Source organism: Arthrobacter sp. Edens01, from assembly GCF_001307035.1.
Lineage (GTDB): Bacteria > Actinomycetota > Actinomycetes > Actinomycetales > Micrococcaceae > Arthrobacter_B.
The window spans coordinates 1-56478 of record NZ_LKIU01000005.1 but is presented as its reverse complement, the minus strand read 5'-3'; the positions used below and the strand labels follow the sequence as shown (position 1 = coordinate 56478).

General features: G+C 64.9%; 52 protein-coding genes and 1 riboswitch (1 of these 53 only partly in view). Of the genes, 24 read left to right on the top strand and 28 right to left on the bottom strand.

Going from position 1 to position 56478, the window contains the following annotated elements; genetic code table 11:
• The 5 genes from AO716_RS06520 to AO716_RS06500 all read right to left on the bottom strand — a co-directional run.
• Positions 1-455: the 5' portion of a zinc-dependent alcohol dehydrogenase family protein gene (locus AO716_RS06520; protein WP_055241921.1), read on the bottom strand. The gene continues 604 nt to the left of window position 1, outside the view; the window shows 455 of its 1059 coding nt (coding positions 1-455); its start codon is at positions 453-455; its stop codon lies beyond the left edge, outside the window.
• 144 nt (positions 456-599) lie between these two features.
• Positions 600-995 carry a YchJ family protein gene (locus AO716_RS06515; protein WP_055240165.1) on the bottom strand — a complete coding sequence of 132 codons (396 nt, stop codon included), beginning with the start codon at positions 993-995 and terminating at the stop codon, positions 600-602.
• A gap of 61 nt (positions 996-1056) precedes the next feature.
• Positions 1057-2448, bottom strand: a complete 1392-nt coding sequence (locus AO716_RS06510; RefSeq protein WP_055240164.1) for a serine/threonine-protein kinase — start codon at positions 2446-2448, stop codon at positions 1057-1059.
• A 208-nt stretch (positions 2449-2656) separates the two neighbouring features.
• Positions 2657-3964 carry an Nramp family divalent metal transporter gene (locus tag AO716_RS06505; protein ID WP_055240163.1) on the bottom strand — a complete coding sequence of 436 codons (1308 nt, stop codon included), beginning with the start codon at positions 3962-3964 and terminating at the stop codon, positions 2657-2659.
• Between the two features lie 104 nt (positions 3965-4068).
• Positions 4069-4464 (bottom strand): PIN domain-containing protein, encoded by a 396-nt coding sequence (locus tag AO716_RS06500; protein ID WP_055240162.1) that lies wholly within the window; start codon positions 4462-4464, stop codon positions 4069-4071.
• A 150-nt stretch (positions 4465-4614) separates the two neighbouring features.
• Positions 4615-4740: riboswitch (SAM riboswitch) on the bottom strand.
• Positions 4741-4908: 168 nt separating this feature from the next.
• Between AO716_RS06500 and AO716_RS17230 the strand changes: the two genes are divergently transcribed.
• Entirely contained in the window at positions 4909-5220 is a 312-nt protein-coding gene (locus AO716_RS17230) for a hypothetical protein (protein ID WP_152969892.1), read from the top strand.
• Positions 5221-5238: 18 nt separating this feature from the next.
• On the opposite strand, the gene AO716_RS06490 is transcribed toward AO716_RS17230, so the two are convergent.
• Positions 5239-5442 (bottom strand): cold-shock protein, encoded by a 204-nt coding sequence (locus tag AO716_RS06490; protein WP_055240160.1) that lies wholly within the window; start codon positions 5440-5442, stop codon positions 5239-5241.
• A 210-nt stretch (positions 5443-5652) separates the two neighbouring features.
• Between AO716_RS06490 and glsA the strand changes: the two genes are divergently transcribed.
• A complete protein-coding gene (gene glsA / locus AO716_RS06485) occupies positions 5653-7467 on the top strand; it encodes a glutaminase A (protein WP_055240159.1) in 1815 nt (604 codons plus the stop codon).
• A 161-nt stretch (positions 7468-7628) separates the two neighbouring features.
• Here the strand turns inward: glsA and AO716_RS06480 are convergent, their stop codons facing one another.
• The 5 genes from AO716_RS06480 to AO716_RS06460 form a co-directional block, all read right to left on the bottom strand.
• Complete coding sequence (locus AO716_RS06480; protein WP_055240158.1) at positions 7629-7832, bottom strand: cold-shock protein; 204 nt, start codon at positions 7830-7832, stop codon at positions 7629-7631.
• 213 nt (positions 7833-8045) lie between these two features.
• Positions 8046-8624: a DUF421 domain-containing protein gene (locus AO716_RS06475; protein WP_055240157.1), complete on the bottom strand. Its 579-nt coding sequence runs from the start codon at positions 8622-8624 to the stop codon at positions 8046-8048.
• A 93-nt stretch (positions 8625-8717) separates the two neighbouring features.
• Entirely contained in the window at positions 8718-9188 is a 471-nt protein-coding gene (locus AO716_RS06470; RefSeq protein ID WP_055240156.1) for an acyl-CoA thioesterase, read from the bottom strand.
• Positions 9189-9342: 154 nt separating this feature from the next.
• The gene (locus AO716_RS06465; protein ID WP_055240155.1) at positions 9343-10332 is read right to left on the bottom strand and encodes an LLM class flavin-dependent oxidoreductase; all 990 of its coding nucleotides are present in this window, start codon (positions 10330-10332) and stop codon (positions 9343-9345) included.
• Positions 10333-10399: 67 nt separating this feature from the next.
• Positions 10400-10909 (bottom strand): SRPBCC family protein, encoded by a 510-nt coding sequence (locus tag AO716_RS06460; protein WP_055240154.1) that lies wholly within the window; start codon positions 10907-10909, stop codon positions 10400-10402.
• Positions 10910-11058: 149 nt separating this feature from the next.
• Here AO716_RS06460 and AO716_RS06455 point away from each other — a divergent pair, with 149 nt between their 5' ends.
• The gene (locus AO716_RS06455) at positions 11059-11787 is read left to right on the top strand and encodes a DUF72 domain-containing protein (RefSeq protein ID WP_055240153.1); all 729 of its coding nucleotides are present in this window, start codon (positions 11059-11061) and stop codon (positions 11785-11787) included.
• 31 nt (positions 11788-11818) lie between these two features.
• Here AO716_RS06455 and AO716_RS06450 read toward each other — a convergent pair whose 3' ends face one another.
• Positions 11819-12547 (bottom strand): response regulator, encoded by a 729-nt coding sequence (locus AO716_RS06450; protein ID WP_200907602.1) that lies wholly within the window; start codon positions 12545-12547, stop codon positions 11819-11821.
• Positions 12548-12552: 5 nt separating this feature from the next.
• Positions 12553-14160, bottom strand: a complete 1608-nt coding sequence (locus tag AO716_RS06445; protein ID WP_235472019.1) for a sensor histidine kinase — start codon at positions 14158-14160, stop codon at positions 12553-12555.
• 171 nt (positions 14161-14331) lie between these two features.
• On the opposite strand from AO716_RS06445, the gene AO716_RS06440 reads away from it, so the two are divergent.
• The 3 genes from AO716_RS06440 to AO716_RS06430 are packed head-to-tail and all read left to right on the top strand — an operon-like array spanning position 14332 to position 17402.
• Positions 14332-15327 (top strand): Bug family tripartite tricarboxylate transporter substrate binding protein, encoded by a 996-nt coding sequence (locus tag AO716_RS06440; RefSeq protein ID WP_055240151.1) that lies wholly within the window; start codon positions 14332-14334, stop codon positions 15325-15327.
• Positions 15328-15331: 4 nt separating this feature from the next.
• Positions 15332-15868, top strand: coding sequence for a tripartite tricarboxylate transporter TctB family protein (locus tag AO716_RS06435; protein WP_055240150.1), 537 nt, complete (start codon positions 15332-15334; stop codon positions 15866-15868).
• Positions 15861-17402: a tripartite tricarboxylate transporter permease gene (locus AO716_RS06430; RefSeq protein ID WP_055240149.1), complete on the top strand. Its 1542-nt coding sequence runs from the start codon at positions 15861-15863 to the stop codon at positions 17400-17402. The genes AO716_RS06435 and AO716_RS06430 overlap by 8 nt, the downstream gene beginning before the upstream one ends.
• Before the next feature lie 80 nt (positions 17403-17482).
• Here the strand turns inward: AO716_RS06430 and AO716_RS06425 are convergent, their stop codons facing one another.
• The 4 genes from AO716_RS06425 to AO716_RS06410 are packed head-to-tail and all read right to left on the bottom strand — an operon-like array spanning position 17483 to position 21589.
• Positions 17483-18280, bottom strand: a complete 798-nt coding sequence (locus AO716_RS06425; protein WP_055240148.1) for an ABC transporter permease — start codon at positions 18278-18280, stop codon at positions 17483-17485.
• Positions 18281-18290: 10 nt separating this feature from the next.
• Positions 18291-19217 carry an ABC transporter permease gene (locus AO716_RS06420; protein ID WP_055240147.1) on the bottom strand — a complete coding sequence of 309 codons (927 nt, stop codon included), beginning with the start codon at positions 19215-19217 and terminating at the stop codon, positions 18291-18293.
• Positions 19217-20371 carry an ABC transporter ATP-binding protein gene (locus AO716_RS06415; protein WP_055240146.1) on the bottom strand — a complete coding sequence of 385 codons (1155 nt, stop codon included), beginning with the start codon at positions 20369-20371 and terminating at the stop codon, positions 19217-19219. The genes AO716_RS06420 and AO716_RS06415 overlap by 1 nt, the downstream gene beginning before the upstream one ends.
• Before the next feature lie 3 nt (positions 20372-20374).
• A complete protein-coding gene (locus AO716_RS06410; protein ID WP_055240145.1) occupies positions 20375-21589 on the bottom strand; it encodes an ABC transporter substrate-binding protein in 1215 nt (404 codons plus the stop codon).
• A gap of 249 nt (positions 21590-21838) precedes the next feature.
• Here AO716_RS06410 and AO716_RS06405 point away from each other — a divergent pair, with 249 nt between their 5' ends.
• From AO716_RS06405 to AO716_RS06395, 3 genes are read left to right on the top strand one after another with little or no spacing between them, the layout of a single operon-like run.
• On the top strand, positions 21839-22303 hold the full coding sequence (locus tag AO716_RS06405; RefSeq protein WP_055240144.1) for an Lrp/AsnC family transcriptional regulator: 465 nt from the start codon (positions 21839-21841) through the stop codon (positions 22301-22303).
• Positions 22300-23712 (top strand): aspartate aminotransferase family protein, encoded by a 1413-nt coding sequence (locus AO716_RS06400; RefSeq protein ID WP_055240143.1) that lies wholly within the window; start codon positions 22300-22302, stop codon positions 23710-23712. Before AO716_RS06405 ends, AO716_RS06400 begins: the two co-directional genes overlap by 4 nt.
• Positions 23712-25097, top strand: a complete 1386-nt coding sequence (locus tag AO716_RS06395; protein ID WP_055240142.1) for an NAD(P)/FAD-dependent oxidoreductase — start codon at positions 23712-23714, stop codon at positions 25095-25097. The genes AO716_RS06400 and AO716_RS06395 overlap by 1 nt, the downstream gene beginning before the upstream one ends.
• Before the next feature lie 40 nt (positions 25098-25137).
• Here AO716_RS06395 and AO716_RS06390 read toward each other — a convergent pair whose 3' ends face one another.
• Positions 25138-25449 carry a cupin domain-containing protein gene (locus tag AO716_RS06390; protein WP_055240141.1) on the bottom strand — a complete coding sequence of 104 codons (312 nt, stop codon included), beginning with the start codon at positions 25447-25449 and terminating at the stop codon, positions 25138-25140.
• 61 nt (positions 25450-25510) lie between these two features.
• Entirely contained in the window at positions 25511-27142 is a 1632-nt protein-coding gene (locus AO716_RS06385; RefSeq protein WP_082413389.1) for a PucR family transcriptional regulator, read from the bottom strand.
• A gap of 146 nt (positions 27143-27288) precedes the next feature.
• Between AO716_RS06385 and AO716_RS06380 the strand changes: the two genes are divergently transcribed.
• The 7 genes from AO716_RS06380 to AO716_RS06350 all read left to right on the top strand — a co-directional run bounded on the left by AO716_RS06380 (position 27289) and on the right by AO716_RS06350 (position 36535).
• Positions 27289-28779: a CoA-acylating methylmalonate-semialdehyde dehydrogenase gene (locus tag AO716_RS06380; protein ID WP_055240140.1), complete on the top strand. Its 1491-nt coding sequence runs from the start codon at positions 27289-27291 to the stop codon at positions 28777-28779.
• Positions 28780-28793: 14 nt separating this feature from the next.
• A complete protein-coding gene (locus AO716_RS06375) occupies positions 28794-30164 on the top strand; it encodes an aspartate aminotransferase family protein (RefSeq protein ID WP_055240139.1) in 1371 nt (456 codons plus the stop codon).
• 277 nt (positions 30165-30441) lie between these two features.
• Complete coding sequence (locus AO716_RS06370; RefSeq protein WP_235472018.1) at positions 30442-32157, top strand: amidohydrolase; 1716 nt, start codon at positions 30442-30444, stop codon at positions 32155-32157.
• On the top strand, positions 32154-33593 hold the full coding sequence (locus AO716_RS06365) for an NAD(P)/FAD-dependent oxidoreductase (protein ID WP_200907601.1): 1440 nt from the start codon (positions 32154-32156) through the stop codon (positions 33591-33593). Before AO716_RS06370 ends, AO716_RS06365 begins: the two co-directional genes overlap by 4 nt.
• Complete coding sequence (locus tag AO716_RS06360) at positions 33590-33958, top strand: cupin domain-containing protein (protein WP_055240138.1); 369 nt, start codon at positions 33590-33592, stop codon at positions 33956-33958. Before AO716_RS06365 ends, AO716_RS06360 begins: the two co-directional genes overlap by 4 nt.
• Before the next feature lie 57 nt (positions 33959-34015).
• Positions 34016-35509, top strand: coding sequence for a gamma-aminobutyraldehyde dehydrogenase (locus tag AO716_RS06355; RefSeq protein WP_055240137.1), 1494 nt, complete (start codon positions 34016-34018; stop codon positions 35507-35509).
• A 45-nt stretch (positions 35510-35554) separates the two neighbouring features.
• Positions 35555-36535, top strand: a complete 981-nt coding sequence (locus AO716_RS06350; protein WP_055240136.1) for a nitrilase-related carbon-nitrogen hydrolase — start codon at positions 35555-35557, stop codon at positions 36533-36535.
• Here the strand turns inward: AO716_RS06350 and AO716_RS06345 are convergent.
• From AO716_RS06345 to AO716_RS06335, 3 genes are all read right to left on the bottom strand, one after another.
• On the bottom strand, positions 36532-37494 hold the full coding sequence (locus AO716_RS06345; RefSeq protein WP_055240135.1) for an L-lactate dehydrogenase: 963 nt from the start codon (positions 37492-37494) through the stop codon (positions 36532-36534). The genes AO716_RS06350 and AO716_RS06345 overlap by 4 nt on opposite strands.
• A gap of 89 nt (positions 37495-37583) precedes the next feature.
• On the bottom strand, positions 37584-38270 hold the full coding sequence (locus tag AO716_RS06340) for a GntR family transcriptional regulator (protein WP_235472017.1): 687 nt from the start codon (positions 38268-38270) through the stop codon (positions 37584-37586).
• Positions 38254-40071, bottom strand: a complete 1818-nt coding sequence (locus AO716_RS06335; RefSeq protein ID WP_055240134.1) for a gamma-glutamyltransferase family protein — start codon at positions 40069-40071, stop codon at positions 38254-38256. Before AO716_RS06335 ends, AO716_RS06340 begins: the two co-directional genes overlap by 17 nt.
• A 120-nt stretch (positions 40072-40191) precedes the next feature.
• Here AO716_RS06335 and AO716_RS06330 point away from each other — a divergent pair, with 120 nt between their 5' ends.
• The 3 genes from AO716_RS06330 to AO716_RS06320 all read left to right on the top strand — a co-directional run bounded on the left by AO716_RS06330 (position 40192) and on the right by AO716_RS06320 (position 43383).
• A complete protein-coding gene (locus AO716_RS06330; protein ID WP_055240133.1) occupies positions 40192-40887 on the top strand; it encodes a YoaK family protein in 696 nt (231 codons plus the stop codon).
• Between the two features lie 109 nt (positions 40888-40996).
• On the top strand, positions 40997-41536 hold the full coding sequence (locus AO716_RS06325) for a GNAT family N-acetyltransferase (protein WP_055240132.1): 540 nt from the start codon (positions 40997-40999) through the stop codon (positions 41534-41536).
• A gap of 110 nt (positions 41537-41646) precedes the next feature.
• A complete protein-coding gene (locus tag AO716_RS06320; protein WP_055240131.1) occupies positions 41647-43383 on the top strand; it encodes an L-lactate permease in 1737 nt (578 codons plus the stop codon).
• Between the two features lie 108 nt (positions 43384-43491).
• Here the strand turns inward: AO716_RS06320 and AO716_RS06315 are convergent, their stop codons facing one another.
• Both AO716_RS06315 and hpaH read right to left on the bottom strand, forming a co-directional pair.
• The gene (locus AO716_RS06315; protein ID WP_200907600.1) at positions 43492-44301 is read right to left on the bottom strand and encodes an aldolase/citrate lyase family protein; all 810 of its coding nucleotides are present in this window, start codon (positions 44299-44301) and stop codon (positions 43492-43494) included.
• The gene (hpaH, locus tag AO716_RS06310) at positions 44286-45071 is read right to left on the bottom strand and encodes a 2-oxo-hept-4-ene-1,7-dioate hydratase (RefSeq protein WP_055240130.1); all 786 of its coding nucleotides are present in this window, start codon (positions 45069-45071) and stop codon (positions 44286-44288) included. The genes AO716_RS06315 and hpaH overlap by 16 nt, the downstream gene beginning before the upstream one ends.
• Before the next feature lie 126 nt (positions 45072-45197).
• Here hpaH and AO716_RS06305 point away from each other — a divergent pair, with 126 nt between their 5' ends.
• From AO716_RS06305 to AO716_RS06295, 3 genes are all read left to right on the top strand, one after another.
• Entirely contained in the window at positions 45198-46298 is a 1101-nt protein-coding gene (locus AO716_RS06305; RefSeq protein WP_152969891.1) for an alpha/beta hydrolase, read from the top strand.
• Between the two features lie 22 nt (positions 46299-46320).
• Positions 46321-47784 (top strand): DUF5129 domain-containing protein, encoded by a 1464-nt coding sequence (locus AO716_RS06300; protein ID WP_055240128.1) that lies wholly within the window; start codon positions 46321-46323, stop codon positions 47782-47784.
• A gap of 123 nt (positions 47785-47907) precedes the next feature.
• Positions 47908-48756, top strand: a complete 849-nt coding sequence (locus tag AO716_RS06295) for a methylenetetrahydrofolate reductase (RefSeq protein ID WP_154578639.1) — start codon at positions 47908-47910, stop codon at positions 48754-48756.
• A 93-nt stretch (positions 48757-48849) separates the two neighbouring features.
• Here AO716_RS06295 and AO716_RS06290 read toward each other — a convergent pair whose 3' ends face one another.
• Entirely contained in the window at positions 48850-49833 is a 984-nt protein-coding gene (locus tag AO716_RS06290) for an ABC transporter substrate-binding protein (RefSeq protein WP_055240127.1), read from the bottom strand.
• Positions 49834-50028: 195 nt separating this feature from the next.
• On the opposite strand from AO716_RS06290, the gene ligM reads away from it, so the two are divergent.
• The gene (gene ligM / locus AO716_RS06285) at positions 50029-51438 is read left to right on the top strand and encodes a vanillate/3-O-methylgallate O-demethylase (protein WP_055240126.1); all 1410 of its coding nucleotides are present in this window, start codon (positions 50029-50031) and stop codon (positions 51436-51438) included.
• A 96-nt stretch (positions 51439-51534) separates the two neighbouring features.
• On the opposite strand, the gene AO716_RS06280 is transcribed toward ligM, so the two are convergent.
• From AO716_RS06280 to AO716_RS06270, 3 genes are read right to left on the bottom strand one after another with little or no spacing between them, the layout of a single operon-like run.
• Positions 51535-52173, bottom strand: a complete 639-nt coding sequence (locus AO716_RS06280; protein WP_055240125.1) for a LutC/YkgG family protein — start codon at positions 52171-52173, stop codon at positions 51535-51537.
• A complete protein-coding gene (locus AO716_RS06275; RefSeq protein ID WP_055240124.1) occupies positions 52170-53687 on the bottom strand; it encodes a LutB/LldF family L-lactate oxidation iron-sulfur protein in 1518 nt (505 codons plus the stop codon). Before AO716_RS06275 ends, AO716_RS06280 begins: the two co-directional genes overlap by 4 nt.
• Positions 53684-54484 (bottom strand): (Fe-S)-binding protein, encoded by an 801-nt coding sequence (locus AO716_RS06270; RefSeq protein ID WP_055240123.1) that lies wholly within the window; start codon positions 54482-54484, stop codon positions 53684-53686. The genes AO716_RS06275 and AO716_RS06270 overlap by 4 nt, the downstream gene beginning before the upstream one ends.
• 192 nt (positions 54485-54676) lie before the next feature.
• On the opposite strand from AO716_RS06270, the gene AO716_RS06265 reads away from it, so the two are divergent.
• Entirely contained in the window at positions 54677-56407 is a 1731-nt protein-coding gene (locus AO716_RS06265) for an L-lactate permease (RefSeq protein ID WP_055240122.1), read from the top strand.
• Positions 56408-56478 lie beyond the last annotated feature (71 nt).

Genomic DNA, 56478 nt, shown 5'->3' with positions numbered 1-56478 from the left:
AGCACTCCGTGCTCTTCGCTTACGCCCTCCGGCAACAGGTACATGGAGGTGTCTGCATAGGGAACCCGCACATACTCAGCCTGCGTCCCGTCGATCAGGTGGCCGAAAATCCAGCCGATTCCGGACTGGCCTTCGGAACCGGTGCAGTGCGAGTACAGGCCCTCCTTGCAGAAGCTGCAGGAACCGTCGGCGGAAACACAGGAGAGGATGACCTTGTCCCCAACCTTGAAGTTGGTGACACTGGACCCCGTCTCGCTGACGGTGCCTACCCCTTCGTGGCCGAGTATCCTGCCCGGGGTGACTGCGGGAACGTCTCCCTTAAGGATGTGGAGGTCTGTGCCGCAAATGGTCGTGGTATCGATTTTGACGATCACGTCCCGCGGATCCTGAATCTGCGGGTCAGGGACGTCCTTCCACGCCTTCTGTCCGGGTCCTTCATAAACGAGTGCTTTCATGGTGTCCTCGTTCTGCTGGGGTCCGACCACTGGCAGGCGCGTACGCCTGTTCGGGAAGACTTCCCGATGGGGCCCGGATCCGAGCCGCCGTCGGACGCTACTTAAGACTAGGCGCGGCCCGAAGCAGGTGGAAGGTGTCGGGGCCTACTCGCCCGCAACATACAGCCATCGGCCGTCTTCCCGGACGAAGGTGCTGCGTTCGCGCTGCACACCGGCGTCGCCGTCCTGCCGGTAACGGGCCTCAAAGGTGACTACTCCGGTCGAATCCAGTGGCCCGCCGGCCTCTGTGGACAGAATGTCCAGGCGCCGCCAGCGCATTTCGCTGTCAAGATCGAGCCGGGCAGGACGCCCGCTGGGGTGCCAGGTCCGGAGCAGGTATTCCTTGTCGCCGGTGACGAATGCGGTGTAGCGCGAACGCATAAGCGCTTCTGCGGTGGGGGCCCAGGCGCTGCCGGCATGGAAGCGGGAGCAGCAGTTCCCGTACGTCTCACCGCTCAGGCAAGGGCAGCGGTCGTTAGGGGACGGTACGGGAAAATCCATGTTTCAAGTATGCGATCCGAGCCGCTTCCGGGCCTAACCCGGACAAACCGGCGGGCCTGGGTTACGGTTCCCCGCTGCTGGTCCCGCCAATCTGGAAAGGGACCTTCTGGGGCTGGAGGGAGTCGGACGCTCCGACCCGGCCGGCTGCCAGCACCACTGCCACCGTCAGGACGGTCATGGCCAGGACTGCCAGCAGCACACGGCCGGCGAGGACGGCACGGCCGGGAGGCATTGGAACGGCGGCTGCGCGGGCAATAGCGGCCTGTTTCGGCCCCGCGCTGCCGGGACGCCCCTGGCCGGCTCCGGACAGGGGGCCGATCGACGGAGGCGTGGGCGGAGCCGCAGGCGTATGGATGTCCGGATGGTCCAGGTCGTCCCTGGCCAGATAGGCTGCGGCTGCCTGCTCCATGGCAGGCGTCCGCGGATCCTCTGCAGTACTGGCGCCGGTGCCCGTATGCAGCCAATCCAAGCTGGCGGAGGTCTCCGGCTCAGCCGCCAAACCGTCCACTTCTGACGCCTCTGCCGTTTCAGGAGCCGCTGTTTCCGTTCGGGGCGGGGCGATGTCCCGGGTTGCAGCCGGTGTCACGGGCCCTGCGGACCACCCGTGATCCAGCAATGCAGCAGACACCTCCGCAGCCGTTGGCCGGGACTCCGGGTCCCGTGCGGTCATTCCGGTGAGCAGGGAGCTCCAGTGCGTGCCGAGGGTCTCCGGGACCTCCGGATCCCTGCTCAGCCTTGCAACGGCTGCCTCCAGCGGGGTGCCGCCGAACTCAATTTTTCCGGTTAGGCACTCCAGCAGCACCAGTCCAAGGGAGTAGATATCGGACGAGGCGCACGCGGACCTGCCCGACGCCTGTTCCGGACTGAGGTAGTTGGCCGTGCCAAGCGTTGCACCGGTCGCAGTGAGCCTGGCCCCGTCCATCATCCGGGCGATCCCGAAGTCCGTGAGCTTGGCCCGCGGTGCCGTACCGGCGATGGTAGGCGGCAGGAGAATATTGGCCGGCTTAACGTCGCGGTGAACCACTCCTCGCGCATGGATATAGGCCAGCGCACCGGCGAGTTCAGCGCCGACGTAGGCAACGTCAGCTGCAGGCACGGGATTGTCCCGAAGCCGCTTGCGCAGGTCCGGCCCGTCCACGAGTTCCATCACCAGAAATGCCCGGGGCTCTCCGTCGGGACCGTCGTCGCGGCCGGCGTCGTCCTTGCCTGCGTCAAAGAGTGTCACCAGCCCCGGGTGCGTCAGCGAAGCCAGGAGACGCATTTCCGTTTCCTGCCGCCCGACGTCGTCGGGGTCGACAGCGCTGGCCCGGAAGAGCTTCACGGCGATGTCGCGTCCGAGAGCTTCGTCCAGTCCCTTGTAGACGGTGGCCATGCCACCGTGGCCAATTGGTTCGATGAGTCGGTATCGGCCCGCAATCAGACGATTCAGGCCACCCGCTGCGCTGATTTCCATGCTGCAACCTTCTCTCGCCATTCCAGAGTAGCGGAGGGTCCTCAGGGCGTAGACAGGGTCTGCGTACTTATTTTCGAACTTAGTTTTTCCCTCGTGGAAGGAGGGTGCGTACGCTAAACTGCCCTGCCGCGTTTACACACGGCAGGGCAGTTTCAGGGTGCTTCGCAGCGCCTTGGCGGGCGGGTTGTGAGACCGCCCAAGTGAGGGGCTACTCGCCGCCGAATACCGGCGAGAGTGCCTTCCAGGCCTGCTGCAGGCCAAGGATGATGAACAGCAGGGCGGTGATGCCCAGGGCGATGTTCGTGTGGAGGCGGTTGGCCCATTCCTTCGGGATGCGCTTGCCGTTGAGCAGTCCCAGGAGGGTGACGGCCAGGAACGGCATGAACAGCGAGCCGAGCACGCCGTAGGCGAGGATCAGGCCGATCGGCTGTCCCAGTGCGAAAAGAATCATCGGCGGGAAGGTCAGCCACAGGACGTAGAACTTGAAGTACTTTCCGCCTACGCGGGTGTCCGGGTGACCGGATTCCTTTCCGCGCATGTTCCCCCAGAAATCGGCGAACATCAGCGAAACGCCGTTCCAGACGCCGATGATGGAGGAGAAGGACGCGGCCCAGAAACCGATCAGGAAGCCGGTTCCAATGAAGTCGCCGTATTCAAGCTTCAGGACGTCGTAGAGGTCCAGCAGGCCCTTGTCGCCTGCGCTGAGCGTGATGCCGGCGGTGCGGACAACCTCGGCACCCACAATGAGCATGGCGATCACGAAGATGCCCGTCATCACGTAGGCCATCGAGTTGTCGATGCGCATGACCTTCATCCACTTGGGCGTGTACCAGCCCTTTTCGCGCAGCCAGTAGCCATACGCAGCCAGGGTGATGGTGCCGCCGACGCCGCCGGCGAGAGCCAGCGTGTAAACGATGCCGCCTTCGGGGATCATCGGGACGAGGCCCTTGAACATCTCCGGGATGTTGGGGGTTGCGATGATGGCCAGGCCGACCACGGTGACGAACATCAGGCCAACGAGGGCAGCGGTGATCTTTTCAAAGGTGGCGTATTTACCGAACCAGACCATGACGAAGCCGGCCAGGCCCATCACGATGGCCCATGCCCACAGCGGAAGGAACGGGAAGACTGCTGCCAGCGGCAGCGCAGCGGAAGACATGGCCGTGGCGCCGTAAACGAAGCCCCAGATCATGATGTACGGACCGAAGTACCAGGTGGTCCAGCGTCCCAGCGAACGCCACCCTTCGAAGATGGTCTTACCGGTTGCAAGCGTGAACCGCCCGGCACCTTCCACGAGGATGATCTTCAGGATGACGCCCAGGATAACTGCCCACAGCAGGCCGTAGCCGTAGCGGGATCCTGCCACCAGGGTGGCAACCATGTCGGCAGCACCAACACCCGTGGCAGCAACCACGAGTCCCGGGCCGACAATTTTCCATTTGGCGGCCTTGCCGCCGTCGTCGTCAATCCGCTCCGAATGCGGTACTGCATTCGCGCGGGGAGTGTTTTCAGCCATCGGCCAAGAGTTCCTAACTTGCGAGTGTCCGCGGCGCCAAGACAGCACGCGGCAGTGTGCCCGGCCTCACCCGGGACAATGAATTCTCTCACAGGGGGTTGTGCTCAGCCGAATTCCGTGAATGGACTGACCGCATGCGCACCATATGCCACAAAGGCCTCAGGTTCAGGTGTCACGACCGTGAGGTTGCAGTGGATTGCCGTTGCCGCGAGCCAGGAGCGGTGCGAGTCCCGGGGTCCTTCGGCAGCGGACACAGGCAGTGTCCGCCACAGCATCGCCACCTCATGGTCCACGGGAAGGATGTTCCCGGCAAAGCGCTGGGACAGTTCCTTGAGCCAGCCTGGAGCAGCCGATTCGAATTCCCCCACGGTGAGGGCGGACACGAAGACTCGAAGGTGGCTGCGGCTCCGGAGGAAACCGACGACGGCGGGGTCTGGGCTCCCGCTGCGGACCTCGGCAAGGACGGGGGTATCCAGCAGCAGCCCTGCCGGACCGCTCATGCAGCAGCTCTTGGCTCGCTGAGAAGGAACTCGACGAAGGCCTCGCGCAGACGTACGAGGTCCTCATAGTCCTGCAGGCTGACTGCTTTGAGGGAGGTTGCTGGGGGAACAGGAGTATCCATGGCGGCGGCGCCGGGCGCCGGTCCTTTCGGCGTGCTCTTGCCTGGCACCGGTTGCCCCAGGGGCGAGTGCAGGCCGCTTCTTCATCCGAACCACCCAACGAGCGTGGGGTTGGTATGCGGCCAAGTCGGAGCTTGGCGGCCGCAGTTCTTGAAGCTGTTAGGAGTATAGCCAGAAGCATCCGGATTTGTGTGCTGCGTTACGTCCCCGGCGGGCCAAGGCCCCGGGAAGGGTCAGCCGGTGTAGGTTCCGTTGAACCGTGCGGGCACCCATTCCATGAAAATACCGGCCGTTACCGGTCCAATGCCGGGGAACCTCCAGCCTGTGCCGCAGCTCGCCGGCCGAACCGGCGCCCTTGACCATGTCCCCTATGGAACCGAACTCTTTCAGGATGCCTGCCATCACCGCGTGAAGCTCATCATCTTCCTTCCAGCGGTAGTGGACGTATCCACCTTCGGTGAGCAGGCGCATCAGCTGGTCACGGCTGACATCGGCGAGGTACGCCCGGGCAGGCACCGGGGAAATGCCCTGCTGCCGGCGCCGGCAGGCAGGGGGACGCTTCAGCGCGGAGTGTGCCTTAAACGCGAGATGCAGGACGGAATCCGTCCTGCATCTGCGTTTCCAGCTGGCCCGTGAAAGGGCCGGAAGTCTTGGTTAGACAGGCTGGATGTTTACCGCCTGGGGACCCTTGGGTCCCTGCTCGGTGTCGAAGCTAACCTTCTGGTTCTCTTCAAGTGAGCGGTAGCCGCTCGCGTTGATGGCGGAGTAGTGGGCGAAAACATCGGCGCTGCCGTCATCGGGCTCGATGAAGCCGAAGCCCTTTTCGGAGTTGAACCATTTCACGGTGCCAGTTGCCATTTTTAATCATCCTTCTGAGGCGAAACATCCCCGACCGTCGAGGAGTTTCCAGCTGAAGTGTCCCATGCAGCGTTCTACAAAAAAAGCGGCTGGCCCTGGATTCGGGCTTCGCCGCTTCAAGTTCAAACACTCAACACAACAACTGCGTGCCAGTATACACAGAGATAACGGTCAGGTCACGGGCTTTCCCAACCCCCGTAGGCTGGATGGATGGACTCCCCGATCGATCACTACCTGCAACGAATCCACGCCGAGATTGCCGACCTAAAGGACGGGAAACCGTACAGTTCCATTCCCGCGATGGCCAACGTGGATCCCGATCACTTCGGAATAGTCCTGGCCACTGCAGACGGCTTCGTCTACGAGGTGGGCAACACCCGCGAGGAGTTCAGCATCCAGTCGATCTCCAAGCCGTTCACCTACGGCCTGGCGCTGGCCGACCGGGGCATGGACGAGGTGGACGCCAAGGTGGACGTTGAACCGTCCGGAGACTCGTTCAACGAGATCTCCCTGGCCGAAGGCACCGGGCGCCCCGCGAACGCCATGATCAATGCCGGAGCCCTCACTGCCACCTCCCTCGTCCGCGGTGCCGGCGGAAATTCACGCTTTAAGCGAATTCTCAATACGTATTCAGCATTTGCGGGACGTCAGCTCTCTGTCAGCGAAAAGATCTACCAGTCAGAACTCCGCTCCGGGCACCGAAATCATGCACTTGCATATCTTCTGCGTAGTTTCGACATCATTGAATCTGATCCCACACCGGTCATTGAGGACTATTTCCGGCAATGCTCGGTAATGGTTAACACCCTGGACCTGGCAATGATGGCTGCCACCCTTGCCAACAGCGGCCGCAACCCCCTCACGAATGACCAGGTACTGGATATAGCGCCGGTGGAGCGGGTGCTCTCCGTCATGGCCACCTGCGGCATGTATGACGACGCCGGTGCCTGGATGAGCAGCGTAGGCATGCCAGCGAAGTCCGGGGTAGCCGGCGGCACGATCGCCGTGCTGCCGGGCCAGATCGGTCTGGCCGTCTACTCGCCGCCGCTCGATGCCCACGGCAGCAGTGTGCGCGGCGTAGCCGTCAGCCAGCGGCTCTCCAGCGACCTTGAACTGCACTTTGTCCGTGCCGGACGTACGGGACGCTCTGCGCTGCGCGGTTCCTATGACATTGGCACCACTCCTTCGGGCATCCGCCGCAGCGAAGAAGCAGCCAACGTCCTGCGCTCCAACATCCACCGTGCACGGGTGCTTGAGCTGAACGGCGACCTGCTCTTTGCCGGTGCCGAAGCCATGGTGCGGGAGCTCGCTTCCCTGGATGACGACGTCGTACTGGTGGTGCTGGACCTGCGCAGTGTTGATGAGGTCTCCGGAGTGGCCATGCGGATGTTCGCCGAGGCGGCAGACATGCTGACCCGCGGCGGACGGAGCCTGGCCATCGTGGACGCGGACGGGACCGTGGCGGCCAGCCTGGTGGAAGACGGCCACGACGTGCAGGCGTTTGCCACCCGTTCCGGAGCGGTTGAGTGGTGCGAGGAAGAACTGCTTGAGCGCTACGCGGCGGACCTCGTTCAGCCTGCCCGGATACTGCCCAAGGACTCCCCCGCGCTGGCTCCCCTCGGTGAGGACAGCGCCAAGGACCTTTCCTCCCGGATGGAGAAACTGACCTACGACGACGGCGATGTGATCCGCAGGATCGGCCAGCGCTTCAGCGGTGTCTACTTTATTGCCTCGGGCCATGTGCAGACCCTCATGCCGGGTCCGGACGGCCACCGCGTGAAACTGACGCGTCTGGGCGCCGGAATGACCTTCGGCGAGATGGCCCTGGGCGAGGACCGGAGGCAGGAGACCACCGTCAAGGCCGACGGCGCAGTGGAGGTCTGGCGCCTGCCGGCCGACGTGATCCATCAGATCGAAGAGGATGAACCACGCCTCGCGATGCAATTCTGGCGTGCCCTGACCCAGGACGCCTACACCCGGGTGGAACAGTACCTGCGCGAGACTGCAGTGCGCGTCCAGGACTGACGATCTCCGGCAGCGGAGGGTAGGCCCCGTCTTGAGCGTCTCGACGGGCCCTACCCTCCGCCGGGCGGAGTTGACGGGTTAAACAAGAAGAGCAGGACGGTTGCCCGTCCTGCTCTTCTTTTTAGATGCCTGCCTTAGCGGCGGCGTCTAGGCTTCTTGAATTAGAGGCCCTGGATGTTCGTGGCCTGCGGACCCTTGGGGCCCTGCTCGGTGTCGAAGGAAACCTTCTGGTTCTCTTCGAGGGACTTGTATCCGCTGGAGTTGATGGCGGAGTAGTGAGCGAAGACGTCGGCGCTGCCGTCGTCCGGCTCAATGAAGCCGAAGCCCTTTTCGGAGTTGAACCACTTCACGGTACCTGTAGCCATTTTTTATACTTCTTTCTGCTCGAAACCGCTCCCGACTTTCGGGGGTTTCAGTCGCGGTGTCCCTTTTACCGCTTCTACAGAAAAAGCGGCTAGCCCGTCTGGGTTTCGCCGCTTGAAATACAAAATGCGCAACACAACAACTGAGAAAGACTCTACACGGGGTTTCCCGAAACACCTAATCGGGCCTGCGGGCCGGGCCGGCCATGGGCCCCTTTAGGTACCCTGGCGCCCCTCCCGCTCCGGCAGCAACAGCTGGCTGGGGATCCGGTCCCTGTCAGCCACGCGCCGCAGCAGCTCGCGTTCCACCGGCACTCCCCTGCGCATTACGCTCACGTCTCCGGTGGGCTCAAGCAGCACTATCGAGACCTCGGAGAAGTTATGGATCCCGGCTTGGCGCAGTTTGAAATAGAGCTCGTCGTTCTGGATCCGGGCCTTTCTGAGGTTATCTGCGAGGATCTCGTCCCCGGCCATCAGCAGTACCGGTCTGCTGCTCAGGTACACGCCGCGTTTGGTGCGGCGGAGGTACTCTTCGAGCCGCATCATGGTGAACAGGGTGATGAGTCCGACGATCCCGCCGGCGAGGGTGGGTGTGTAGCCGAGGATGACCCGGCCCACTACGCCGCCCAGGGCAATCACAATCGCCTTGTCCAGGGTGCTCCAGCTGGCCAGCGCACGCTGGCCGAAGCCTCTGATCAGCAGGAAGAACGCGGCGTAGATGCCGATGGCCGAGACCACCACCCACAAGGCTTCGATCGGCGTTATGCCAAGGCTGTACCACGGATCATTCGACACGGCAGGGTCTCCTCCGGCAGTGAGCGGTTCCCCGGTACCTCAGGCAGGCAGCTGTCTCAGATGGTAGTCCGCGCGCTTTTCCGCGGGGACCCCTTAAGCAAAGACAGATGTGCCGGTATGCCGGCCACAGAGTTCCCGCTGCTCTGCGGTAACCCGCAGCAGGGCGCCCGTGACTGCGTCGACAAAGGCCAGAGTGGTTTCAGCCTTGATGCACGCCTTATTCGTCACCGGGTCGGACACCAGGTAGGAAATGGTCAGGCTCGCTCCCTTGACCGAGCTGAACCAAATATCGACGTCGGCCGGGACGTTGCGGTACTCCAGCGGAGCGAGGTACTTGACCCTGTGTTCAGAGACCAGCGACTGGGTGTTTGGCGGAACCGTGTTGAATAGCGGCACGGGCGGCTCGATCCCGTGTGCACCGGTGCCGCCGGGCGGACCGAACGCGAGGATTCTGGCTTCTTCCAGCATCCGGATCACTTCAACGTTGTTGATGTGCCCATAGGCGTCCATGTCCGACCAGCGCATCGGCACGTTGACCCGGATGACGTGGGCGGATGTTTCCATGTCTAGATTCTGGCATAGGGCCGGCGCACCTGTCCGCGGTCATCCAGGCCCTGATGCAATCGCCTTCCCCGTTCCTCCCCGCGAGATGGCAGAAACTGCCCGTTTGAGGGTTCATACGGGCAGTTTCTGCCATCTCGATGAAGGTGAAGACGGGTTAGGCGGGAACGAGCTCGGCAGCCTCGGCCAGGAGTGTGAAGGACCGCAGCCGTTGCTCCAGCGTGGGAGCGTGGGTGGCCACGATCAGCTCATCCGCCTGGGCATGTCCGGCGAACCAGTCGAGGTAGCTGCGGACCTCGGCGGGGGTACCAACTGCGGAGTAGTGGCCCATCATCTTGATGTGCTGGCCTGCCGGGGATTCAAGCACCAGGTCGGCTTCCTCATCCGTGTAGGTGCGGTCCTTGCCCAGGAGCTGGGTGACCCGCCGGCGCTGGGACTGCTTGAAGATTTCCTCTGCCTCCCCGGTGGTGGGAGCGGCGAGGGCGTTCACTCCGGCAATCACGTACGGTTCCGCCAGCTGTTCGGAGGGCTTGAACTCGCGCCGGTACAGCGCGACGGCGTCCTGGAGCGCCTGCGGCGCGAAGTGCGAGGCGAAGGAGTACGGCAGGCCCAGCGCGGCGGCCAGCCGGGCGCCAAAGAGGGAGGATCCGAGGATGTACAGCGGCACGTTGGTGCCCTTGCCCGGAATGGCGTCGATGCCGGGAATCAAGCTGTTGCCGGTGAGGTATCCCTGCAGCTCCTGGACGTCACGGGGGAAGCTGTCTGCAGACATGGGATCACGCCGCAGTGCGCGCATGGTCTTCTGGTCACTGCCCGGAGCCCGCCCAAGGCCCAGGTCGATCCGTCCCGGATACAGGGACTCCAGGGTGCCAAACTGCTCGGCAATAGTCAGCGGGGCATGGTTGGGCAGCATGATTCCGCCGGCACCAAGCCGGATGGTGGATGTGTTGGCACCGATGAAGGAGATCAGCACACTCGTGGCCGACGACGCGATGGTCGGCATGTTGTGGTGCTCTGCGTACCAGACACGTCGGTACCCAAGCTTTTCGGCGTGCCGGGCAAGGGCCAGGCTTTCCTGGAATGAGTCGGCTGCAGTCCCGCCTTCTTCAATGGAGGCGAAGTCGAGGATGGAAAGCGGGTAGGTCATGGAAAGCGGGCCTTTCGTTGCACTTGGTGGGGCTTAGTAATGCAACGGCGTGAGTCCCGGGGTTATTTCAGGCCCGCCGCGCCAGGTACTCCGCCAACCGGGAAAAGGACGAGTTCCAGCCCGTCTCGTGCCCGTCCCTGTCCCTGGTGTCCGGAAACGGACCCTGGGCGAACGCCATCCGCGTGCCGCCGTCGTGCGGTTCCAGGTCCACGGTAATCAGCGTGGTGTTGCTGGCAGGTGTGCCGTCCGGCTGCTCCCACCGCTGGGTCATCGAGAGGTGGCCCGGCGGGTCCAGCCGCTCGAGGGTACCGCCCCACCACAATTCGTCCCCGGTAATGGTGTTGACCATGCAGGCCCGGTACTCGCCTCCTTCGCGGCTGTCCATGCGCACCCTGTCCTCCGGGACGGTAAAACCCTCCGGACCCCACCAGTCCGTAACGTGGGCAAGGTCAGTCCACGCGTTGTAGACCGCGTCGGGCTGCGCCCGCAGGTCCCGCACCATATGCAGATAGATTCCCCGCCCGGAACCGGATTGATTTGGCTGATCCGGCTGCTGGGACTTTTCCGGCTGTTCCATGCTGGGTCCTTTCCCGCGCTTCCAAGCTGGTACGAGGCTCCGTTTCCAGTCTGCCGTTCGGCAGGCTCCCTGTGTACGCTTCCGCGCTCTTTTTGGGATGCGGAGGTACGTTGGTCCGGAAAGACTGGGCCAGGCAGAAAGGGGGACGGATGGGACAGCTGCGCATTGGAACCTCCGGCTGGACATATAGCGACTGGCGGCATGTGCTGTATCCCGCCGGGGTGCCGACCGGAAAGTGGCTGGAGTACTACGCTGCACAGTTCGACACCGTTGAGTTCAACGGGAGCTTCTACCGATGGCCGCGTGAAGAGGCATTCGCCCGGTACCGCGACCGGCTGCCGGACGGTTTCGAGTTCTCCGTGAAGGCGCCGCGGGGGCTAAGCCATGCCCGCAAGCTGCGGGATCCGGAGGTGTGGGTGGACCGGATTACCCGCTGCTGGCAGGTCCTCGGGAACCGTGCCGGCGTGTTGCTGTTCCAGCTGCCGCCGGACTTTGAACGCGACGACGCCAGGCTCGCCCACGTGCTCGGCCTGCTTCCGGAGACAATCCGGGTGGCTGTTGAATTCCGTCATGCCAGCTGGAATGACCCTGAAATCTTCGCGCTCCTGGCCCGCCACAATGCTGCGTACTGCGTGATGAGCGGCGCGCAGCTGCCCTGCATCCTCGAAGCAACCTCCGACTTTGTCTATGTGCGGCTGCACGGGCCGGATCAGCACACCCTGTATGCGGGGTCCTATCCGGATGAGGACCTGCGCTGGTGGGCGGAGCGCATCCGCGAGTGGCTCGCAGGGGGCCGGGATGTCTATGCCTATTTCAATAACGACGGCGGAGGCGCTGCGGTCAACAATGCGCGGCGCCTGCGGGAGCTGCTGCAGTAGAAAACGCCGGGCTGTTCGCGGTGTGACACTTTTAGCCGTCGATACCAATCCAGCGGTAGAACTTCTCCGGCCTGCCGGCATCACCGTATCGGGGTGCCACAGCGGCCATCCCGCGGGTAACCAGGAACTCAAGGTAGCGGCGAGCGCTCACCCGTGCCAGGCCGACGCCGGCCGCGACCGCGGAGGCGGAGCTTTCCCCGCTTTTCTTCAATTCACGCACGACGGCGGTGAGCGTGGGTTCCGACAGCCCCTTGGGCAGTCCGGACAATACCGTCGGGAAGGACGCCGCGGTGCCGGGCCTAAGCAGACGGTCAATGCTTGCCTGGTCGAGTGTGTCACGGCTGCCTTCCTTGCCCCGCAGCTGTTCCCGGGCCTGCAGATAGGCATCCAGGCGGTCCAGCAGCACACGGGACCCAAAGGGCTTGACCAAATAGTGCAGCACACCGCCGGCCATCGCCGCACGAACTGTCTCAAGTTCCCGGGCAGCGGTGATGGCGATGATGTCCACTGGTTCACCCGGGAGGTTCCTGGCTGCCCGCAGTACATCGATGCCGGACATATCCGGCAGATGGATGTCCAGCAGCACGAGTTCCGGACGCAGTGCCCCAATCAGTTCCATTGCCTGGGAACCGGTGTGCGCTGTTCCGGCAACTTCGAACCCTCCATGGGCAAGCAGGAACCCGCTGTGCAGTCCGGCTACCTGCTGGTCATCGTCGACCACCAGGGTACGCACCAGGGCAGTCTTTACTGATTCGGACATGCTGCTCATTCTGTACCCCTTCCGGCGTCGTGTTCGCTGCTGCCTCTCCGGCCCGCTGCAACCGGCGGCTGGCTGGGGCCGAGTTCGACCGTGATCTGGGCTCCGCCGCCCGGAGCGTCGGTGATCCGCACGGTTCCGCTTCGGCGCAGGGCGATGCGGGAAACCAGCGCCAGCCCGAATCCCCGTGTGCCCGGACGGTTATGGCCCTTGGTGGTGTATCCCTCCCGCAGCACCAAAACGCGTTCCTCCGCCGGGATGCCCGGGCCGTTGTCGCTGACAGTGACCCATTGCCGTCCGGCTTGCCACGAGAGCGCAACGCGAATTCTGCCGCCTTTCCCGGCGGCGTCCATGGCATTGTCCAGCAGGTTGCCCAGCACAGTGACGCAGTCGGTGGTCCCGTCCGGCCGCAGATCCGCCCCGGGTTCGAGCACAAGATCGATTCCTTTTTCTTCGCAAAGGCTCCCTTTTGCCATCAGAAGGGCAGCGCTGTCCGGATCGGTGATTCCGTCCGTAGTTGTCGTGGCCAGCAGGGAACCGCCATGGCCGGACCGGGCTATGAAGTCCACTGCCTGTTCGGTATGACCCAGTTCCAGCAGGCCGGAAATCACATGCATGCGGTTGGAGAACTCATGCGCCTGTGCGCGCAGGGCAGAGGTGGCATCCCGGGCCCCGTCAAGGTCCTGCAGCAGCTGGTGCAGCTCGGTGCGGTCCCGGAGGATGAGCACCCCGCCTGTCCTTCGGCCGTCCACTACCGCGCCTCCTGCGCGCGCCAGGAGCACCCGTTCGCCCGCCAGCACCGTCTCATCAGTCTCGCCCGCGGAATGCAGCATCGCCGCCAAGTTGGCGGGAAGTACTTCCTTCGCCGGGCGGCCTTCTGCGTCCGCCGGCAATTCCAGGAGCCGCCGGGCCTCGTCATTGACCAGGGCAACGTTCCCACGTTCATCGATCGCGACGATGCCTTCCCCAATCGCGTGGAGCATTGCATCACGGGTCTTAAGGAGCTGGGCGATTTCTTCCGGTTCCAGCCGGTAGATCCGTTTCCAGACCAGCCGCGAGAGCCAGCTTGCGCCCGCAAAACCGAGCACCGCGGCCGCAATCAGCCAGGCGATGAGCTCCGGCATGTCTTCCTGCAGTTCAGCCTGGAGTTCCGACTCCAGGATCCCCACGGAAGCCGTACCGATGACTGTTGAATCAGGAGCAAAAACCGGAACCTTCACCCGCCAGGATGTGCCCAGTGTGCCGGTCTGGGTTCCCACGTAGACATCGCCGCTCAGCGGTACGGAAGGATCTGTGGACACCTTGCTCCCGATCCGGGCGGGATTGGGGTGGGAATAGCGAATGCCGGCGTCGTCTGTGACCACAACGTAGGTCACACCGGTGGCCTGGGTAATCAGGTCCGCGATGGGCTGGATGGCAGTACTGGGGTCGGGCTCACTGAATGCCTCGACAACTGACGGCAGCTGGGCCACCGAGGTGGCAACGCCAACCATGCGTGCTTCATAGGCGTCGCGGATCTGCTCGGCCTGCATCCGGACTGCGACTGAGCCGGCAACCAGCACCACAACAAGCACAATCAGCAGCTGCAGCAGGAACAGCTGTGATCTGAGCGACATCGATCCGATCATGGGCACATCTTCGCACGCGTCCCGCACCGGGATCCGGAACGTGCCCATGACCACAAAGACCATTACCTCCGCTATGACCGCATTCTGGTCCCGGCATCGGGGTCTTCCTACGCTGAGACGGCACGTGGTGACCCGCATCACGCTGAGAAAGGAAACCTCATGTTGCTTAACCGCGCAATGACGCGCCGTTCAGCCCTCGCAGCCGTAGCCGCCGGCGCAGTTCTTGCCCTTGGAGCGTGCGGCGCATCGGAAGGCTCCACGGCGGACGGAGGAATTGACCGGCTCAACATCGTAGTTCCGGCCGATCCGGGCGGCGGCTGGGACCAGACCGGCAGGGCCATCCAGTCGGATTTGCAGGAAAATGACCTCGTTGGCAATGCCTCCGTACAGAACATCGGCGGTGCCGGAGGGACCAACGGGCTGGCGAAGCTCGCCACCGAGAAGGACCCCAATACCCTGATGGTCATGGGCTACGTTATGGTCGGCGCGGTTGAGACCAACAACGCAGCGAACCGGATTGAGGACACCACTCCCATCGCTCGCCTCACCGAAGAACAGCTTGTTGTTGTGGTGCCCGCTGATTCCGAATACCAGACCATCGACGATTTGCTTGCTGCCGTTAAGGAAGAGGGTCAGGGTGTGTCCATAACGGGCGGTTCCGCAGGCGGTGCGGACCACATCCTCGCAGGGTCGATGCTGAAGGCAGCTGGCATCGATCCTGGAAACCTGAACTACATCCCCTATTCCGGAGGCGGTGAATCGCTGGCCGCGCTCCTGGGCAACAAGGTGAACGCGGGCATTTCTGGCGTGGGTGAATACGCTGAGCAGGTTAAGGCAGGGAAGCTGCGCGCACTGGCCGTCTCCGGCGAGGAACCGGCAGTCCAGCTGCCCGACGTAAAGCCGCTGAGCCAGCAGGGCATTGACGTTGTCCTGACCAACTGGCGCGGTGTAGTCGCTCCGGGTTCCATCGACGACAGCCAGGCGGAAGCCCTCACCGAGCTCGTTACCGAGCTGCACGGAACAGAGGCATGGAAGGCGACGCTGGAAGAGAACAACTGGACCGACGCGTTCCTGACCGGCCCGGAATTCCAGGACTTCCTCACCGAGGACATCAAAACGGTGAAGACGACCTTGACCGACATCGGGCTGCTCTAATCCGATGACTGCTCAGCCGACTGCGCCCGGAGACAGCCGCACGGCTCTCTCCGGGCGCGTAGGGGAACTGCTCTTCGCCGCTGCCGTCCTCAGTCTTGGCGTCACCGGTTTTCTTGCCGGAGCCGGAATCCAAACGCCGCCTTCGGCCAGCGACATCGGCCCCCGAGCCTTCCCATACCTTGTTTCAACTCTTCTAGTCATCGTCGGCACTGCGCTGATCGTCCAGGTAATGCGCGGACGGACAGGCGACGCGGAAGAAGGCGAGGACATCGATCCCACGGTGCGCACCGATTGGGCGGCTCTGGCCAAGCTGGCCGGCTTCCTGATCCTCCACATCTTTCTGATCGAACCTCTTGGCTGGCCCGTGGCTGCAGCCGTGCTCTTCTTCGGGGTGAGCTGGGCCCTCGGCGCAGCTTCATGGATCCGCAGCCTGGTCATAGGCGTGGTCCTTGCCTTGATTCTGCAGGTCGGATTCGCCGGCCTCCTGGGGGTTTCCCTGCCCGCCGGAATCCTGGAAGGGGTGCCGTTCCTCAATGGATAATTTCATTCACCTTATGGAGGGGTTTGCGGTAGCGGCCCAGCCGGTTTACCTGCTCTACGCGCTTGGTGGTGTGCTAATCGGCACAGCCGTGGGCGTACTGCCCGGCATTGGGCCGGCCATGACAGTCGCCCTACTCATGCCCATCACGTATTCGCTGGATCCCACCGCAGCCATCATCGTCTTCGCAGGCATCTATTACGGCGGCATGTACGGCGGCTCAACAACCTCGATTCTGCTGAACACCCCAGGCGAGTCCGCTTCCATTGTGACGGCGCTCGAAGGCAACCGGATGGCCAAGGCCGGCCGGGGCGCCGCCGCCCTGGCTACGGCGGCGATCGGTTCATTCATTGCAGGGACGCTGGCGACCATTGCGCTGACCTTCGTCGCGCCATACGTGGCGGAATTCGCGGTACAGATCGGACCCGTTGAATACGTTGCTCTGATGGTGGTGGCTTTCCTTACCGTCGGCGCGCTGCTGGGAGCCTCCGTGCTGCGTGGACTGGCTTCCCTGGGCATCGGACTCTTTGTCGCCGTCGTAGGTGTGGACCAGCTCACCGCGCAGCAGCGGTACACGTTCGGCAGCGCTTTCCTCGCCGACGGCGTGGACGTGGTGCTGGTTGCCGTGGGCCTTTTTGCTGTGGGTGAGGCGTTCTACGTGGCGTCCCGACTGCGCCACGGGCCGGTAGAGGTCATTCCGGTCACGGGCAGGTGGAACACCTGGATGCGCCGGGAGGACTGGAGCCGTTCCTGGAAGCCCTGGCTGCGCGGAACCGCGATTGGTTTCCCGGTGGGGACCATCCCTGCCGGCGGGGCGGACGTCGCCACGTTTCTGTCCTACGCTTCGGAACGGAAACTGGCTAAGGGCCGCCGCAAGGCACAGTTCGGCAAGGGCGCGATCGAGGGCGTGGCAGGGCCTGAAGCAGCGAACAATGCGGCTGCAGCCGGAGTGCTCGTTCCCCTGCTGACCTTGGGAATTCCGACCACTGCTACCGCCGCAATGATGCTTGTGGCATTCCAGCGGTACCAGATCCAACCAGGGCCATTGTTGTTCGAAAGCGAAAGCGCCCTGGTGTGGGCCCTGATTGCCAGCCTCTACGTCGGCAACCTGATGCTCCTGGTCCTGAACCTGCCGCTGGTGGGCATATGGGTCAAGATCCTGCAGATCCCCCGGCCATATCTATACGCGGGAATCCTGGTCTTCGCGGCTCTGGGCGCCTACTCGGTCAACTTCACCAGCGTGGACGTTGTGCTGCTGCTGCTGATCGGCGTTCTTGGGTTCTTTATGCGGCGCTACGGTTACCCGATCGCCCCGCTGGTGGTCGGCCTGATCCTGGGCCCGATTTTCGAGAATCAGCTGCGGCGTTCACTGGCCATCTCCCAGGGCGATCCGCTGGCGCTGGTGCAGTCCCCTATCGCGGCGGGTATCTATGCATCCCTCGTGGTGATCTTCGGCCTGTCTATCTGGATGCGCCGCCGGCAGCGTGCTCTTGCAGCAACTGCCGTTGCGGCGGATGAACGTGAGGTCACTGCCTAACCGCAGCCGGACCATCGAGCACAGCAGAGGGCGCCTGGCGGATGATCCGCCAGGCGCCCTCTTAGTGCCGCGTTCAGTCCCTACCGGGCCGCCAGCATCTTGGCCCGGCGGTGTGCCAGGACCTGTCCGCCGATGACCACCAGCAGGGAAATGATGAACATTGCCGAGCCAATCACGTTGGCCTGCGCCGGGATGCCCCTGGTCGCCGCGACGTAAATGAACTTCGGGAACGTGTCCAGGTTGCCGGAGTTGAAGTTGGTGATGATGAAGTCATCGAAGCTCATGGCGAAGGCCAGCAGTGCCGCAGCCACAATACCGGGCAGCAGCAGCGGGAAAGTGACCCGCCAGAACGCCTGGATGGGCGAGGCGTAAAGGTCCCCGGCTGCTTCCTCCAGCTTGGGGTCGAGGCTCGCAACACGCGCCTTGACCGTCACCACCACAAAGGAAATGCAGAAGATGGAGTGCGCGATGATCACGGTGCCCATGCCCAGCTCAGCGCCCACGTTCAGGAACTGCGCCAGGAGCGAAGCGCCCAGCACCACTTCAGGGGTAGCAAGCGGCAGGAAGATCAGCATGTTCGCCGTCGCGTTGAATTTGAAGCGGTAACGGACCAGCCCGACGGCGATCGCCGTACCCAGCACCGTCGAAATCAGCGTTGCCGCCAGCCCTACCTGCAGGGAATTGCCCAGCGCCTCGCAGACACCGGGGGCCCCGCAGGGGTTCTTCCAGTTATCCAGCGTGAAGCCGCGCCAGGAAAGGTTGGTGCGGCCGGCGTCGTTGAAGGAGAAGGCAAAGACGTAAACGATCGGAACCAGGAGGAAAAGGAAGGCCAGTCCTCCGAACACCGGCACAAGCCAGCGGCCTAGTTTCTGTTTCATGTTTGGTTCCTTACATCAGTTCTTTGGTGCCGAAACGCCGCACGTACAGGATCACCAGGAACAGGATCGCGAGCATCAGCAGGAAGGAAAGCGCCGATGCGCCCGGGTAGTCGACCACGCGGAAGAACCGGGAATCGATGACCTGGCCGATCATGGTGGTGTTCTGGTTGTTGCCCAGCAGGGCAGCATTCACGTAGTCGCCGGTGGCTGGAATGAACGTCAGCAGCGTCCCGGCCATCACACCCGGCAGCGACAACGGGAAGGTGATCTTGCGGAAGGTCGTGATGCCGTTGGCGTATAGGTCGCCGCCGGCCTCGATCAGCCGGGTGTCCAGGCGTTCCAGGTTCGCGTAGATAGGCAGGGTCATAAACGGCAGGAAGTTGTAGGTCAGGCCGCAGATGACGGCGAAGGCCGTGGCGGTGAGCCGGCCGTCCTCGGGCAGCAGGGACACCGCACGCAGGACGGAGACCACCGGTCCTTCATCTGCCAGGATCTGCTTCCAGGCCTGGGTGCGGAGGATGAAGCTGGTGAAGAACGGCGCGATGATAAGCACCAGGAGGATGCCTTTGAGCAGCTTCCGGTCCCGCAGCCGAACGGCCACCAGGTAGGCCATCGGGTAGCCGATAACCAGGGCAGCAACCGTGGCGATCAGCGCGAACCCGAATGAACGGAGCACTGCCGGCCAGTAGTTCTGCAGCACTACTACGTAGTTGCCGAACTCCAGCGCCGGAACGAACTGCCCGACGTCGGCCCCTTCGGGCTTGATGTAGAGCGAAGTTGCCAGCAGGGAGAGCACCGGCATGGCAAAGAAGAGCAGCAGGAAGATGAACCCGGGAAGAATCAGCAGGTAGCCGATCCGTCCGCGGCGCTTGCCGGCTTCCTCTTCTGCAGCGCTGGGCCCGGTGCCGGCGGCCTTGCCTGCGGTGAGGAGCGCCATTACAGGCCGTCCTCTCCGGCGCCGGCCTCCCGGTCCTCACTTCCGCTGAGGCCAAAGGCGTGTTCGGGATCCCAAGCAAGGCGCACCCGGTCACCGTCGTTGAACAGGGCCCCGCCGTGGTTCTGCGCAAAGACACCAACGGTGCCGATGCCCTCGGCGTCGACCAGGTATTCGGTGCTGGCCCCCGTGAAGGAAGCATCGAGCACCACCCCGCGGATCGATCCGGGTGCGGCAGCAGCCGTATCCGCTTCCATCCGCAGCTTCTCCGGCCGGATGCCCACCAGGATCTTGCCGGTATGGTCCGTGGCCCGTTCCTTGAGAAGGGTCAGGGAGTTGCCTGCGACGTCGATCTGCAGGTACTCGCCCGCGTCACCGGTGACCGTGGCCTGCATGAGGTTGGACTTGCCCAGGAAGTTCGCGACAAAAGCGGTTCGCGGAAGTTCGTACAGTTCCTGCGGCGGGCCCATCTGCTCAACCTGGCCGTGGTTCATCACGGCCACGGTGTCCGCCATGGTCATGGCTTCTTCCTGGTCGTGGGTGACGTGGACAAAGGTCAGGCCAACTTCGGTCTGGATCTTCTTCAGTTCCACCTGCATCTGGCGGCGCAGTTTCATGTCCAGCGCACCGAGCGGCTCATCCAGGAGCAGTACGGCCGGCCGGTTGACGACGGCGCGGGCCAAAGCGACGCGCTGCTGCTGGCCGCCGGAGAGCTGGGCCGGACGGCGGGCTGCCAGGTGTGCCAGCTCAACCAGCTCCAGTGCCTCCTTTGCCTGGGCCTCGGCATCGCGGATCTTGCGGCGCTTGAGCCCAAAGGCAACGTTGTCCAGCACGCTCATGTGCGGGAACAGTGCGTAGTTCTGGAAAACCGTGTTGACCGGACGCTGGTAAGGGCTGGTGCCGGTGATGTCCTTGCCCCCGATGGAAATGCTGCCTGCCGTGGGCTGTTCCAGGCCGGCGATCATCCGCAGCGTGGTGGTCTTGCCGCAGCCGGAGGGGCCAAGCAGGGCGAAGAAGGAGCCGGAGGGGATTACCAGGTCCAGGTTATCCACGGCAGTGAATTCGGTGAACCGTTTTGTGACGCCGGAAAGAACGAGGTCTGCTCCGGAGCCCTGCGCAGCGGCGCCTGATTCCCGGGAAAGTTCGGTGGTGCTCATCTATCAGTTTCCGATCGCAGTCTGGAACCGGTCGTTGAAATCGGTCTCTTCGTCGGGGCTCAGCGTGCGGATCACGTGGGCGTTGGCCAGGTACTCGTCCGTGGGGAAGATCAGCGGGTTCTCGACGAGTTCGGGGTCGATGGCCTCCATAGCTTCCCGTGCTCCTTCAACCGGGCAGATGTAGTTCACGTAGGCTGCGACGGTTGCGGCATTGACCGGGTCATAGTAGTAGTCCATGAGCTTCTCGGCGTTGGTCTTATGTGTCGCTCCGATCGGGACCAGCAGGTTGTCGGACCACAGCGTGCCGCCGGCTTCGGGCAGCGCGAACTCCCATTTGTCGCCCTCTTCGAAGTTCAGCTGGGTGATGTCGCCGGACCAGCCGATAACCGCCAGGGCGTCACCTGAAATCAGGTCTTCCTTGTAGGAGTTGCCCTTGACCTGGCGGATCTGGCCGTCCGCGATCTGCTTGGACAGGACGTCCAGGGCGTTCTCGAACTCATCCTCGCCCCAGTCACCGGTGATATCCACGCCCTGATCCATCATGAGCAGGCCCATGGTGTCCAGCATCTCGTCGAGGACCTCCACACGGCCCTTGAGCTCGGGCTGCCAAAGATCGGACACGGACTTCAGGCCCTTGGGGAAAGCTTCCTTGTTCCATACGATCCCGCCAAAGCCGGACTGCCAGGTGAGGGAGTGCTTGCGTCCCGGATCGAAGTCCACGTTCTGCAGGCCGGCCAGCAGGTTCTTGGAGTTGGGGATGTTGTCCAGGTTCAGTTCCTGGGTGTAGCCCAGGCGAATCATGCGCCCTGCCATCCAGTCGGTGAGCGTGATGATGTCCTGGCCGATGTCCTGGCCGGCGGAGAGCTGGCCCTGCACCTTGCCGAAGTATGAATCGTTTCCGTCCACGTCTTCGGAGTAGTTCGCCTTGATCCCGGTGGCTTCGCTGAACGCCTCCAGCGAGGGGTACTTCCGGGTTGAGTCGTCGTAGTCCAGGTAGAGGGTCCAGTTGGCCCAGTTCACGATCTTGTCAGTGTCTGAAACGTCAGCTGCGGGGCTCGGCTTCGAGGACGAACCACCGCTGGTTCCGCCTCCGGTTCCGCAGGCCGCAAGCATGCCTGCAACGGAAAGCCCACCGGCCCCCATGAGCAGCTTCCGCCGGGACAGCTGGGCGTTGACGATACTCCGTAGCATCGGATCGTTCACGGGGCGCTTCGACATAAGGGGCTCCTTGCTGGCACTACTTGCACTGCGGACGGGTGTTGATGATTGATAGTGCCAGACCGAAATCCGTTGCGACAAGGTTTTCGTTGTAAAAGTTTTGTTACACAACGGTTTCCAAATGAATATGACAAAGATCAGCACGCTTTCCGTTCCGAAAAGCCTTGATTTCACACGAAATAAAAGATTGAATTGCTACCACTCACGCAGTCTGAGCTCTCGAATCCGCACCTGGAGGTGGCGCAAACCATGGAATCCGCTTCTGGGAACCATTCCGTCGACGACATCTCCAAGGCGATCATTGAGCAGCTTCAGGAAGACGGACGCCGTTCCTACGCCGCGATCGGAAAGGCCGTGGGCCTTTCCGAAGCGGCAGTCCGGCAGCGGGTCCAAAAACTGACAGACAGCGGCGTCATGCAGATCGTTGCGGTGACCGATCCCCTGCAGCTGGGCTTCCCCCGGCAGGCGATGCTGGGCATCCGCGTGAACGATGACGTCCTTGCGGTAGCTGACCGGATCTCAGTAATTGATCAGGTGGACTACTGCGTGGTGACTGCCGGCTCGTTCGATCTGCTGGCCGAAGTGGTGTGCGAAAACGACCAGGACCTGATGCTGCTGGTCAACCGGTTCCGCAGCATCCCCGGAGTTTCAACCACCGAAACCTTTATGTACCTCTCCCTGCGCAAGCAGGCCTACAACTGGGGCACCAGATGACCGAAACAACTGTCCAGCCTTCAACTTCTTCGTCAACAACGCCGCGCGGAACGGACCGCCAGCAGGCGGCACGTGACCACCTGTGGATGCACATGGCCCGCCACTCCGGAACGGCCGCCGGTGGAAATGTACCGATTATTACGCGCGGCAAAGGCCATCACATTTATGACGACCGCGGCCATGAACTGATTGACGGCCTGGCCGGGCTGTTCACCGTGCAGGTCGGCCACGGCCGGGAAGAACTGGCCGAGGCTGCTGCCCGCCAAGCCCGTGAGCTGAGCTTCATGCCGCTTTGGTCCTACGCCCATCCGCCGGCCATCGACCTCGCTGAGCGCCTCGCGGCCGGAGCCCCCGGCGACCTGAACCGCGTCTTCTTCACCTCCGGCGGCGGCGACTCCGTCGAGTCCGCGTGGAAGCTCGCGAAGCAGTACTTCAAGCTGACCGGCCGGCCCACCAAGCACAAGGTCATTTCCCGCGCCGTCGCTTACCACGGCACTCCCCAGGGAGCCTTGTCCATCACCGGCATCCCGGACATGAAGTCCGCCTTCGAGCCGCTGGTCCCGGGCGCTTTCCGCGTCCCGAACACTAACCAGTACCGCGCACCTGCCGGTCTGGAGGACCCGGAGGCCTTCGGCCGCTGGGCCGCCGACCGCATCGGCGAAGCCATTGAATTCGAGGGGCCGGACACTGTCGCCGCTGTCTTCCTCGAGCCGGTGCAGAACTCCGGCGGCTGCTTCCCGCCGCCCCCCGGATACTTCAAGCGTGTGCGCGAAATCTGCGACCAGTACGACGTACTGCTGGTCTCGGACGAAACGATCTGCGCCTTTGGCCGTGTTGGCTCGATGTTCGCCTCGACCGACTTCGACTACGTACCGGACATCATCACCTGCGCCAAGGGCATCACCAGCGGCTATGCGCCGCTGGGCGCAATGATCGCTTCCGACCGGCTGTTCGAACCGTTCACCAAGGGCGACACCACGTTCTACCACGGCTACACCTTCGGCGGGCACCCGGTCTCCGCCGCCGTCGCCATGGCGAACCTGGACATCTTCGAAGCCGAAGATCTCAACAACCGTGTGAAGACCAATGCACCGGCTTTCCGCGCCACCCTGGAAAAGCTCAAGGACCTGCCGATTGTGGGCGATGTCCGCGGCGCCGGCTACTTCTACGGGATCGAACTGGTCAAGGACAAGGCAACCAAGGAGACCTTCTCCGCCGACGAGTCCGAGCGCCTGCTGCGCGGTTACATTTCAACCGCACTCTACGACGCCGGCCTCTACTGCCGCGCTGACGACCGGGGGGACCCCGTCATCCAGCTGGCACCGCCGCTGACCATCGGCCAGCCCGAGTTCGACCAGATTGAATCCATCCTGCGCTCTGTCCTTACGGAAGGCCTGAACCACCTCTGATGAGCATCTCCACAGCCCCGGTAAACGGCAATGTTTCCTTCTGGTACGCGGACACGGGTGTTCCTGAACCCCGTCCCGGCCTGGATGGGAACCGCGAGGCGGACGTCGCCGTCGTGGGTGCCGGTTACACGGGGCTGTGGACTGCCTACTACCTGAAGAAGGCCCGGCCGGACCTGTCCGTGGTGGTGCTCGAATCCCGCTTCGCGGGGTTCGGCGCCTCCGGGCGGAACGGCGGGTGGCTGACGAATTCGATCACCGGCGGGCGCAGCCAGTACGTGAAGTCACACGGCCGCGCCGTCGTGGGGCGGTTCCAGGAACTGCTCAACGAGACCGTGGACGAAGTTATCGCGGTGGCAGCTGCCGAGGGCATCGACGCTGCGATGGCCAAGGGCGGGGAACTGAACGTGGCCCGCAACGAGGCGCAGCTGGGCCGCCTGCGGGCGTGGGCGGAAGACGAAGCCGCCTGGCCGGAGGCAGGGACCCGCCTGCTCGACGCCGCCGGGACCGCTGAGCGGATTCACGTTGCCGGCGCGCTGGGCAGCATCCATCATCCGCACTGCGCCCGGATCCATCCTGCCCGCCTGGTGCGCGGTCTGGCTGCCGCCGTCGAACGCCTTGGCGTTCCCATTTATGAGGGCACAACCGTGACGGACATCCAGCCCGGACGCGCCGTGACCGACTGCGGGACCGTCAGTGCGAAGTACATCCTCCGTGCCACTGAGGGTTTCACCGCCAACCTGCGCGGCCACCACCGGGAATGGCTCCCGATGAACTCCTCCATGATCGCCACGGAGCCGCTCCCGGACGCGGTCTGGCAGCAGATCGGCTGGAACTCGATGGACACCGTCGCGGACATGGCCCATGCCTATATGTATGCGCAGCGGACGGCAGACGGCCGGATTGCGCTGGGCGGACGCGGGGTGCCCTACCGCTTTGGTTCCCGCACGGATACCGACGGCGCCACGCAGCCGGAGACCATTGCCAGCCTCACGGCGCTGCTGCAGGACATGTTCCCTGCCGCTGCCGACGCCCGGATTGAGCATGCCTGGGCCGGGGTGCTGGGTGTTCCGCGTGACTGGAAGGCCACCGTTGGCCTGGACCCGAAGACCGGACTGGGCTGGGCCGGAGGCTACGTGGGCACCGGCGTAGCGGCTACGAACCTGGCTGCCCGCACCCTGCGCGACCTGATCCTTGACCCCGGCAGCGAGCTGACCGCCATGCCGTGGGTCAACCGCAGGGTCCGCAAATGGGAACCGGAACCACTGCGTTGGATTGCCGTGAAGGCCATGTACGCGGCGTACTACGCTGCGGACCGCGCTGAGCGCAACGGCCGGAGCACGACGTCGCCCATCGCCAAGGCAGCAAACCTGGTCTCCGGGCGCTAGGGCGCCGGCTGCCAGCCTGCACCTTTACGCGTTCTGAGTCTTAGCCCTGAGGCTTCAGCTCAATCTCCACGAAGGCGAACTCGGTATCCGTCTTGTTGATGACGTTGTGTTCGCTGCCTGCCTCGCGGGCGTAGGACTCCCCAACCACCAGATCCCGCGTTGCCTGGCCTTCGGCAGTCTCATAACTCATGTGCCCCGCAACGGTCGGAACCACCACATAGTCCAGCTCGTGCCGGTGCCAGCTGGTCTGGGTCCCCGGAGGAAACCGCCATTCCGTGACCCGAACGCGGTCATTATCGATCTGCACGGTGGCAACGGCCTGCCCGTAGTCCAAGGATGATGATGAGGTCATGCGTTGAACCTACCGCGGCAGGGACCTGCTTTGGCTTAGGCGGTCTTTTGTTACCGCATGCTCAGCCTGCCGGGGAAAGCGCCTGGAGCTGGCGCAGGAGCACCGCCACGTGCAGTGACGTCCGGGACTCGGGATCATCCAGCGATACCCCCAGACGGGACTCAAGCTTCTGCAGCCGGGCGTAAAGCGTGGGACGGCTGAGGTAGCCGGTCCGGGCCAGTGAAGTCTTGTTGCCGCCGCATTCAAGGAAGCGCTGCAGCAGGGCCAGATCCTCCTCCGCCTCAAGTCCCCGCAGTTCCGCCTCCGCAAAAGAGACAGCCCTGGGATCCTCGCGCAGCAGCGCCAGGAGTCCGCGCAGGCGCACGTCCGTGGATCGGAAATAGCGGTTGGCCCCAGCACTGAGTGTGCTGGCCGTCTGCGCTACATGGGCAGCCTCATCCAGACCGGCAGCGGCGTCGGCCAGGCGGGTCCGCACCCGTCCCACTCCGGCAGTCCACACCAGTTCCCCCGGCGCCGTTCGGGAAGCAAGGTCACCGCAGATCCGCTCCAGCATCCCGTCCTCCAGCATCCGTGCCGGCAACGCCAGCAGAACTGCCACCTGCCCGGTCTGCAGCGCTGCAGCGAGCGCACTGTTCCGGGTCGCTGCCAATACGGCGTCGAGCCCTTCAAGCAGTGCCCGTTCCTTGCGCTGCATGGACATCGGGTCTTTGGCGGACCCTGAATCCAGGTGCAGCACCAGGGGCAGGTACGCCGGGGACGGCTTGAGGCCCAGTGCTGATGCCCGGGTTAGCGCCTCGTCCTCATCCTGCGAGCGGGAACTGCGCAGCTCATGGATCAGTCCGGCCTGTGCCTGCTGGGCCAGCCCGGCCTGGTCCCGCTCCGCGAGCCGGTTGATGGACAGGGCCTGCCCGGCACGCTCCAGGACCATTGCCGCTTCCGAGGCCTCCCCGGGAGCCCGGGGCACTCCGGGAAGCACGAGCCTGCCCCACTGCGTACTGCCCAGGCCAACGGGTGTCTGCAGCCAGCGCTCATCTCCGGCTACCCGGGTTTCCGGGGATACATGCACCGCCCGCGAACGGCGCTGCCAGTCCTGCAGCAGTTCCTGCGCCGCCATGGCTCCCGCGGCGAAGGCCACCACAAGGTGCGAGCTGTCCTCCAGGACCACGGGCGCGTCCAGCAGCTGCGCGGTCCGGTCCACAATCTCCTGAACCCCGGCGCTCTGCAGGCTCAGCATGGTGAAGACTTCATGCACCTGCCGGGCCTTTTCCACCTGTTCCAGCTGGCTGGCCACGATCCGCCGGTGCACCACTTCGGTGACTTCCACGAAGCGGACAGTGCGGTGCAGCCTGACCACCGGGAGGGCCGTAGAGGAACGCTCCGCTGCCAGCCGGGCACCGGTTTCCAGAGCGGCGGCGGCTTCCGGACGGTCCGGCGGGATTTCGACGACGACGCCTGCCGCCCCGGCTGCCTGGAGACCGCTGAGGTACTCGGCCGCCTGACCGGCGGACTTTCCAAAGGCCAATCCGGTGGTCAGCACAAGTTCCCCGCCCTCCAGGAGATCGGCGAGGCTCCGGAGCTCGGCCACGTGCACCCAGCGCACCGGTACGTCCAGGGAGTCACCTCCGGTGAGGATCTCAGGCTCCCCTGCCCGGACGACGCCGAGGTCCAGGACGGTACGCAGCTGCAGGCTCATGCCTGGAAGTCTAGGCAGGGAGGATTGCAGTAAGCCAACACTTCGTAAAGATTTCTGGATATTTCCTGACACGTTGGCAATGTTGCGCGAGCAGGCGACTGGGCAGGATTGTGACCAGCCCCTCTACCAGCCACCAAGGAGTACACGTGCAGACCACGAAGCACTGGATCAACGGCGCCTTTACGGCACCGGCCGACACCCGCGTTGCCGATGTGACCAACCCGGCCACCGGCAAGACCACCTCCCAGGTAGCCCTGGCCAGCGAAGAGACCGTCAACGAAGCCGTTGCCGCAGCCGCCGCGGCTTTCCCGGCCTGGCGTGACACGTCCCTGGCCCGCCGCACCCAGATCCTCTTCAACTTCCGCGAACTGCTCAATGCCCGCAAGCCGGAACTGGCAGCGATCATCACGGCCGAGCACGGCAAGGTCCTTGACGACGCCCTCGGCGAAATCAGCCGCGGCCAGGAAGTCGTTGAATTCGCCTGCGGCATCCCGCACCTGCTCAAGGGCGGCTTCACCGAGAACGCCTCCACCAAGGTGGACGTCCACTCCGTCCGCCAGCCCGTTGGCCCGGCGGCGATCATCAGCCCGTTCAACTTCCCGGCCATGGTGCCCATGTGGTTCTTCCCCGTGGCCATCGCCACCGGCAACACCGTAGTGGTCAAGCCCAGCGAAAAGGACCCGACGGCGGTCAACTGGGTTGCCGAGCTGTGGAAGGAAGCCGGCCTGCCGGACGGCGTCTTCAACGTAGTCCACGGCGACAAGGTGGCTGTGGACACCCTGCTGCACCACCCGGACATCAAGTCCGTCTCCTTCGTCGGCTCCACCCCGATCGCCCAGTACGTCTACCGCGAAGGCACCGCCAGCGGCAAGCGCGTCCAGGCGCTCGGCGGCGCCAAGAACCACATGATCGTCCTGCCCGACGCCGACCTTGACTTGGCAGCCGACGCCGCCGTCAATGCCGGGTTCGGTTCCGCAGGCGAGCGCTGCATGGCCATTTCCGCCCTCGTTGCAGTTGGGCCGATCGCGGATGAGCTCGTGGCCAAGATCGCTGAGCGCACCCGCACCCTGCGCATCGGCGACGGCCTGCGCGGCACCGACATGGGCCCGCTGGTTACCTCCGCGCACCGGGACAAGGTCGCAGGCTACATCGACGCCGGCGAAGCCGCAGGCGCCACGGTGGTCCTGGACGGACGCAAGGTGGAGGCCGACGCCGACGGTGAAGGCTTCTTCCTCGGCCCCACCCTGTTCGACAACGTCACCCCCGAGATGTCCATCTACACCGATGAGATCTTCGGCCCGGTGCTCTCAGTGGTCCGCGCCGACAGCTATGACGAGGCCCTGGACCTGATCAACTCCAACCAGTACGGCAACGGCACCGCGATCTTCACCAACGACGGCGGCGCTGCCCGCCGGTTCCAGAACGAGGTCCAGGTGGGCATGGTCGGGATCAACGTCCCGATCCCCGTGCCGATGGCCTACTACTCCTTCGGCGGCTGGAAGAACTCCCTGTTCGGAGACTCCCACGCCCACGGCACCGAGGGTGTGCACTTCTTTACCCGCGGCAAGGTCGTCACCACCCGCTGGCTCGATCCCAGCCACGGCGGCCTGAACCTCGGTTTCCCGCAGAACGCCTAGGCAGAGGAGATCCAATGAGCACCACCGCCGAATCGGCAGTCACCGAAGAAGAGCTGGCAGCAGGACGCCGGGCCTACGAGCTGGACCGCAAGCATGTGTTCCACTCCTGGTCCGCGCAGAAACAGATCACCCCGATGACAATCACCCGGGCCGAAGGGTCCTTCGTCTGGGACGGGGAGGGCCGCAAGCTGCTGGACTTCTCCTCGCAGCTGGTCAACACCAACATTGGCCACCAGCACCCGAAGGTCGTCGCGGCCATCCAGGAGCAGGCCGGCAAGCTGTGCACCATTGCTCCGCAGTACGTCAACGACGCCCGTTCAGAGGCTGCGCGCCTGGTCTCGGAACTCACGCCGGGCAACCTGGACACGGTTTTCTTCACCAACGGCGGAGCGGATGCAATTGAGCACGCCATCCGGATGGCACGCCTGCATACCGGCCGCTACAAGGTCCTCTCCGCCTACCGCTCCTACCACGGCGGGACGGCCCTGGCCGTAAACGTCACGGGAGATCCCCGGCGGATTCCCAACGACTACGGCACCGCCGGAACCGTGCACTTCCACATTCCGTTCCTGTACCGCACCCAGTTCCACGCCACCACGCAGGAAGAGGAAGTCCAGCGGGCGCTGGACCACCTGGAACAGCTGATCCTGCTCGAAGGCGCAGGTGCCTTTGCTGCCCTGGTCCTGGAGTCCATTCCGGGTACCGCGGGCATCATGGTTCCCCCGCCCGGCTACCTGGCCGGTGTCCGGGAGCTGACCCGCAAGTACGGCATCGTGTTCATCGCCGACGAGGTCATGGCCGGCTTCGGGCGGTCCGGCAAGTGGTTCGCCGTGGAGCACGCCGAAGGTGTGGAGCCTGATCTGCTGACCTTCGCCAAGGGCGTGAACTCCGGCTACGTTCCGCTGGGCGGTGTGGCGATCTCGGATGAAATCGCCGCCACGTTTGCGGACTCCGCCTACCCGGGCGGACTGACGTACTCCGGCCATCCCCTGGCCTGCGCCGCGGCCGTGGCCACGATCAACGCCATGCGTGACGAAGGCATGGTGGAGAATGCTGCCCGGCTCGGTGAGACCGTCTTCGGTCCCGTCCTGGCGGAGATGGCCCGCAGGCACGCCAGTGTGGGCGAGGTCCGCGGCACCGGTGCTTTCTGGGCCATTGAGCTCGTCAAGAACCGGGAAACCCGCGAACCGCTGGCACCGTACGGCGGATCCAGCCCGGCCATGAACGAACTAATCGGCGCCTGCAAGGAGCGCGGCCTGCTTCCGTTCGCGAACTTCAACCGCATCCATGTGGTGCCGCCGCTGAACATCACCGAGGAAGAGGCACGCACCGGCCTTGCCGTCCTGGACGAAGTCCTGGACATCGCTGACGGCTTCACGGAGTAACCGCCGAACGTGCCTGATTCAGCGGCGGATTCCCACCGGATTCCGCCGCTGAATCAGTGTGTTCCCCTCATGGCCGGACGGACGAATTCCCGGGATTTCCGGGTGTTTCACGCCCGTAAACAATCCCGTCAACTTCATCTTCACCGTTGACAACCCCGCTGGCCTCCCGTTTTATAAGAACTGTCTTGACCGATGAATGGCATTCATTTACTGCTGTCCGGTCCGGAATAGCGCTGGGCTAGACCGAAAAGACCCGAAGTGGAATAACGAGGTTTTTGTGCCACAAATCGAGTGGATTCTCCATTCCGGAACGGTCTTCGACGGCCACCGGCTGATTCCGGGAGCCAGCGCCGTGGCGGTCTCCGGCGGCGTCATCTCAGCCGTCGGAACCGATGAAGACCTGCGGGTGCTGGCCGGCCCCTCAACGCAGACCATTGATCTGGCCGGACGGCTGGTCTCCCCCGGTTTCACCGATGCACACATCCATGCCGCCTACGCAGGTGTGGAACGGCTTGGGTGCGACCTGGCCGAACTCAGCGGCGCCGAAGCCTGCCTGCAGCACATTGCCGCCTACGCCCAACTCCCGCCTGCACCCGGAAACGACGCCGGGTGGGTCACCGGCGGCGGCTGGTATAAAGGCGATTTCCCCGGCGGTTACCCCGACCGGCGGCTGCTTGACGGCGTCGTTTCCCACCGGCCGGTTTACCTGATCAACCGTGACCACCACAGCGCCTGGGTCAACACACGCGCGCTTGAACTGGCTGGCATCGATGCCTCAACTCCGGACCCCGCCGACGGCCGGATTGAACGGGACCCGGACGGGTTCCCCACCGGCACCCTGCATGAAGGCGCCATGGACCTCGTTGCCCGGGTGCTGCCTCCCGTCACGGAGGAAATGCTTACCGCCGGAATCCTCCATGCCCAGGAGCACCTCTTCTCCGTTGGCGTCACCGGCTGGCAGGAAGCCATCCTTGGCAGCTACGGCGGCTACCCCGATGCTTCCGCCGCGTACCGTTCAGCGGCCGAAGCCGGCACACTCAAGGGCCGCGCCACCGGCGCACTCTGGGTTCCGCGGGACACGACTGTGGAAACCGTCCCGGACCTGGTCCAGGAGTTTGTGGAGCGCCGCGCAGCAAACGCCGCAGCCGGTTTCAGCACCACCAGCGCCAAGATCATGGTGGACGGGGTCCCCGAGAACTACACCGCCGCCATGCTTGACCCGTACCTGCGCCCCTGTTCCTGTGCAGAGCCCACGCCGGCCGAGGAGCGCGGCCTGCTTTACCTCTCCCCCGAGGTACTGGCTGCCGTATCCACGGCCCTGGACGCTGCGGGCTTTGACCTGCACATGCACGTGATCGGTGACCGGGCGGTTCGTACCGGACTCGACGCCGTGGCTGCAGCCCGTGCAGCGAACCCCGGTTCCGCCGGACGGCACCATATGGCCCACCTCCAGATCATCCATCCGCAGGACATCGCGCGGTTCGCTGAGCTGGACGTCACCGTCAACGCCCAGGCTCTCTGGGCCTGCAACGATGACCAGATGCAGGAACTGACCGTGCCGCTGCTCGGCGGTGAGCGGGCAGGCTGGCAGTACCCGTTCGCGGACCTGCAGGCCGCCGGCGCCCGGCTGGCCATGGGATCCGACTGGCCGGTCTCCACGCCGGACCCCTGGCAGGCCATCCATGTGGCGGTCAACCGGGCACATCCGGATTATCCGGATGCCGCGCCGCTGCTTCCCGGGCAGTCGCTTGCCCTGGGCAGTGCACTGGCGGCCTACACCTCGGGATCGGCCTGGCTGAACCGTGCCGCGGGAGGCACTTTGACTCCCGGCGCCCCGGCTGACCTCGTGGTGCACTCAGTCAACCCCTTCGACCTTCCCCCGGCTGCCCTGTCCACCGTGCAGAGCGACGTTGTCATGGTCGCCGGAGAACCCGTTTATGCCCGTTCCAGCGCCGGCTCCGGTGCAGCAGTACTCCCGAGGACCACCACATGATGACCGTTTACGACCTCGCTGAATCCCAGTTCAGCCGTCCCCGCGCTGCCAAGGCCCTGGCCGGCGCCGCCCGCACGGCCTACTGGCTGGATGATCCGGAACGCCCGGAGGCCCTCCCTGCCCTGGCCGGGAACACTTCCGCGGACCTCGCCGTCGTGGGCGGCGGCTACACCGGGCTGTGGACGGCGCTGATGGCGAAGGAACGTGATCCCGGCCGCCGGGTGGTGCTGCTGGAAGGCTCCCGCATTGCCTGGGCTGCTTCGGGCCGCAACGGTGGTTTCTGCGAAGCTTCCCTGACCCACGGTGAAGCCAACGGACTCAAACACCTGCCCGGAGAGGCTGCGCAGCTGGACCGGCTGGGCCGTGAAAACCTGCGCGAAATCGCCGAGACCGTCCAGCGGTACGGCATTGACTGCGGCTTTGAACTCACCGGGAGCCTCTCCGTCGCCACGGAACAGCACCAGGTCGACTGGCTGGCTGAGGAAGCGGACGAGTCGAACCCCGACCTCGTTTTCCTCGACCGTGACGCCGTGCGGAAGGAAGTTGATTCCCCGCTCTACCTCGCCGGCCTGTGGGACCGGACCAGCACTGCCATGCTCAACCCTGCCCGCCTCGCATGGGGCCTGCAGCGCGCCGCACTGGCGGCCGGCGTCGAAATCTATGAGAACACGCCCGTGCGCGGCCTCGAAAACGCCGGCCGGACCGTGCAGCTGAAGACCGACGGCGGTACGGTCACCGCTGAGCGCGTGGCGCTGGCAACGAATGTGTTCCCGTCCCTGCTCAAGCGCACCCGGCTGCACACCGTGCCGGTCTACGACTACGCACTCATGACTGAGCCCCTTACGCCCGGGCAGCTGGCCGCCATTGGCTGGCACAACCGCCAGGGACTCAGCGACCTGAACAACCGGTTCCACTACTACCGGCTCACCACGGACCGTGACGGCGCGTCCCGCATCCTTTTCGGCGGCTATGACGCGGTGTACAACTTCGGACGGACCATGAAGCCGGAGTATGAACACCGGCAGGCCACGTACGAGCGGCTGGCCGCACATTTCGCTGCCACCTTCCCCCAGCTCGCCGACATGCGCTTCAGCCATGCGTGGGGCGGAGCGATCGACACCTGCAGCAGGTTCTTCGCGTTCTTCAGCACCGCCTACGGCAACAAGGTGGCCTACTCCGCAGGCTACACGGGCCTGGGGGTCGGAGCCACACGCTTCGGCGCCAACGTCATGCTGGACCTGCTCTCGGGTGAGAAGACAGAACGGACGGAACTCCAGATGGTCAAAAGCAAACCCCTGCCCTTCCCGCCGGAGCCCGTCGCCTGGCTGGGAGTCAAGATCACAACCGCAGCCATGGTCCGTTCGGACCGCAGGCAGGGCCGCCGCGGGCCCTGGCTCAAGGCAATGGACGCCGTGGGAATGGGATTCGACTCATGAGCACCACAACGCAGCTTCCCGCCGGAACCGCCGTCCACCCGGACAGCCTGGAACTTGTACACGAAACCGTTCCTGCCGAAGCCGTGGCCTCCGGCTCCCCCACCACCGGGCTGTATCCGCTGGGGAGTTTCGCCGGCGTGGACCTGGGCGTCTGGGAAATGACCGAAGGCGGGATGTACGACACCGAGGCCGACGAAGTCTTCCTGGTGCTCTCCGGCTCAGCAACCGTGGATTTCCTTGCCCGGGACGGTTCCGTTGAAAGCACGGCTGAACTCGTCCCCCACACCCTGATGCGTCTGGCCGCCGGGACCCGTACCCGCTGGACCGTCACCAGACCGCTCCGGAAGGTGTACCTGACCGCCTAGCAGCACGCCCGCCGGACCACCCCGAACCGTCTTCCCCTCACTTTCACGGAGTTTGAAATGCACCAGTTTTCCGAAGGACACCTCTTCATCAACGGCAGTTACCGGCAGGGCCGCGGCGATGAAGCCAAGCGGATCAACCCCGCCACCGGCGACGTTGCCGAGACCCTGCGCTACGCGGACGCCTCCGATGTGGACGACGCCGTTGCCGCGGCCAAGGCGGCCTTCACCGGCTGGTCCAGGCGCACGCCCGGCGAGCGTGCCGAAGCCCTCCTGGCACTGGCAGCGGAACTGGACAAGCGCTCGGACCTGCTGGCTGAGCTGGAAACCGCCCAGACCGGAAAGTCCATCCGGATGTCCACCCAGTTCGACGTACCCGGCACCGTGGACAACGTCTCCTTCTTCGCGGGGGCCGCGCGCCAGCTCCACGGCCTCGCCGCCGGCGAATACGGTGCCGGCGGAACTTCGATGATCCGCCGCGAACCGATCGGCGTCATTGGCTCCATTTCCCCCTGGAACTACCCCTTGCAGATGGCCGGCTGGAAGATCCTCCCCGCAGTAGCCGCCGGCAACACGATTGTGCTCAAGCCCAGCGAGCTCACCCCGGCCACCTCGCTCGTTTTCGCTGAGGCTGCTGCAGCAGCGGGCATTCCGGACGGCGTCATCAACATCGTCACCGGTTCCGGACCGGTGGCAGGCGAGGCCCTGGTGACCCACCGGGACGTTGCCATGACCTCCTTCACCGGTTCCACCGCCGTCGGACGCCGGATCATGGCCATGGCCGCACAGACCGCCAAGCGTGTGCACCTGGAGCTTGGCGGCAAGGCACCGTTCCTCGTATTCGACGACGCCGACCTCGAGGCAGCCGCCCACGGCGCCGTCGCAGGCTCGATCATCAACGGCGGGCAGGACTGCACCGCCGCCACCCGCGCATACATCCAGGCTCCCCTGTTCGAATCGTTCACCGAGCGGGTCGCGGAGCTCATGGACGCCGTCGTCGTTGGGGATCCCACTGACCCGGACACCGACCTGGGGTCGCTGATCAGCCATGCCCACCGGGACAAGGTTGCCGGATTCGTGAACCGGGCGCGCGAATCAGGTGCCCGGATCCTGGCCGGCGGCGAAGCCCCCGGCGGAGACCTGGCCGCAGGCGCGTACTACCGCCCGACGCTGGTCACCGGAGCTGCGCAGGACTCCGAGATTGTGCAGGACGAGATTTTCGGCCCGGTCCTTACTGCCCTGCCGTTCGGATCCGACGACGAAGGCCTTGCCCTGGCCAACGACACCCCGTACGGCCTGGCTGCTTCAGCCTGGACCCGGGACCTGAACCGCTCGCTGCGTGCAAGCGAAGAGATCGCTGCCGGATGCGTGTGGGTGAACGACCACATTCCGATCGTTTCCGAGATGCCGCACGGCGGCTACAAGGCATCCGGCTTCGGCAAGGACATGTCCGTGTACTCCTTCGAGGAATACACCAACGTCAAGCACGTAATGATGAGCCGCGACGCTGCCGCCCACAAGGAATGGCAGGACACGGTGTTCAAGGAGCGCTGACCCTCCCCAAGCCAGCGCAAAGGCCCCTCTTCCTGGAGGTTTCAAATGATAGAAATCACCCGTACCGGTGCGCTGCGCTCACCGGCCGCTGCCCGGGCGAGCACCCGTGAGACCCTGCGTGTGGGGGTGGTCCAGCACCGCTGGCAGCCGGACCCGGAGGCACTGAAGGCAGAACTCAATGACGGAATAGCCCGTGCCGCAGACCAGGGAGCCGCCGCCGTCTTCCTGCCCGAGCTCACGCTTTCCCGCTACCCGGCTGACACCCTGCCGGACGGCCCGGCGGCGGCGCTGGCGGAAGACCTCACCGGCGGCCCGACCTTCGCTTTTGCAGCGGAGGCCGCCCGCCGGCACGAGGTCTGTGTCCACGCTTCCCTGTACGAACGCGACGACGCGCCGGACGGGCTGGGGCTGAACACCGCGATCCTGGTTTCGCCGGAGGGAGAGCTGCTGGGCCGGACACGCAAGCTGCACATTCCCGGCACCGAGGGGTACCACGAAAAGCAGTACTTCCGCCCCGGGCCGGATTCGGGCGACGCGTACCAGGTTCACGCGGTGGCAGAGCTCGACGGCGCCAAACTTGGCCTGCCGACCTGCTGGGACCAGTGGTTCCCCGAAGTTGCCCGCGTCTATTCCCTGGGCGGGGCCGAGGTGCTGGTCTACCCTACGGCGATCGGGTCTGAACCGGATTTCCCGGACTTCGACACACAGCCGCTGTGGCAGAAGGTCATCGTGGGCAACGCGATCGCCAACGGCTTGTTTATGGTGGTGCCCAACCGCTGGGGCAATGAGGGAAACCTGACGTTCTACGGATCGTCCTTCATCTGCGACCCGTACGGCAGGATCCTGGTCCAGGCGCCCCGGGACGAATCGGCGGTCCTGGTGGCTGACCTGGATCTGGACCAGCGCTCTCACTGGCTGGAACTTTTTCCGTTCCTGCAGACCCGCCGCCCGGAAACCTACGGGGCGCTCACCCACGCTTCAGAACCGGCAGAGCATCCGCTGCAGATGGCCCGCGACCGGGTCTAGATTCCCAGGGCTGCCAGGTTTTGCTTCAGGGTGTCCGCCGAGTCCTGCAGCAGCTGGGTCTCCCGTTCGTCCAGCGGCATTTCCAGCATCTTGTAGACGCCGCCGGATCCAACAATCGACGGCAGTGACAGCGCGACGCCGGAGATCCCATGGACGCCGCGGAGCATCGCCGAGACGGGCAGCACCGCGTTCTCTGCCTGGAAAACTGCCTCCACGATCCGGGTACCGGCCAGGCCGATGGCGTAGTTGGTGGCGCCCTTTCCCTCAATGACCTTGTAGGCGGCGTTGACGACGTCGTCCGTGATGGAATCGAGCACCTCATCGGTGAAGACCTGGCGCCCGCTGATGGTCCATTCCCGAATCGGAACCGGGCCGATCGTTGCACTGGACCAGACCGGGAATTCGCTGTCCCCGTGCTCTCCGATAATCGTTGCGTGGACGCTGGTCATCAGGACATGTGCTGTCCGTGCGACCAACAGGCGCAGCCGGGAAGTGTCCAGCACGGTCCCGGAGGAGAAAATGCGGTTGGGCGGAAGTCCGGTGATCTTCTGCGCCGCCACGGTCAGGATGTCGCAGGGGTTGGTCACCAGGATGTAGACGGCCTCCGGTGCCTGCTCCATCAAAGCAGGCATCAGCGTTTCCATGATCCGCACGTTTGCCGCTGCCAGGTCCAGCCGGCTCTGGCCGGGTTTCTGCCGTGCGCCGGCGGTCACCACGATCACGTCTGCCCCGGCGAGGGCTTCCATCCGGCCGCCCCCGGTCACTGTGTTGGCACCGGTGAACTGCGTGCCGTGGGAGAGGTCCAGTGCCTCAGCCTCAGCCCGGGTTCCGTCAATGTCATAGATGACTATTTCCCTGGCGGCCTCGCGGATCAGGGACGCGTAGGCCATCGCCGTGCCCACGCTGCCCGCCCCTACGATCCCTAGCCTGGTAACCGGCCTGGTGGTGATGTTGACCATGACTTAAAGCCCCGCTCACAGTAGGAGGATCCCCCTACAGGCACTATAGGACCAGCCCCGGCGGCGGCGGAACGGTTGCAGGCGCCGGATCAGCTTCCTTCCGCGAAACGGCTGAGCCAGGACTGCCGGGACCGCTGGATATGGTCCCGCATCAGCTGCTCCGCCCCGCGCGCATCTCCGGCGTCGACGGCAGCCAGGATGGGGCGGTGCTCGCTCCAGGAGTCCCGGCCGCGGAAACCGACGTCGGAGGCGTAGAGCCATTCAATCTTGCCGGCGAGCTGGGCCAGCAGCGCCTGGAGGGACACACTGCCGGCCAGCTCCGCGATCCCGCGGTGGAAAGCCAGGTTCAGTTCAGGGAGCTCGGCCAGCCTCCCGTCCGCAGCGGCCGAGTCACCGGCCGCAAGGATTTCTCCAAGACGCCGGCGGGTTTCCCACCAGGCCGGGTCCGGGGTGCCGGAGGCTGCCTGCCGGGCGGACCGCTCGGCAGCGCGCCGCGCCGTCGCACCTTCCACTGTCTCCCGGACGGCGAACAGGTCTCCCGCTTCATCCGGGTCCAGCCGGGCCACCCTGGACCCGGCGTAGGGCCGTGACTCAACGAAGCCCTCGACTGCCAGGGCACGGAGCGCCTCCCGCACCGGAACCCGCGAGGAACCGTACCGTGCCGCGAGCGCGGCTTCGGTAATCTTGGCCCCGGGCACCAGTTCACCGCGGATGATGTCCCGGCGGATGCGGTCGCTTATGGCCGGTTCCGGCGCAGGATCAACGGCCGGCGGCATAACCCTGTGCCCCGCGGGGGTTCGCCGCTGCCATCAGTACGCCGGTCTGCGGATCGCGCACGACGGCGGAAAGGCGGCCCAGTGCCCAGTCCCCTGCCCGCGTCACCGCATGGCCGCGGTCAGCCAGGGCCTCAATGACTTCGGTACCAAGCCGGTCTTCCACTACAGCCCCGCCGGGAGTCCAGGTGCGAGGCCAGAAGGACCCAGGAAGTGACGTGGTGTGGAAGGCCGGGGCGTCGATGGCCTGCTGCGGGGTGTAGCCGCCCACGATTGTTCGCAGCAGGTACAGCAGCTGCCACTGGTCCTGCTGGTCTCCGCCGGGCGAACCGAGGGCGGCGACGGGATTGCCGTCCTTCAGGACCAGCGTGGGAGTCAGCGTGGTGCGGGGCCGCCTGCCGGGCTGCAGGGTGGACGGCGCTCCGTCTTCCAGCCAGGTCATCTGCAGGCGGGTGCCCAGGCAGAAACCGAGTTCCGGAATGGTCGGGGAGGACTGAAGCCAGCCGCCTGACGGGGTCACGGAGACCATGTTGCCCCAGCGGTCCACCACGTCTACATGGCAGGTATCCCCGCGGGTTTCTCCGGTGGGTGAAACCGTCGGTTCGCCCGTCCCGTCACCCAGCCCGGCGGCGTCGTTCCCCGCCAGCGCCGGCGGCACGTATTCGGTGCGCAGCGGCGGCACGAAGGGCGTGTGGCCGGGAACGTCCCCGGGCCGGAATTCGTGGGAGGCAAGCGGCGTGATCTGTTCGCGGCGCCTGGCGGCGTATTCCTCGCTGAGCAGGTACTCCAGCGGCACATGGCTGTCCCCGTAGTAGGCCTCCCGGTCCGCGATTGCCAGTTTCTGCGCTTCGAGAATGGTGTGGACACCCAGCTCCGTCGAGGGATCGAGGTACTCATCGGGGAAGCCGTCGAGGATGGCCAGTGTCTGAAGCAGGGCAGGGCCCTGGCCCCAGGGGCCTGTCTTCGCAATGGTGTAGCCGCGGAATTCGAAGGTGACGGCCGGTTCATAGCCTGCTTCGGAACCGGCAAAGTCCGACGCCGTAATGACCCCGGCGTGGTCGGTTCCGGACGAGTGCCGGTGCGGGATTCCGGCGAAGTCCGCTGCCGCCTGAGCGACGAAGCCCGTGCTCCATTCGCGGCGGGCTGCGTCGATGCGTTCTTCACGGGTGGCGCCCTCCCCGCCTGCAGCGGCGAGGCGCTGCAGCACCGCGGCGTAGGCGGGATTGGTGACGAGTTCCCCTTCGGCCGGCGGACGGCCTTCGGGCATCCACAATGCTGCGGAAGTCGGCCAGTGCTCCCGGAAGAGTTCCGCGACCTGTCCGACGGTCCGGCCAACCTGGGCCAGGACCGGATGCCCGTCACGGGCATACCCCTCGGCATAGGCCAGCACATCGGCCAGTTCCCAGGTGCCGTGGTCACGAAGCAGCAGCAGCCAGGCATCGACGGCGGCCGGAACGGCAGCAGCCAGCGCACCCGACCCGGGTACCAGTTCCAGTCCCTCGGAAAGGAAGTGTTCCCTGGTGGCAGCTTTCGGCGCTGCACCCTGTCCCATCAGCACCACCGGTTCTGCCGGGTTCTCCGCGGTGGCAAAAACACCGGTCAGGTCTCCACCCGGTCCGTTGAGGTGGGGTTCCACGACGTGCAGGACGAAGCCTGCTGCTGCCGCGGCGTCGAACGCGTTTCCACCGCGTTCCAGCACCGACTGCGCCGCAGCAGTAGCCAGCCAGTGGGTGGAGGCGCTCATTCCGAACGTTCCCTGGAGGGTGGGCCTGGTGGTAAACGTGCCGGGAGCAGTGAAGGACATGGCTTCGCTTTCGTTGGATGTGGTGGCGATGCGACGCGTATGAACTCAAATTGAATACAAAACCCACGTCTCAGTCTATTTCGTATACATTAGGCGGGATTGCCGAGGAAAGGGAAGCCGATGAAACGCCTCAATTCCGTGCCCACCGACCGGGTGCATCTGTGGTTGATGCTGGCGCTGACTTTCTCCACCGGGGTGATCGACGCCGTTGGCTACCTGGGCCTGGACAACGTCTTTACCGGGAACATGACCGGCAACGTAGTGCTGCTGGGCATGGCCTTCGCCGGCGGGGCTGACCTGCCGGTGCTCCGTCCAGCCCTGGCGCTGCTGTTCTTTATGCTCGGCGCGGCCCTGGCCGGCCGCATGCTGCGCCGGGGGCCGGAAGGGTGGTCCGGGCGGGTATCGGCGGCGCTGATGGTGGTGGCGTCCGGGATCACTGCCCTTGCCGTCTTCACCGCCGTGGTGGACGTGCAGGCGGACGAGGTCCTGGGCAGCATCACCACCTCTTCCATGGCCACGCTGATGGGCATCCAGGCCGCTACCGCCAAACGGCTGAAGGTTGCCGAGGTCACCACCGTTGTTGTCACCTCCACCATCACCGGGCTGGCAGCTGATTCGCGGCTGGCGGGCGGGGACGGGAAGTTCTGGGCCCGCCGGGCACTGGCGATCGCCCTGATCCTGGCCGGGGCCGTTGCCGGTGCTGCCGCCCTGAACGTAGGTCTCTGGCTGGGGCTGGCGGTCTCCGCCCTGATTTCCACGTCGGTGGCCGTGTTCGGGTACGTCCGCCACCACCGCGAGCGCCGCGCCCTGGCCTAACGGCCGAGAGGGCAGAAACGGCTCGAATGGGGCGCCAAAAGAGCCGTTTCTGCCCTCTCGGGTAAAGAGCAGCGGGGCAGAGGGACCGCCGGGCGCTACAGTAGTGGCCATGCTGGAGCAGAACGCCGGGGACTGGTCTCCCGTGCGCACGCAGCGGCTGCTGCTGTGCAGACCGGAAGCGCGGGATGAGGCCGCGGCAGTCGACCTGCACACAGACCCGCGGACCAACGTGCACCACCCCGTGCCGTCCAGCGTCACCCGGGCGTCATCCGCCCGGACCTTCCACGAAATCCGGCAGCACTGGTACCGGCACGGCTTCGGGGTCTGGGCCGTATTCGACCCGGACGACCGGGGGACGCTGATCGGTTTCACGGGTGTCTCCCACCGCGTGATCCGGGGCCGGCCCGCACTGAACCTGTACTACCGCTATTCCCCCGCAGTGTGGGGCCAGGGCCTGGCCACTGAAGGCGCACTTGAAGCAGTCCGGCTGGCCGAAGAGCTGCTTCCCGGACTCCCCGTGGTGGCGTACACCTCCGTGGACAACATTGGCTCCCAGCGCACAGCCCTGGCCGCAGGCCTTGAACGCCGGGAAGACCTTGATGTGGACCGCGGGGCGTATCTGGACCTCTATCTCGCCAAGGGCTGGTAGGGCTCCTACTCTGGAGTCAGCGCCTTTTCCGTTCTTCCCGACGCCAGTCTCCGGCCCGCAGCGCCGCACTTGGCAGCGCCGGCCCCGGCAGCAGCGGCACGGAGGTCCTTATGGAGAGCTTCACCCCGGCCACTGACGCAGTGGGATCATCCATCACACTGTCGGCGCTGCTGGCGCTGGTTCCGCTGGTGGTCTTCTTTGTCCTGCTTGCCTTCGTCAAGACGAAGGCGTACGTCGCCGGGGCGTGGGCGCTGCTCGCTGCGCTGGTAGTCGCCGTCGCCGGTTTTGGCATGCCCGTGGGGCTTGCCGTCCTCTCGGCCACGCAGGGAGCGGCGTTTGGCCTGTTCCCGGTGGTGTGGATCATCGTCATGGCCGTCTGGCTGTACCAGGTCACCGTGCGCAGCGGACGGTTTGAGGACCTTCGCCGGGTCTTTGACGCTGTGGGCGGCGGGGACCTGCGGGTTCAGGCCATCCTGGTCGCCTTCTGCTTCGGCGGTTTGCTGGAGGCACTTGCCGGATTCGGCGCACCGGTGGCCATCACCGTGACCATGCTCCTGGCGCTGGGCATAGCCCCCGTCCGCGCCGCCACGGCCGTGCTGATCGCCAACACGGCACCGGTCGCCTTTGGCGCACTGGCCATTCCAATTACGACGGCGGCAAACCTCACCAGTTACACCGGGGACGAGATCGGGGCCGTCGTCGGACGCCAGACACCGCTGCTCGCCTTCATCATTCCCCTGGTGCTGCTCTTTATCCTCGACGGGCGCCGCGGGCTGCGGGACTGCTGGCCGGTGGCGCTCTTCACCGGAATCGTCTTCTCTGTGTTCCAGTTCCTGTGCTCAAACTTTTTCTCCTACGAGCTCACGGACATTGTCGCGTCCCTGGTGGCGCTCGCGGCCGCCGTCGGATTCCTCCGCGTCTGGCATCCCCGCGGCGGTAAGGCGGCGGCGGAGCGGATGCAGGGCGAGCTGGCAGCGGCGAAGGCAGAAGGGTGGACGTCAGCCGGCGGCGGAAACACCCCGGTGGGAAGCGCAGCGACGGACACGGCGACTGACCGCCTGACCCCCTCCCGGGCCTGGATGGCACTCTTTCCCTATGTCCTGGTAATCGTGATCTTCGGCTTCGTGAACCTTTGGACGCTGGGAGTAAACGTGCCCGAAGCGCTGGCCAGGACCACCATCAGGATTCCCTGGCCGTGGCTGCACGACGCGCTGCTTGACGCAGACGGCGAGCGCGTTTCTTCCACGGTTTACAACTTCGAATGGCTGGTCACCCCGGGAACCCTGCTGCTGATCAGCGGCCTGATCGTCGCGGTCGTGTATTCCCGTTTCAACGACCATGGCCGGTATCCGCTCAGTGTAGGCGGGGCCCTGCAGGAAATCTGGCTGACTGCCAGACGGATGACGTCTGCGGCACTGACCATCCTGGCCGTGCTGGCCCTGGCCTATGTCATGAACTTTTCCGGGCAGACCATCTCGATCGGCACCTGGCTGGCAGGCACCGGAGCGTTCTTCGCGTTCCTCTCCCCCGTGCTTGGCTGGATCGGTACCGCGGTAACGGGTTCCGATACCTCGGCCAACGCATTGTTCGCCCGCCTGCAGGAGACGGCCGGCGCGGCCGCCGGACTGGATCCCAAACTCATGGTCGCCGCGAATACCGGAGGCGGAGTGATGGGCAAGCTCATTTCCCCGCAGAACCTGGCCATCGCTGCCGCAGCGGTGAACATGAGCGGCCGCGAATCCGTGCTGCTGCGCAAGGTCTTCGGCTGGAGCGTGGCGCTGCTGCTGGCGCTGTGCGTGATCGTCTTCCTGCAGTCCACGCCGGTGCTGGGCTGGATGCTTCCCTAGGCTTCCTTCGGCGGTTTCGTCTCCAGCCATGCGCCGAGAGGACACTTGCGGCTGCTTTCAGAGCTGAAACGAGCCGCGACTGTCCTCTCGGCGGTATGACCGGTACAGCTAGTAGCTCGCGGGCGTGTCCCCGGTCCCCTCAGGAAGATACTTGGCCGCGAGCGCCTCAGAGGCGCGGGCAAGCATGGCGACGTCGGCGCCCACGGCAATGTAGTCCGCTCCGGCGTCGAGGTAGCGGCGGGCCGTCGCCTCGACGAACGCGTTTACGCCCACCGGCACACCGAGCTCCCTGGCGGTCCGGATACAGTGCTCGACGGCGGAAGTTACCTCCGGATGGTCCTGCTGCCCAAGGTGGCCCATGGAAGCTGCCAGGTCCGACGGTCCAATGAAGATGCCGTCCACGCCGTCGGTGCCGGCGATCTGTGCCACGTTGGCCACTGCTTCTGCGGATTCGACCTGCACCAGCAACGTGATGGTTTCCTCAGCGCGGTTCAGGTACCCCTCAATCCGGTTCCAGCGTGAACCGCGGGCCAGTGCACTGCCCACGCCGCGCACACCGCGGGGCGGATACCTGACGGCAGCGACGGCCTGCGCGGCCTGCTCTGCGTTGTCCACCATGGGGACAATCAGGTTCTGGACCCCGAGGTCCAGGTACTGCTTGATCATCACGGTGTCATTGGCAGGCACCCGGACCACCGGGTGGATTGGGTACCCGGCCACAACCTGCAGCTGGGTACTGATGGATTCAAGGGAGTTGATGCTGTGTTCGCCGTCGATCAGCAGCCAGTCAAAGCCTGAACCGGCGCAGATTTCGGCTACGAGCGGGTTTCCGGTGCAGGCCCACATTCCCACCTGGGCCCGTTTTCCGCCGCCGAGGACGGTCTTGAAGTCTGCCGCGGGTTCTACTCGAAACGGCATGTCACTGATCCCAGCTGTCCGTAGTCTGCATGGACGGTATCACCCTTGTGTACCCACATGGGACGGGTGAAGGAACCGGCCAGGATGATTTCCCCGGCGCCGAGGCTGGCACCGTGGGCGGCGATCTTGTTCGCCAGCCAGTAGACGCCTGCGGCGGGATGATTCAGCACGCCTGCGGCCACGCCGGTCTCCTCGATGGTCTGGTTCTTGTAGAGCAGCGCGGAGATCCACCGGAGGTCGACGTCGTCCACCTTGACCGGGCGCCCGCCCACCACCATCGCGCCCATCGCGGCATTGTCCGCGATGGTGTCCACAATCGTGCGGCCTTCCATCTCAATCCGGGAATCAAGAATCTCAAGGGCCGGAACCACGTACTCGGTGGCGTCGAGGACATCGAAAATGGTGCAGTTCGGTCCGGAGAGCGGCTTGCCAAGCACAAAGGCGAGCTCAACTTCGATCCGCGGATGCGTGTAGGCATCCCACTGAACAGTGCAGCCGTTTTCGAGGACCATGTTGTCGAAAATGACGCCGTAATCCGGTTCGGTGATCCCGGTGGCAGCCTGCATGGCCTTGGAGGTCAGACCGATTTTCCGGCCCGCCAGCTTCCGCCCGTGCTCCTGCATGCGCCGGCTCCACAGTTCCTGAACGGCGTAGGAGTCCTCCACCGTCATCTCCGGATACCGCGCGGTCAGCCGGGGCACGGGCGTGCGGCTGGCACCGGCGGCCACCAGCTCGTCGGCGATCTTCTCTATGGTCTGTTTCTCGAGCACGCTAACTGCACCACTTTCGGGGGAGGCACTGGGTCCGATCCATACGGTTGAAATGGATTGTATATGATCCTCGACACATTCCCGTCGAATACGAACCGCCCCGCAGCACTGCATTAAGCTGGGGCTGTGCCGAACTTCCGTGCCAGCAGACTGCGCCCCGCTCCGGCGGCAGCGGTGGCAGCAACATTGACCGCTGCAGCCGCCGGGACTGTCCTGGCGGTGACCCCGTGGCCGGCTGCCCTCCTGATCCGAGGCGTTTTCCACCGGGGCGCGCGGCAGCTCATCGACCAGATGAAGCCATGGTCCCCCCAGGTGCCTGAGCACCGGAACATCAAATACCAGGCCGACGGCGGTGCCCGGCGCCTGGACATCTATCTGCCTCCCGGGCACACGGCAGAAACTCCCGCACCGGTCGTTTTCTGGGTTCACGGAGGCGCCTGGATTTCCGGCTCACGGCGGGACGTAGCCCCCTATCTGCGGATGCTGGCCGCCCGGGGATTCGCCGCCGTCGGCGTTGACTATTCAGTGGCGCCGGGCAGCATCTATCCGCGGGCACTGCAGGAATTGAATCAGGCCCTGCAGTACCTCCGGGACAACGCCGGGGACTACGGACTGGATATGGACCGTGTGGTCCTTGCCGGAGACTCCGCCGGAGCACAGCTCGCAGCGCAGCTGGCGGCAGCGGTGTCCTCCCCCGGGTACGCGTCAGAGCTCGGGATCTCCCCCGGACTGTCCGGACCGCAGCTGCGCGGCGCACTGCTGCACTGCGGTGTTTACGACCTGGAGGCCATGGGAAAGCTCACCGGCATCCTGGGCTGGGGCTTCCGCACGGCACTGTGGGCCTACATCGGAAAACGCCGGTTCAGCGAAACTCCCGCTGCGGAGCAAATGTCCGTGATTTCCCATGCCACAGCCGCATTTCCGCCGGCATTCATCAGCGGCGGCAACGGTGACGGGCTCACCGCCGCGCAGTCAGTGCCCTTCGCGGACCGGCTGGAGAGCCTTGGCGTCGCGGTCACCCGCAGCTTCTGGCCGCAGGACCTCTCCCCCGCGCTGCCGCACGAAGCCCAGTTCCAGTTCTCCAGGCCGGAAGCACGCGCCGTGCTCGATGAAACAGCAGACTTCCTGAATACCGTGCTGCATGTCCGCCCGCCCAGTGCCACTGCAGAGAGTCCTGCAGGCAGCGCCACCGACTACGTCCAACCAGCCGAGCGGCCTACCGCCTAGCCAACCTCCCGGGGGAACTTCCATGCGCAGAATCCTGCTGATCATCCTCACCGCGCTGCTGGCGCTTGCCGTGCCGGCGGCTCCGGCCTTCGCCGTCGAGCCGGTGGACATCATCGTGGAGGACACCGCCGGTGTCCTGGACCAGAACACGCTGCTGCCGGCCCTGGAGCAGATCCAGTTCCGCGACCCGACGACCGTTGCGATCTACACCTACCGCGGTGACCCGAACGCCGACTACCAGGACGGCGACACCGTTACGAACGAGGAGACCCTCCGGTTTGCCCGCGAAGAACATCCGGAATGGATCAGCGCTGACGGCCAGAAATGGGCGGACGGACTTTTCATCTTCACGCTCGACCCGGACGGGCGCTGGATCGGCACCTACTTCGGCGAGGACCGCAAGGTGGACAGCGACCAGGCACAGGACATCCGGGACGAGGCTGCGGAGCTCTTCCGGGATGCCCAGTGGACGGACGGCACGATCGCGGCTGTGCAGGAGGCAGCCAAGCTGATCAACCGGCCCTGGTACCTCAACCCGGCAACGTGGATCGCGGGCGGCGCCCTGCTGCTGGCAGCTGCAGGAACCTGGCTGACTATCGTGACAGTGCGGCGCAACCGGCTGAAGACCAACCGTGAGCTGATCGCCAAAGCCGAGAAGTCCTATGCCAATGTCAGCATGGACTTGGAAGCCACCGAGCTGAACGCCAACACGATTCCCGCCGACTCGCGCTACGGCGCCAAGGTGCTGGAAGAACACCGCACCTTCAGAACCCGCTACAACACGGCTACCGAGCTGGGAAACACCGTGCGCGCCTTCAGCGACAAGGACCTCAAGCGGGGCAAGACGCGCAAACCGGTGGAGGAATTCGCCGAACTCGCCACGTCCCTGGACGGTATCGATGACGTCATAGCGGACACCAATACCCTGCTGAACATGGGTCCCGGCTGGCAGGCGGCCTGGGACCGGCAGGCGCAGCCGCTGCTGGGTGAGCTGGAGAAGCTGGAGGACCTTTTCGAGCAGGACCATACCGGGAACACGGCCACCGCCGCAGCGCTGCTCGCTTTCCGCACCGAGTGCCGCCGGCGCCTGCAGTCCGCCGCGGCGGACCTCGCAGACGGTTCCCTGCCGCCCGAAGCCGCACTGGACATCATCCGGGATTCCGGCAGCGAACTCGCCGGACTGCTCAAGAACCACTCGGAGACGGTTATTGAAAAGGCCGCGAAGGACAGCTCCGAGAAGAAGCTGATGCGTGAAGCACTGGAAGCAGAACGCAGCCGTCCCCGGCGCTACCGGGACGGATACCGCCCCGGCATCCTGGACACCGCCTATCCCAACTACTTCTGGTCGGTTGCTTCCTTCAACGCCGGCGTCCAGGCAGGCAACGGGAAGATCGAATCGGCACGGAGCACGGCGTCCGGGTCATCCTCCGGCTACGGCGCCAGCGGCGGCAGCTTCAGCGGTTCAGGAAGCTCTTCGCGTTTCTAGCGTCGTGGAGGGCCCGGGGCGCCGCCGGCGGACCGGTTCGTGGCCTTCCCCCGAGGCGTGGCGTCCTTACGGGACGGACACCGGCCGTGGACACCGCACAGCCCGCTGGCTAGGGTGTTCGGCATGAACCCCGTGGACCCCACCGCTGCCCTGCTGGATGACTTCTCCCTGGAAATGACAGGCAAGGATGTGCCTGCCCTTCGGGAAGCGCAGGACGCACTGCCTTCCGGTACGCGCGTCAACGTGACCTTCCTGGGCAACGAGGACCTGCCCATGCGACTGGCCGCCGCCGCGGCCGTGAAGGCGGCCGGCCACGTCCCGGTTCCGCATATTTCAGCCCGGCGGCTTGGCTCGGCCGCTGAACTCGAGAAGTTCCTCGGCGCACTGGCGGAGGCCGGTGCCGTGGAGAACGTCTTTGCGGTCGCCGGCGACCCGGCCGAACCGATGGGCCCCTACGCCGATTCGCTGGCCGTGATTGCCTCCGGCCTGCCCGCTGCACACGGAGCCAGGCACATCAGCATTTCCGGCTACCCGGAAGGGCACCCGGACATCGACAACCAGACGCTGTGGTCTGCACTGGAGCAAAAGCTGGCAGCCATCCGGGACCAGGGGCTGGATGCATCGATCATCACCCAGTTCGGCTTCGATACCGCGCCGGTGCTGGCGTGGCTGGAGGAACTGCGCAGCCGCGGCATCGACGCCCCGGTGCGGATCGGGGTGCCCGGGCCGGCCGGCGTCAAACGCCTGCTGGGCTACGCCCGGCGGTTCGGCGTCGGGACCTCCGCCTCCATCGCCCACAAATACGGCTTCTCCCTGACCAACCTGCTGGGCACCGCGGGCCCGGACCGTTTCCTGACCGAACTGGCAGCTGAACATGATCCGGGCCGGCACGGGGTGGTCAAGCTGCATTTCTACACGTTCGGCGGCCTGCGGCCCACGGCGGAATGGGTGCGAAGCTTCCGCGGCTATTAAACAGATCCGCTCCGCTTTGTAACCTCCGCTCCGCCGCGTGGCGGAGCGGAAAGCACAAAGCGGAGCGAACCCGAAGTTACGTAAGACCGGGTGCTAGTCCTGGGGCAGCAGCTCGTCCATGTTGGGCAGCTCCTCAACCAGTCCGCGGTCCTGGGAAATCCGGGCAACCTCTTCGACCGAAGCCCGGTTCACCGAGGTGGCATACCGGGGCAGGGTCAGCTGCTCGATGACCTCGGGCTGGAGTGAGGTGTAGGTGGGCAGAACGGCCCGCACCTTGTCCGGATTCTGCTCTGCGAATTCCTGCGAAGCGTTCATTGCCCGGACGAATTTCTCCACGATCTCAGGGTTCTCCTGCACGTACTGGTCGGACGTGAAGTAGACGGCCACGGTCAGGTCATCCACCGGCTCCGCGTAGTTGGAGAAAACCGGCACCGCGCCGTCGGCCGCGGCAATAGTGACAAAGGGCTCGACGGCGGCAACCGCGTCCACGGTCCCCGCGGCCAGCTGCCCGGAGAGTTCGGGGAACGGGATCTCCACGAACTCGATGCTCTCGTAATCGCCGCCCGCCTGCTTCACCGCCTCCGAGATGGTGGAGTCGGAGATGTTGTTCAGGGTATTCACGCCGACCTTTTTGCCGGCCAGGTCCGTGATGGTCTCAATACCGGAATCAGGCAGCGTCATCACGGAAGCGAAGTCAGCGTCGGTATCCCCCGTGGAGCTGCCGCCCGGTGCAACCATCTGCACCGGAAGGCCCTTGGACCGGCCCACAATCATCGAAGTGATGTTGGAGAAACCGAAGTCCATCTGCCCTGAGGTCACGGCCGGAACAATTGCCGCTCCGCCCTGGGCCAGCGTCAGCGTGACGTCCAGGCCCTCATCCTCGAACAGTCCTTCCTGGACACCAAGGTAAATCGGAGCAACGTCAACGATGGGAATGACACCGACCTCGATTGACGTCAGCCCTTCTGCCGCCGCGCCTGACGCCGCTGTCTCCTCACCGTCTGAGAGTGAGCCCGAACCGCAGGCCGTCAGGCCAAGCAGCGCCGCCGTTGCCGCTGCCGCCAGCATTTTCCTCATGGGTGTGCCTCCTTGTCTCAGGCACGGTCAAGCCGCACCAAGCATGTGATGTAGCACACACTATCTATCCTGATAGGCATTAGCCAGCACTACCTGCGGACCCGGGGAAGGGTCTCGACTTACCTATGTCCATAGATATAAAGTCGGCGGCACCGGCGCAGGCCGGATCCCGTCCCACAGAAACAGAGGTTCACCGTGGCACCAAAGAATCTGCAGGAAGTCCTCGACGCGTCCAACGGAGTTGTCGATCTGCTCCGGAACTCACAGATCGGCGCCTACATCTATCCGGTGGTGGCTCCCGAGTTCACCAACTGGCGCAGCGAGCAGCGCGCATGGCGTGAGAGCGCCGTACTGTTCGATCAGTCCCACCACATGGACAACGTCTTCATCAAGGGCCCGGACGCCCTGAAACTCATCTCCGACACCGCCATCAATTCGGTGGCGAACTTCCCGGTCAACAAGGCCAAGCAGTACGTGCCGACGACGCCGTCCGGCCACGTAATCGGCGACGGCATCCTCTTCCACCAGGACGAGGACGAATACGTGTATGTCGGCCGTGCGCCGGCCGCCAACTGGCTGCTCTTCAACGCCGAGACCGGCGGCTATGACCTGGACATCGAAGTGGACCGCCGTTCGCCGTCGCGTCCCATGGGCAAGCCGGTCAATCGGCGCTACTGGCGTTTCCAGATCCAGGGCCCCAATGCCTGGTCCATCATCGAAAAGGTCAACGGCGGCTCACTGGAGCAGCTGAAGTTCTTCAACATGGACACGATGAACATCGGCGGAGAACGTGTGCGCACGCTGCGCCATGGCATGGCCGGTGCACCGGGGCTGGAAATCTGGGGAGACTATGCTTCCTACGACAAGGTGCGTGATGCGCTGATGGAGGCCGGCGCCGAGTTCGGCATGGCCGCCGTTGGGGCCCGCGCCTACCCCTCCAACACCTTGGAGTCCGGCTGGATTCCTTCTCCGCTTCCGGGCATTTACACGGATGAGAGGCTTCGGCCGTACCGCGAGTGGCTCGGGGCAGACAGCTATGAAGCGACCAACGCCGTCGCCGGCAGCTTTGTCTCCGAGGACATCGAAGACTACTACCTGACCCCCTGGGAACTCGGCTACGGCTCGTTCGTGAAGTTCGACCATGACTTCATTGGCCGTGAGGCACTGGAAGCAATGGACCCGGCTGCCCAGCGGCGCAAGGTGACCCTGGGCTGGAACGCCGAGGACCTTGGCACCATCCTGACGTCGCAGCTGGACACCGAGAACACCCCGTACAAGTACTTCGACCTGCCGTTGGCGAACTATGGATCCTCAAACTATGACTCGGTGATCGACGCCGACGGGAACGTGGTGGGTGTTTCAATGTTCACCGGCTACTCCGCGAATGAACGCCGCGGTTTGTCCCTGGCAACCGTCAACCCGGATGTCCCCGAAGGCAGTGAACTGCGCGTGGTGTGGGGAGAGCCCGACGGCGGCACCGCCAAGACCACGGTGGAACCGCACCGCCAGATGGAAGTCCGTGCAGTGGTCAGTCCGGTGCCGTACTCCGAGACCGTGCGCAAGGACTACCAGGGCGGCTGGCGCACCGGATACACCGGAGCCTAAGCCGCGCTGAGCCTCAAAACCATGCATCAAGGAGGCCGGTCCCCCCAACGGTCCGGCCTCCTTCGGTTTAGCTGTGCCGGTTTAGTGAAAACCCGCTCAGCTGCGAACGATGATCACGTCCAGGGTGCGAGGACCGTGTACGCCTTCGACTCGTTCGAGCTCAATATCGCTGGTGGCGCTCGGACCGCTGATCCAGGTCAGCGGCCGGGTGCCGTCCAGCCGCCGCAGTGCCTCGGGCAGGATCATGGTGATGTCCCCGGCGCGGACCACGCAGACGTGGTGGTCCGGGATGAGGGAAATGGCGCGGCGGCCCTGGCCCTCGCTCCCGTCCAGGATGATGGTCCCGGTTTCCGCCACGGACACGGCGCTGCCGGTCACGACGGCGCTGGTTGCGTCCAGGTCCGCCACGCTCAGCGGTGCCTGGCGGGAGTCGTTGCGGCGCCGGTTCGGCTTGGCGGCGTCGGCTTCGGCCAGCCACGCTTCTTCGATGCCCTGGGGCACGACGTAGCTGGATGCTTCCCGGAGCAGCTCGGCAACGCGGGGGGCTACGCCGGCTTCATCGACTACGGTGACCCCGGCCTTGTAGTCCTCCAGCCGGTCCACGAGCACTGAAATGCGCTCTTCTTCGGGGGCGTCGACACCGGTGCGGTAGTTCCGCGGCACGTCGGGAACCGCCGGAGCATCCTTCAATGCCCCGCGGAGGCGTTCCAGGATCTCTTCGCGTGCGCTGCTCATGACCGCTTCTCCCCCTGCGCTGCCGTGCCGGCTGCTGCGCTTCCTTCGTGTTCCTTGGCCCACCAGTCCCGGAAGGACTGCGCGGGAGGTGCCGGAATGTCCCGGCTCTGGGTCCAGCCGGCGGCGATGCCGGGCAGCTTGGTGATCTTGCGTTTCCGGCCGGCGGCGAGCTTGCCCAGCGGCAGGCCCTTTTCCAGCAGTCCCAGGTTGCGGCCGCGGGAGAACGCCCAGGAAGCGCCCTTCATCAGCAGGTCCATCTGGGTGGGGACCTTCCTGGTGCCGCGTTTGCTTTCGACATCCACGGAGCGCAGGTGGACCAGGATTTCGGGGATGTTGATCTTCACCGGGCAGGCGTCGTAGCAGGCACCGCAGAGCGAAGAAGCGTACGGCAGGGAGTTGTTCTCCTCGGACTTGATGCCCGTCATCATCGGGGAAAGGATCGCGCCGATCGGTCCCGGATAGGTGGAGCCGTACGCGTGGCCGCCGGTGCGTTCGTAGACCGGGCAGACGTTCATGCAGGCGCTGCAGCGGATGCAGTGGAGTGCCGAACGGCCCATCTCGTCCGCCAGGGCAGCGCTGCGGCCGTTGTCCACCAGGACCAGGTGCACGTTCTGCGGGCCGTCGCCTTCGGTAACACCGGTCCACAGCGAGGTGTAGGGGTTCATGCGCTCACCGGTGGAGGACCGCGGCAGCAGCTGCATAAAGACTTCCAGGTCCTGCCAGGTGGGCAGCAGCTTTTCGACGCCCATCACAGTGATGAGGGTTTCAGGCAGCGTCAGGCACATACGTCCGTTGCCCTCGGATTCAACGACGGCGAGGGTACCGGCGTCGGCGATTGCAAAGTTGGCACCGGAGATGGCCACCTTCGCGGAAAGGAACTTGCGGCGCAGGTGGGCGCGGGCGGCCTCGGCGAGTTTGGCAGGCTCGTTGGTGAGGTTGGGGTCGACCTCCGGCATTTCACGCAGGAAGATGTCCCGCACCTGCGTGCGGTTCTTGTGGATGGCCGGAACCAGGATGTGGCTCGGCTTGTCGTGGTCCAGCTGGACGATCAGTTCCGCGAGGTCAGTCTCATATGCGGCAATGCCCTGCTCTTCGAGGTATTCGTTCAGGCCGATTTCCTGCGTGGCCATGGACTTGACCTTCACAACCTCGTCCACGCCTTCGGCGCGGATCAGGTCGCGGACAATCTCGTTGGCTTCGTCTGCGTTGCGGGCCCAGTGGATCACGCCGCCGCGCGCGGTGAAGTTGGCTTCGAACTGCTCCAGCAGCTCAGGCAGCCGTGCCATAACGGATTCCTTGACGGCGCTGCCGGCATCCCGCAGGTCTTCCCAGTCCGGCAGTTCGCCCACTACCCGAAGCCGCTTGTCGCGGATGGTGTGGGTGGCGTGCCCAAGGTTGGCACGGAGCTGTTCGTTCTTCAGTTCCCGCCGGGCAGCGGTGGGGAAGGATTCGACGGCGTTCAGGTTGCCCTGGCCGTAGACGGGCAGCGTGGGCATTCCCAGATAGGTGCTCATCGGGCAGCCTTTCCGCTGACCAGGACGTCGCCTGTAATTGAAACCGGATTCTCCCTGGTGCTGGCCAGGATCTCGGCGAAGTGCAGCGTGGTGACGTCGCTGCCTTCGCGGGAGAGGCCGCCGCCAATGTGCAGCAGGCAGGAAGCATCGCCGCCGGAGCAGAGGGAGGCTCCGGTGGCTTTGACGTTCTCAGCCTTGTCCGCCAGCATCGCGGAGGAAACGTCCGCGTTCTTCAGCGAGAAGGTTCCGCCGAAGCCGCAGCACTGGTCGGCCTGCGGGAGCTCGGCAACTTCAATACCGCCGACGCTCTGCAGCAGGTTCAGCTGGCGGTCGCCCAGGCGCAGCAGGCGCATGCCGTGGCAGCTGGGGTGGTACGTGATCTTGTGCGGGAACCAGGAGCCAAGCTGCTCAGCGGCGTTGGTCACCCCGAGCACGTCGGTCAGCAGTTCGGAAAGCTCGTAGGTCTTGGCACCGACTGCTTCGGCCTGTGCTTCGAGTTCCTTATCCCCCGCGGAACGGGCGACCATCGGATGCTGGTGTTTCACTGACCCGACGCAGGAGCCGGAAGGTGCGACGGCGACGTCGTAGTCAGCCGGGTTGAAGGCAGCTACGTGGTTGCGGACAACCGGCACGGCTTCGGGCAGATAGCCCGAGTTGACGTGCATCTGGCCGCAGCAGGTCTGGCCGGACGGGAACACCACCTCGTGTCCCAGCCGCTCCAGGATGGTGACAGTGGCGCGTGCCGTGCGCGGATACATCGCATCCACGATGCAGGTGGCAAATAGTGCAATTCTCATCGGTGCCTCTCAGCGGGGATGCCCCGGAGCTCGTGTGGTCAGACCATACTAGGCACGTTGCTTGCAACACACCAAAGAGCCAAGGGCGGGTGGCCATGATCACACGCACCGCGCGAGTGCGCTAGAGTTCCATGGTCTGACCATTGTGGTCAGACCACCTTCCTACCAGTTCACCACTCCCGGAGGTCCCCTGTGGATCACTTCACCGCCACCACCGACCCGGTATTCGGCAGCGTTGCCGCATCCGCCATCGTGGCACTTATCCCCCTGCTCACTTTCTTCATCCTTCTGGCGTTCGTGAAGGTGAAAGCCCATGTGGCGGGCGGCCTGTCCCTGCTGGTGGCCATCGCCGTCGCCATCTGGGCCTTCAAGATGCCGGCCGGCCTGGCACTGCTCTCCGCGACCCAGGGTGCCGTCTTCGGCGCGTTCCCGGTGGTCTGGATTGTCATCATGGCCATCTGGCTCTACCAGATCACCGTAGTTAGCGGCCGCTTTGAGGACCTCCGAAGGGTCTTCGACGTGATCGGCGGCGGAGACGTCCGGATCCAGGCGATCCTCGTGGCGTTCTGCTTCGGCGGCCTTCTGGAGGCCCTGGCAGGCTTTGGCGCCCCCGTGGCGATTACCGCAACCATGCTGGTTGCCCTGGGCCTGAAGCCGATGAAGGCAGCCGCCGCCGTGCTTGTTGCCAACACGGCGCCGGTCGCGTTCGGTGCAATGGCGATTCCGATCACCACGGCAGCCAACCTCACCGGCCTCGACGCGGACCACATCGGTACCGTCGTTGGCCGGCAGGCTCCCCTGCTGGCCGTAGTTGTACCGCTGATCCTCGTCTTCATCCTTGATGGATTCCGAGGCATGAAGGAAACCTGGCCCGCCGCCGTCGTAACCGGTGTTGCCTTCGCCGGCGCACAGGTGCTGTGCTCCACCTTCTTCTCCTACGAACTGACCGACATCGTTGCAGCCCTGGCCGGACTTGGTGCCGCCGTCGTCTTCCTGCGGTTCTGGCAGCCCAAGGGCCTGGAAGGTGCCCGGGTCCGGATGGGCCTGCCCGCCATGGCCCTTGCCGGTTCCGGCAGCACCGGTTCCGCTTCCGGCTCCGCCGGCCGCCCCGCTGCCGTCCGCGACGAGAACTCGCTGACCGGCTCCCGTACCTGGCTGGCCCTGTTCCCGTACTTCCTCGTGATCATCATCTTCGGCATCGCCAAGCTCTGGAAGATCGGCGTGGACATTCCCGCGTTCCTGGCCTCCACCGACATCAAGGTGCCGTGGCCGATCCTGCACGAGCGCCTGGTTGACGCCGCCGGCGAGCCTGTTTCTTCCACGATTTACACGTTCAACTGGCTCTCCACCCCGGGCACGCTGCTGCTGATCACGGGCCTGATTGTCTCCTTCGTGTACTCCAAGTACGACGACGGCGGCCGCTACCGGATGACCGTGGGCAACGGCGTGGCCGAAATCGGCCGGACCGTCTGGAACATGCGCTGGGCAGGCCTGACCATCCTTTCGGTGCTGTCCCTGGCCTACGTCATGAACTTCTCCGGGCAGACCGTCTCGATCGGCACCTGGCTGGCTGGAACCGGCGCGTTCTTCGCCTTCCTCTCCCCCGTCCTCGGCTGGGTTGGCACCGCCGTGACCGGTTCGGACACCTCCGCCAATGCCCTCTTCGCCCGCCTGCAGCAGACCGCAGGCATTGAAGCCGGGATCGATCCAAACCTGCTGGTCGCCGCTAACACCACCGGCGGCGTCGTTGGCAAGCTCATCAGCCCGCAGAACCTGGCCATTGCCGTCACCGCCGTGAAGCTGGACGGCCAGGAATCGGTGCTCCTGCGCAAGGTTGTTGGCTGGAGCGTTGCCCTGCTGCTGGTGCTCTGCACCGTCGTCTTCCTGCAGTCCACGCCGGTCCTCGGCTGGATGCTCCCCTAGTAACCACGGTTCTGGGCTGCTTGCCTTTCAAACCGCCGCTACCGGCCGGGAACCTGCTGCCAGGGTCCCGG

What these genes read in the sequence shown, in the direction of transcription:
- AO716_RS06330 (WP_055240133.1), top strand. Translation starts at nt 40,192, where the DNA reads ATGAAACGCCTCAATTCCGTGCCCACCGACCGGGTGCATCTGTGGTTG.
- AO716_RS06355 (WP_055240137.1), top strand. Translation starts at nt 34,016, where the DNA reads ATGCACCAGTTTTCCGAAGGACACCTCTTCATCAACGGCAGTTACCGG.
- AO716_RS06300 (WP_055240128.1), top strand. Translation starts at nt 46,321, where the DNA reads ATGCGCAGAATCCTGCTGATCATCCTCACCGCGCTGCTGGCGCTTGCC.
- AO716_RS06430 (WP_055240149.1), top strand. Translation starts at nt 15,861, where the DNA reads ATGGATAATTTCATTCACCTTATGGAGGGGTTTGCGGTAGCGGCCCAG.
- AO716_RS06440 (WP_055240151.1), top strand. Translation starts at nt 14,332, where the DNA reads ATGTTGCTTAACCGCGCAATGACGCGCCGTTCAGCCCTCGCAGCCGTA.
- AO716_RS06405 (WP_055240144.1), top strand. Translation starts at nt 21,839, where the DNA reads ATGGAATCCGCTTCTGGGAACCATTCCGTCGACGACATCTCCAAGGCG.
- AO716_RS06515 (WP_055240165.1), bottom strand. Translation starts at nt 995, where the DNA reads ATGGATTTTCCCGTACCGTCCCCTAACGACCGCTGCCCTTGCCTGAGC.
- AO716_RS06345 (WP_055240135.1), bottom strand. Translation starts at nt 37,494, where the DNA reads ATGGTCAACATCACCACCAGGCCGGTTACCAGGCTAGGGATCGTAGGG.
- AO716_RS06465 (WP_055240155.1), bottom strand. Translation starts at nt 10,332, where the DNA reads ATGACCTACCCGCTTTCCATCCTCGACTTCGCCTCCATTGAAGAAGGC.
- AO716_RS06410 (WP_055240145.1), bottom strand. Translation starts at nt 21,589, where the DNA reads ATGTCGAAGCGCCCCGTGAACGATCCGATGCTACGGAGTATCGTCAAC.
- AO716_RS06390 (WP_055240141.1), bottom strand. Translation starts at nt 25,449, where the DNA reads ATGACCTCATCATCATCCTTGGACTACGGGCAGGCCGTTGCCACCGTG.
- AO716_RS06395 (WP_055240142.1), top strand. Translation starts at nt 23,712, where the DNA reads ATGAGCATCTCCACAGCCCCGGTAAACGGCAATGTTTCCTTCTGGTAC.
- AO716_RS06275 (WP_055240124.1), bottom strand. Translation starts at nt 53,687, where the DNA reads ATGAGCACCTATCTGGGAATGCCCACGCTGCCCGTCTACGGCCAGGGC.
- AO716_RS06480 (WP_055240158.1), bottom strand. Translation starts at nt 7,832, where the DNA reads ATGGCTACAGGTACCGTGAAGTGGTTCAACTCCGAAAAGGGCTTCGGC.
- AO716_RS06360 (WP_055240138.1), top strand. Translation starts at nt 33,590, where the DNA reads ATGAGCACCACAACGCAGCTTCCCGCCGGAACCGCCGTCCACCCGGAC.
- AO716_RS06340 (WP_235472017.1), bottom strand. Translation starts at nt 38,270, where the DNA reads ATGCCGCCGGCCGTTGATCCTGCGCCGGAACCGGCCATAAGCGACCGC.
- AO716_RS06365 (WP_200907601.1), top strand. Translation starts at nt 32,154, where the DNA reads ATGATGACCGTTTACGACCTCGCTGAATCCCAGTTCAGCCGTCCCCGC.
- AO716_RS06500 (WP_055240162.1), bottom strand. Translation starts at nt 4,464, where the DNA reads ATGAGCGGTCCGGCAGGGCTGCTGCTGGATACCCCCGTCCTTGCCGAG.
- AO716_RS06385 (WP_082413389.1), bottom strand. Translation starts at nt 27,142, where the DNA reads ATGAGCCTGCAGCTGCGTACCGTCCTGGACCTCGGCGTCGTCCGGGCA.
- AO716_RS06315 (WP_200907600.1), bottom strand. Translation starts at nt 44,301, where the DNA reads ATGCCGTTTCGAGTAGAACCCGCGGCAGACTTCAAGACCGTCCTCGGC.
- AO716_RS06320 (WP_055240131.1), top strand. Translation starts at nt 41,647, where the DNA reads ATGGAGAGCTTCACCCCGGCCACTGACGCAGTGGGATCATCCATCACA.
- AO716_RS06350 (WP_055240136.1), top strand. Translation starts at nt 35,555, where the DNA reads ATGATAGAAATCACCCGTACCGGTGCGCTGCGCTCACCGGCCGCTGCC.
- AO716_RS06325 (WP_055240132.1), top strand. Translation starts at nt 40,997, where the DNA reads ATGCTGGAGCAGAACGCCGGGGACTGGTCTCCCGTGCGCACGCAGCGG.
- AO716_RS06490 (WP_055240160.1), bottom strand. Translation starts at nt 5,442, where the DNA reads ATGGCAACTGGCACCGTGAAATGGTTCAACTCCGAAAAGGGCTTCGGC.
- AO716_RS06445 (WP_235472019.1), bottom strand. Translation starts at nt 14,160, where the DNA reads ATGTCGCTCAGATCACAGCTGTTCCTGCTGCAGCTGCTGATTGTGCTT.
- AO716_RS06455 (WP_055240153.1), top strand. Translation starts at nt 11,059, where the DNA reads ATGGGACAGCTGCGCATTGGAACCTCCGGCTGGACATATAGCGACTGG.
- AO716_RS06420 (WP_055240147.1), bottom strand. Translation starts at nt 19,217, where the DNA reads ATGGCGCTCCTCACCGCAGGCAAGGCCGCCGGCACCGGGCCCAGCGCT.
- AO716_RS06505 (WP_055240163.1), bottom strand. Translation starts at nt 3,964, where the DNA reads ATGGCTGAAAACACTCCCCGCGCGAATGCAGTACCGCATTCGGAGCGG.
- AO716_RS06335 (WP_055240134.1), bottom strand. Translation starts at nt 40,071, where the DNA reads ATGTCCTTCACTGCTCCCGGCACGTTTACCACCAGGCCCACCCTCCAG.
- AO716_RS06375 (WP_055240139.1), top strand. Translation starts at nt 28,794, where the DNA reads ATGAGCACCACCGCCGAATCGGCAGTCACCGAAGAAGAGCTGGCAGCA.
- AO716_RS06400 (WP_055240143.1), top strand. Translation starts at nt 22,300, where the DNA reads ATGACCGAAACAACTGTCCAGCCTTCAACTTCTTCGTCAACAACGCCG.
- AO716_RS06295 (WP_154578639.1), top strand. Translation starts at nt 47,908, where the DNA reads ATGAACCCCGTGGACCCCACCGCTGCCCTGCTGGATGACTTCTCCCTG.
- glsA (WP_055240159.1), top strand. Translation starts at nt 5,653, where the DNA reads ATGGACTCCCCGATCGATCACTACCTGCAACGAATCCACGCCGAGATT.
- AO716_RS06470 (WP_055240156.1), bottom strand. Translation starts at nt 9,188, where the DNA reads ATGGAAACATCCGCCCACGTCATCCGGGTCAACGTGCCGATGCGCTGG.
- AO716_RS06435 (WP_055240150.1), top strand. Translation starts at nt 15,332, where the DNA reads ATGACTGCTCAGCCGACTGCGCCCGGAGACAGCCGCACGGCTCTCTCC.
- AO716_RS06280 (WP_055240125.1), bottom strand. Translation starts at nt 52,173, where the DNA reads ATGAGCAGCGCACGCGAAGAGATCCTGGAACGCCTCCGCGGGGCATTG.
- AO716_RS06460 (WP_055240154.1), bottom strand. Translation starts at nt 10,909, where the DNA reads ATGGAACAGCCGGAAAAGTCCCAGCAGCCGGATCAGCCAAATCAATCC.
- AO716_RS06450 (WP_200907602.1), bottom strand. Translation starts at nt 12,547, where the DNA reads ATGTCCGAATCAGTAAAGACTGCCCTGGTGCGTACCCTGGTGGTCGAC.
- AO716_RS06510 (WP_055240164.1), bottom strand. Translation starts at nt 2,448, where the DNA reads ATGGAAATCAGCGCAGCGGGTGGCCTGAATCGTCTGATTGCGGGCCGA.
- AO716_RS06290 (WP_055240127.1), bottom strand. Translation starts at nt 49,833, where the DNA reads ATGAGGAAAATGCTGGCGGCAGCGGCAACGGCGGCGCTGCTTGGCCTG.
- AO716_RS06425 (WP_055240148.1), bottom strand. Translation starts at nt 18,280, where the DNA reads ATGAAACAGAAACTAGGCCGCTGGCTTGTGCCGGTGTTCGGAGGACTG.
- AO716_RS06415 (WP_055240146.1), bottom strand. Translation starts at nt 20,371, where the DNA reads ATGAGCACCACCGAACTTTCCCGGGAATCAGGCGCCGCTGCGCAGGGC.
- AO716_RS06270 (WP_055240123.1), bottom strand. Translation starts at nt 54,484, where the DNA reads ATGAGAATTGCACTATTTGCCACCTGCATCGTGGATGCGATGTATCCG.